The sequence below is a fragment of the Stutzerimonas stutzeri genome (genome assembly GCF_024448895.1).
Classification (GTDB): Bacteria; Pseudomonadota; Gammaproteobacteria; order Pseudomonadales; family Pseudomonadaceae; genus Stutzerimonas; species Stutzerimonas stutzeri_Q.
In genome coordinates, this window is sequence record NZ_JAMOIC010000015.1 from 57,672 (window position 1) to 115,342 (window position 57,671).

Consider the following 57,671-nt stretch of genomic DNA (forward strand, 5'->3'; position numbering starts at 1 on the left):
ACCAGACCGGCGACGTGGGCCATGTCGACGAACAGGTAGGCACCAACCTTATCGGCGATCTCACGGAAACGGGCGAAATCCAACAGCTGGGAATAAGCGGAGAAACCGGCAACGATCATCTTTGGCTTGTGCTCGACGGCCAGACGCTCGACTTCGTCGTAGTCGATCAGCCCCTGATCGTTGATGCCGTACTGCACGGCGTTGTACAGCTTGCCCGAGGACGAGACGCTGGCGCCGTGGGTCAGGTGGCCGCCGTGAGCCAGGCTCATGCCGAGGATGGTGTCACCGGCCTGCAAAAGGGCGAGGTAGACGGCGCTGTTGGCCTGGGAGCCGGCATGCGGCTGAACGTTGGCGTAGTCGGCGCCGAACAGTTCCTTGGCGCGGTCGATGGCCAGCTGCTCGACCACATCCACGTACTCGCAGCCACCGTAGTAGCGCTTGCCCGGATAGCCTTCGGCGTACTTGTTGGTCAGTACCGAACCCTGGGCTTCCATCACCGCCGGGCTGGTGTAGTTCTCCGAGGCGATCAGCTCGATGTGGTCTTCCTGACGCTTGGCTTCCTGCTCCATGGCAGCGAAGAGATCGGCGTCGAAACGGGCGAGGGTCAAATCACGGCTGAACATGGTTGGCAGTCCCCTGAGAATCAGCTGGCGGTAAAAAGAGAGCCGCGGATTCTACCTCATCCACCAAAACGCGGGTATGAGCCTTGGTCATCTGCAACATGAATCAGCCAGCGGCAGAGTCGCAATCAAGCCCAGCCGTGTCCCTCGCCCAGAGCGCTGGCGGGAATCGGTCGTCCCAGATAGAACCCCTGCACCTCATCACAGCCGTGCTCACGCAGAAAGTCCAGCTGCGCCTGATTTTCAACACCTTCGGCGATTACCGACATTCCCAGACTGTGCGCCATGGCGATGATCGCCCGGGCGATCTGGCCGTCCTGCTCGCCCTCCGGTAGCCCATCGACGAAGCTGCGGTCGATCTTGAGCACATCGATGGGGAATTGCTTGAGGTAGTTGAGTGAGGAATAACCCGTCCCGAAGTCGTCGATAGCGATGGAGGGGCCAAGCTGCTTCAACGAGCCGAGCATGCGCATGGCCTCGCCGACGTCCTGCATCAGGATGCTCTCCGTCAGCTCTAGCTCCAGGCAACGCGGAGCGATGCCGCTGGCCTCCAGAAGCGCGGCGATCCGCTGGGCGAGCGTGCCGTCGGCGAACTGGCGCGCGGACAGGTTGACCGAGACCTTCGGCACCGCCCTTCCCTGCTCCTGCCATTGTGCAATCTGCCGGCAGGCTTCACCGATCACCCAGTCGCCGACTTCGACCACCAGCCCCAGCTCCTCCAACGCGGGAATGAAGTCGCAAGGGGGCACCAGCCCACGCGCAGGGTGCTGCCAGCGCAACAAGGCTTCGACACCGGTGAGCGTCTGCCCATCGGCGAGAAACTGGGGCTGGTAGTGCAGGACAAACTGCTGTTGCTCGAGCGCATGGCGCAGATCACTTTCCAGTTCGAGACGCTCCAGCGCACGAGCGTTCATTTCCGCCTGATAGAACTGGAAGTTGTTCTTGCCGCGCTCCTTGGCGTGATACATCGCGGTGTCGGCGTTCTTCATCAGCTGGCTGATGTCGTCGCCGTCCTGTGGGCTGAGGGCGATGCCGATGCTGGCGGTGACGAAGAACTCTCGTCCTGACAATACGAAGGGTTCGGTAAGGCTGGCCAGGATGCGCTCGCCGACATGGATGGCACGGGTCAGGGCCTCGTCGCGATCAGGCGCGGCGCGCAAGAGAAAAGTGAATTCATCGCCGCCCATACGGGCAACCGTGTCGTCTTCCTCGACGCAAGAAGCCAAACGCATGGCGACCTCTTTGAGCATGCGATCACCGGCGGCGTGGCCGAGGGAATCATTGATCGGCTTGAAGCGATCAAGATCCAGAAACATCAGGGCGACCCAGGCGCCACGCCGGAAGGAGAGCTGCAGACTGCTGTGCAGCCGATCCTGGAACAGTGTCCGGTTGGGTAGCTGGGTCAGGCTGTCGTAGTAGGCCAACCGGTGAATGCGCTTCTCGCTGGCCTTACGCTCGCTCATGTCGCTGAAAAAACACACGTAACTGACCAGATCATCCTCGGCGTCACGCACTGCCGTGATTCCGATCCAGCACGGATAGGTGTCGCCATCCTTGCGCTTGAGCCAGAGCTCGCCTTCCCACTTACCCACCCGGAAGATCTGGTCACGCACGAAGGTCATCTGGTTGGCCTGTTGCCGATCAGCGCTCAGTGCCGTTGGCCATAGCCCCATGACCTCGTCGCCACTGTAGCCAGTAATCCGTTCGAAGGCGTCGTTAACCTGCACGATCCTGCCGGCCGGATCGGTCACCACGATGGCGGCCGACGAGTGTTCGAATACCGTGGCCGCGCGGCGCAGCTCCTTTTCCGCCTGGCGATGCTTGCTGATGTCACGGCCCACGCACAACGCGCCGTCGAAACGGTTGTTCTCGTTCCAGATCAGCGTGATGCGCAGCTCGATGGCGACCGGTCGCCCGTCAGCAGTGATGCAGTCGAAATACAGCGTCTGGCCCTGCAGGCTCTGCCCGAGTTCGGCGAGCGCTGACGGGTTGAAAGACGCCTTACGCACCTTGCGCATCAGGTCATAAAAGCGCGCCGCCTGACGTGGCTTGGTCACTACCCGATCCAGGCCATGCTCAATCGTCCACTCGGGGCTATATCCCAGCACCGCCTGTACCGAGGGGCTCACGTAATCAATCTGGACGGCGCTGTCGGTGGTGAAAATGACGTCCTGCAGGCTGCCGGCCAGCATGCGATAACGACGCTCACTGTCGCGCAGTGAATGGCTGTATTCGATATTGGCAGTCACATCGCGGGCCACTCCGATCAGCCGCAACACCCGCCCCTGCTCATCGCGTGCGAGCACTTGTTCGGTCACACCGAACCAGTGCCACTTGCCGTTGCGATGGCGCCAGCGCAGCAGGGATTCCTGCAACGCACCGTCGACCAGCGAAACGCGCAGGGATAACAGTCGGCCGATGTACTCCTGATCATCGGGATGGCTGATGCGCTGCCAGAACAGATTGGCGTCATCGCCGCGCTCCTCCTCGCTGTAACCCAGCCGAGACGCCAGATTGCTGTTGCTGAATAACAACTTGCCCGCGGCCAGATCCTGGACATAAAGGGTGTCAGGCACCGCGCGCAGTACTTCGGACCAAAAACGCTCTCGATCGGAAAGAGCCTGTTGTGCCAGCCGTTCGGCGGTGATGTCGCGCATCACCCAGACGAATCCGGAAGGCTGCAATGCGCCAGCCAGCCGCAAAACCCGCCGGGTAACCGAAAACAGCCGGCTCTCGCCATCCTGCAACAGCCGAACCGCGTCGAGGTTCAGGTCGGCGTTGGCGCTGGCCGCGTCGAGGGCCGTGTGATCAAGGGAAGGGAGCAGTTCTCGCAAAGCGTAGCGGCGCGCATCCCGATTGCTGATGCCGAACATCTCTTCGGCTCGGCTGTTGAGAAACTGCAGTCGACCGGCAAAGTCGCTGATCAGGATGCGTTCTTCGATTGCGCCAAGGGCGCTTGCCGAAAAACGCAATGCCTGCCACCTGGTTTTCAGGCGCGCGGGTACGGGCAACCAGGTCCCTACCGCGGACACCAGCCGGGCGAGCTTGCCGAAACGCGGAGATGCGGACAGCGAAGGATGCGGATCGACCAAGCGATTATGTCCTTTCCTGTGGGCAGTGGAGGACGTCGACTAGCCGACGTCTGAATGGCGTCAAGAATGCCTCGCAAGATATCAAAGCGCCAGCATCAGTTGATCTCGTCTGTTTGCCCTGTCTGGAGCATTGCGGTAGCTTTGCCAGTTCGGTTCGACCCGCCCGCAGCGGCGGGATTCGCCTCCTTTTCTCTCCGTCACGGGCATTCGTCTCCATGGCTCAATCAGCCTATCTACGCTATTAAATTTTAGTCACGTATTACGATCTGCAGTCGAGCCCTCATGGCCACTGGCTTTTCCAGCCCACCTACCATCTTTTTCCTCTCATTCCTGTGTCAGGGAAGAGCTTTTAGTTAGCTTTTGCTGATTTTGGGTCAAATTTAGGCTCCAAAACCTAACTTTTTCGAAGTGTTCCTGTGATCGCTTCTGCCAGGTATCGCCAGCAGATTTCCTCTCATGAGACAGCAAATCAAGCTCTTCTTACAGCAAGCGGCACCTTATTTCTCAGGGCATCCACAAGCCTGACTTCCGTGACGCTATTGAGAAAACTCAAACAGTGCAGGTGAGGTGGTCACGGACGTCTGGGTTAGACTCGCATTTTTTGCGCGTATTCCAAGGAGCAGTAGCTTGAACACGGAAAACCATTCCCAGACGGCCGCTTTTCTCTGGTCCATCGCAGACCTGCTGCGCGGTGACTTCAAGCAGTCCCAGTACGGTCGCATCATCCTGCCGTTTACCCTGTTACGCCGCATGGAGTGCGTGCTGGCGCCGACCAAGGATGAGGTGATCAAGCAGACCTTTGCGCAGGAAGGCCGCCCGGATACCGTGCGCGAGATGATCCTGCTGCGCGCCGCCGGCCAGCAGTTTTTCAACGCCTCGCCGCTTACTCTCGGCACCCTATCCGACACCCAAACCGCCGCCGACCTGATGAGCTATGTCCAGGCGTTCAGCAAGGATGCCCGCGAGATCTTCGAGCACTTCCACTTTGAAGACTTCGTCCAGCAGCTGGAAACCGCCAACCTGCTGTATCAGGTGGTGCAGCGCTTCGCCGCGACTGATCTCAGCCCCGAGTTCATCAGCAACTTCGGCATGGGCATCATCTTCGAAGAGCTGATCCGCAAGTTTGCGGAAAGCTCCAACGAAACCGCCGGGGAGCACTTCACCCCGCGCGATATCGTGCACCTCACCACATCCTTGGTGATCACCGATCAAGACCACAAGCTCGCGCCCAACAGCATCGTCACCATCTATGACCCAACCGCCGGCACCGGTGGCTTTCTGTCCGAGGGTGATGAGTACATCCAGTCCATCAGCGAAAAGGTCAGCGTGTCGCTGCACGGCCAGGAGCTCAACCCCGAGTCCTACGCCATCTGCAAGGCGGACATGCTGATCAAGGGCCAGGACGTGGCCAACATCAAGCTCGGCAACACCCTGTCCAACGACCAACTGGCCGACAAGCGCTTCGACTTTATGCTCAGCAACCCGCCGTTCGGTGTGGAATGGAAGAAGGTGCAGAAGCAGATCACCGACGAGCACAGCCACAAGGGCTTCGACGGCCGCTTTGGCCCCGGCCTGCCACGGGTCTCCGACGGTTCGCTGCTGTTCCTCCTGCACCTGGTCAGCAAGATGCGTGACCCGCGCGACGGTGGCTCGCGCATCGGCATCATCCTCAACGGCTCGCCGCTGTTTACCGGCGGCGCGGGTTCGGGTGAGTCGGAGATTCGCCGCTACCTGCTGCAGAACGACCTGGTCGAAGCCATCGTCGCGTTGCCCACCGACATGTTTTACAACACCGGCATCGCCACCTATGTGTGGATACTCTCCAACCACAAAGCCGCTGCGCGCCAGGGCAAGGTGCAGTTGATCGACGGCAGCCAGCACTACGCCAAAATGCGCAAATCGCTGGGCAGTAAGCGCCAGTACATCACCGAGGATCAAATCAGCGAGCTGGTGCGCCTGTATGGCAGCTTCGAGCAAACCGCACAGAGCAAAATCTTCCCCATCGACGCCTTCGGCTACCGCCGTATCACCGTCGAGCGCCCGCTACGGCTGAACTTCCAAACCAGCGCCGAGCGCATTGCCAAAGTGCTGGAAGAAAAAGCCCTGCAGAAACTCGACAGCGCCGCTCAGGAGCACTTGCTGGGCGCTCTGCACGCGATGGACGCCAGTGTGTTGCACCGTAACCGCGAGCAGTTCAGCAAGCTGCTGAAAAAAGCCCTCACCGCGCACAGCGTCAGCCTAAGTACGCCGGAACTCAAAGCCCTGATGAGTGCCCTGAGCGAGCGCGACCCCGAGGCGGATATCTGCATGAGCAAAGGCCAGCCGGAAGCGGATGCCGGCCTGCGTGATAACGAGAACGTGCCGCTGGGCGAATCAGTGCACGACTACTTCCAGCGCGAAGTCATCCCCCATGTGCCGGATGCCTGGATCGACACCAGCAAGACTGACGCCCAGGACGGTGAGGTCGGCATCGTCGGCTTCGAGATTCCCTTTAACCGCCACTTCTATGTATTTCAGCCGCCGCGCCCGTTGGCCGAGATCGACCGCGACCTAAAAGCCTGCACAGACCGCATTAAGCAGATGATTGAGGGGCTGTCGGCATGACGTTTCCCAGTTATCCAGAATACAAAGAAGCTGGTGTCGAATGGTTAGGCGAGGTGCCTGAACATTGGTGCAGTGCTCCGATTAAGTACATGGCGCTTGAGCGAAACTCATTGTTCTTGGATGGTGACTGGATTGAGAGCAAGGATATTTCATCTGATGGGATTCGTTACATAACAACAGGGAACGTTGGCGAGGGTGCTTACAAAGAACAAGGTGCGGGATTCATTTCAGAAGAAACGTTTCACTCACTTGGTTGCACAGATGTTTATGAGGGTGATGTTCTGATTTCGCGGCTGAATAGCCCGATTGGAAGAGCGTGCATAACTCCAGACCTCGGCGGGAGAGTAGTCACTTCTGTAGATAATGTGATTTTTAGGCCGGACGCTAAATACCATAAGAAATTCATCGTTTATTTGTTCAGCAGTGAAGAATATTTCAAGCACACGGGCAATCTTGCACGTGGTGCCACGATGCAAAGAATTAGCCGTGGACTGCTAGGTAACATTCGAGTTGTTACTCCTTCGCTCGAAGAGCAAACCCAAATCGCCCGCTTCCTCGACCACGAAACCGCCCGCATCGACGCGCTGATCGAAGAGCAGCAGCGCCTGATCGAGCTGCTCAAGGAAAAGCGCCAGGCAGTGATCTCCCACGCCGTCACCAAAGGCCTCGACCCGACGGTGCCGATGAAAAACTCCGGCGTGGAGTGGCTAGGCGATGTGCCGGCGCATTGGGAAGCCCTCACGCTTGGTCGAGTTGCTGATGGGGTCAAAACTGGAGGAACACCTTCCGAGAATCTACCGAGTTCAGACGTCATAGACGGCGTGGAGTGGTTTACGCCAGGCGACTTCGCTAGCGATCTAAAACTTGTCAGCTCAGATAAATTTGTTAGCAAATTATCTGTGAAGTCAGGTGATGCCAAAGTGTTCCCGGCCGGCGCAGTATTGATCGTGAGTATTGGTGCAACGCTTGGAAAGGTTGGCTACATACTTAAATCTGCTTCTGCAAATCAGCAAATAAATGCGGTCATTCCCAGTTCAAAAATTGATGGCTATTTTTTGGCTTACTCGTTGTCGGTGAAGGTTGACGCAATGCGTTTCCTCTCAAATTCCTCGACGATTGGAATCATGAACCAAGAAAAAACCAAGGAAATTTGGTTGTCACTGCCGCCTCTTCAAGAGCAGCTACTGATCACTGAATTTCTAGACAAGCAGGCTTCGGTAATTGATACGTTGATTCGCGAAGCTAGTGGTGGAGTATCCCTTCTCCAAGAACGCCGTTCCGCCCTAATCTCCGCCGCCGTCACCGGCAAAATCGACGTGCGCGGCTGGCAGCTACCGGCCAGTGCGCCAACTCCCGAATTAGTAGAAGAGGCCGTGTAATGGCGGACAGCAAGGAAGCTCAGTTTCAACAAGACATCATCGACGCCCTGGCCGCCCAAGGCTGGTTGGTCGGCACCGCCAGCGGCTACGACCGGCGCACGGCGCTGTATACCGAAGATGTGCTCGGTTACTTCAAGGACGCCTGGCCGGAGCGTTGGGACAAGTTCGCCAAGGCCAACCCGAATAATCCGGATGATGTGCTGGTGCAAAAGCTGGTGCGCGAGCTGGAGCAGAGCGGCACCCTGGATGTGTTGCGCCATGGCTTCAAGCTGCCGGCGGTGAAGGTGGAACTGTGCAGCTTTCAGCCCGACCACGGCATGAACCCCGATACCCTCAAGCGTTACCAGTGCAACCGCCTGCGCGTGGTGCCGGAGGTGTCCTACTCGCCGCATTTCCGCGAGGCTGGTAGCAATGGGCAGAGCTATAACCCACGGCTGGATTTGGTGCTGTTCGTCAACGGCATCCCCACCGCCACCCTGGAGCTAAAAAGCGAGTTCAAACAGTCGGTGGAAAACGCCAAGCGCCAGTACCGGCAAGACCGCCCGGTAAAAGACCCGCTGACGCGTAAACCCGAGCCGCTGCTGACCTTCAAGCGTGGCGCGCTGGTGCACTTTGCTGTGGGCCAGAATGAAGTGGCGATGACCACCAAGCTGGCGGGTAAAGACACCTTCTTCCTGCCTTTCAACCTTGGCAGCGCGGAAGGCGGCGCAGGCAACCCCATGCCGGAAGACGACAGCCACTACGCCACCGGCTATCTGTGGCAACGCCTGTTGCAGCCGGATGCCTGGCTCAAGGTGCTGGGGCGTTTTTTGCACCTGGAGAAGAAAACCAGCGAAGGCTTCGACGGCACGCCGGTGACCAAGGAGACGATGATCTTCCCGCGTTACCACCAGTGGGAAGTGGTCAACCAGCTGATCAATACCACTCGCGCCGAAGGGCCGGGTAAGCGCTATTTGATCCAGCACAGCGCCGGCTCGGGCAAGTCCAACTCCATCGCCTGGACCGCCCATCAACTGGCCTCGCTGTACGACGAGGCCGGCCAGCGCTTGTTCAACTCGGTGATCGTGATTACTGACCGCACCGTGTTGGATAAGCAGCTGCAGGACACCATCTACCAGTTCGAGCATGCCCAGGGCGTTGTCAAACAGATCAACCGTGAAACCAGCAGCCAGAGCAAATCCGAGCAGCTGGCTGAGGCGCTGGCTGAGCAGACGCGCATCATCATCGTCACCATCCAGACCTTCCCGGCGCTGTTCGATGCCCTGGACAAGTATCCCAAGCTGGCCAGCGGGCGCTATGCGGTGATCGCCGACGAGGCGCATTCTTCGCAAACCGGCTCATCGGCCAGCAAGCTGAAACAGATCCTGGGCAGTGATGCCTTGGATGCCGAGGAAGTCAGCGCCGAAGAGCTGCTGGACGCCGCCGTGCAGGCGCGCCAACCGAATGAGCGCATTAGCTACTACGCCTTTACCGCCACGCCCAAGGCCAAGACTCTGGAGCTGTTCGGTCGCCCGGCCGATCCAACGCTGCCGGCCAGTTCCAGCAATAAGCCGGAGGCGTTTCACCTGTACTCCATGCGCCAGGCCATCGAGGAGGGTTTTATCCTCGACGTGCTGCGCAACTACACCACCTACAGCACCGCCTGGAAGATCGCCCATCCCGATGGCGAAGACGACGAGGTGGACAGCAAGAAGGCGCGCATCAAGCTGGCGCGTTGGGTGCGCTTGCACCCGTACAACATCAGCCAGAAGGTTGAGGTGATCGTCGAGCACTTCCGCGCCAATATCCGTGGCCTGCTGAATGGTCAGGCCAAGGCCATGGTCGTCACCAGCAGCCGTCAGGAGGCGGTGCGTTACCAGTTGGCAGTTAAGGCTTACGTGCAGCAGATGGGTTATAGCGATGTGCACCCGCTGGTGGCCTTCTCCGGCAGCGTGTTACCGGATGAGGTGATCCCCGAAGAGGTGACGGAAAGCAGCAGCCTGCTCAACGCCGGCCTAAATGGCCGCGACCTGGCGCAGGCGTTCGACACTCAGGACTTCAACGTGATGATCGCGGCCAACAAGTACCAGACCGGCTTCGATCAGCCCAAGCTGTGTGCCATGTACGTGGACAAGAAGCTGCAAGGCGTGGACTGCGTGCAGACCCTGTCGCGGCTGAACCGCACCTTCGGCGACAGCAAGGAAACCTTTATCCTCGACTTCTTCAATGAGCCGCAGGACATTCTCGACGCCTTCTTGCCGTACTACACCAAGGCCGAGCTGACCGACGTGACCGACCCGCAGATCATCTATGACCTGCAAAAGAAGCTGGATGCCGAGGGCATCTATCACTGGCAGGAGGTCGAGGCGTTCGCCATGGCCTTCTTCGACCCCAAGGCGGCCGCCAGCAAGCTCAGCTATTACTGCACGCCGGCCAAGGAGCGCTTTGCCAAGCGTTACGCCTTCTTGCTGGAATCGCGCCAGCAGGCGCTGGACTTCAAACGCACAGCCGAAGCCAACGGCGACAGCGCCGGCCTGAAAAAAGCCGAGCACGCGCTGAAAGAAGCCGGCGAGCAGGTGGACCAGCTCGATCTGTTCCGCAAGAACCTGCAGAGCTTTGTGCGCCTGTACGAGTTCCTCTCGCAGATCGTGCCCTATGAGGACCGCGAGCTGGAGCAACTGTGCGTGTACGCCAAGCACCTGCATCCGCTGCTGCGCGTGGATCGCCTGCAACAAGACGATGTGGACGTGGGCGAGCTGCAACTGAGCCACTACCGCCTGAGCAAGCGCGCCGAGCACCAACTACGCCTGAGCGAGGAAGAAGGCGAATACAGCCTCGACCCAGCCAGCGCGGTCGGCAGCGGTAAACCGCATGACCCGGAGAAAAAGCGCCTGTCAGAAATCATCGAAGCGTTGAACGATATCTTCGGTGCTGAGGTGAGCGACGACGACCAACTGCAGTTCCTCACCGGTATCGCCCAGCGCATCAGCCGCCAAGAGGATGTGATGGCCCAAGTGAACAACCACTCCGTGGAGCAAGTGATGCACGGCCTATTCCCCAAGCGTGTGCTGGACACCGTGCTGGACGCCATGACCGACCACGAAAAGCTGTCGCTGGAAGTGCTGGATAACGAGACCAAGAGTCGTGCGTTTGCGTTGGTGATTTTGAAGATGCTGACGGCAGCTGGGGGCTTGGGAAAAAGTAACAGCGCCGCTGCCATCTGATCTTCCTAAGCACTTGTGTTACTTGCTCGGACTAGATTTCAGATGGTTGTGGCAGAAGGCTTGAAGGGTCGCAAGTGAGCTCGCCTGCGATGCGATAGAGCTTCTCGACGGTAATGTTGACCTCGCCACGCTCTATTCGGCCCATGTAGCTGCGGTCGATGTTACAGGACAGCGCGAGTGCATCCTGGGAAATCCGGCAAGCTTTCCTCTGCACTCGAATGCGTTCCCCTAACGCTTTCGCCAACTTATCCATGACCGTCTCAATTCAACTTGAGGCGGCACTATCGTGCGTTTGCGGACACACAGGCCACGGACTATAATCCGCATTTCTTTCGCGTTAACTCTTCTGGTGCCTCAATGAAATCGGCCTCGTTTATCTTCGACAGGCGTCTGTATGAGCTGCTTCAGGAGCCAGGGCGTACAACGTTTACGACCCGTGAATTGCGGGATGCCTACGCCGAGCGTCTCGGAGAGGGCTTTTCTCTCAATGATGTTCGCCGTTACGTTTATGAGCAGATCCGCCGCATGCTCCGGTTGGGCTGGCTTGTGCTTGATGAAGAGCGCCGGACACGAGGGCAGGTTTACCACCTGAAGACGTTACCGACGCGTACTCAGCTTGAACTGATCGACGATGGGTTCGAGCTCCGTCTTATAGCGATACGTGAAGCCGATCAGGAGCGATCACTGGTTGAGCCGGATGTTGTTGCGGACAGCCCGGTACCTGATGCAGAGCAGCATCTGGAAACGCTCCTCAAGGAGATTCGGCTGGATTTCCTTTCTGCGATGGGAGAAGCGGAGCGCTACAAGCAGCTCTTTGAAGATATGCCGCATCTGCGAGACAAGGTCGAAAGCGAATACCTGGATGCTCGGGACCGAAGTTCGCGCCTGATTGGGCATCTCCGGGCTGTCGAGAATACGCTCAGAACGCTCGCCGCTACTCGATGACCTCCTCGCTGCGAGATTGGCAACGCCGCTGTATCAATACGGCGCTGAAACACTTCCTTTCCACGTCACATTTTTTCTGCCAAGCAACACCAGGCGCTGGCAAAACGCGCATGGCAGCAGAGCTGGCTCGCAACCTGCTGGATCAGGGCAGGATTGATCTTGTGCTCTGCTTTGCGCCGTCATGCCAGGTAGTGGAGGGCTTCCGCTCGACCTTCACGGAAGTGCTCGGCAGGCGTCTGGATGGTCAGCTCGGTGCGGTGGGCGCTGCGTACACCTATCAAGCCATGGATTACCGTGAAGAGGCGTTCTGGCAGCTCCTCGACGACTACCGGGTCTTCGTTGTCTTTGACGAGATCCATCACTGTTCGGGTCATGATCCGCTGCTGAGCAACGCTTGGGGGCAGCAGATCCTCCAACGGGTTCAAGATCGCGCCGCATGCACGCTGGCACTGTCCGGCACACCATGGCGCTCGGATGACCGGGCAATTGCCCTGGCTCGCTACTCGTCGCCGGAGGGCCAGCTGATTTGTGACTTTCGCTATGGATTGAAAGAGGCTATCGCTGATGGAGTTTGCCGCTCGCCCCGCATAGTCCTCCTCGACAATCAGCAGGTGAGGCTCACGGAGGAGTTGCAGACTGAAAGTACCGTCAGACTTTTTCCCAGCATCGCTAAGCTCTTGGGAGAATCCCCCGTCACCTACGAAGAACTACTGCGTCACGAAGATGTGATCGATCAGTTGCTCATCCTGGGACGTGCCAAGCTGGACGTGCTGCGCCAGATCAAGCCAGATGCGGCTGGCTTGGTGGTATCTACCGATATCGAGCACGCACGACAGATAGCCCATGCCTTGGAGGCCATGGGGGAAAGCTGTCAGATCGTCACCAACCGAACGCCGGATGCCCAGCAGTTAATCAACACGTTTAGGCACAGCGACTGCCGTTGGATCGTCGCAGTTGGGATGATCAGTGAGGGAACGGACATCCCCCGTCTGCAGGTGTGCTGCTACCTCAGTCGTATTCGTACTGAGCTGCACTATCGGCAAGTGCTGGGTCGGGTACTCAGGCGCAAGGATGAGTCAGATGATCAGGCTTGGTTATTCATGCTGGCTGAGCCGACGCTACGGCGTTTCGCCGAGAGAATTGCGGTTGATTTGCCGGACGATTTGGCGGTATTGAGTGTACAGGTGCCAGACCCTGCGTCGGGCTCTGCGATAGGGTGGCCAGGCCTTGGCTTCAATGAAAGCGAGCGAGCAGGCGGAGAGCCGGATGGCGAGCAGGTTCATGATGCCAGCGTGGAAAATGTCGTATCACTGGATGGGCTGGCAGATGGGCCGACCTATCAGGTCAGCTTTTCTCAACACTATCGGCAGCAACTATTGGCGTGCTATTAGCGCTTCTGTGGGACAAAGCATGGCCCAGCCAGGGAAAGCCAAAATGGATCAGCATGAAGAAGAGTCCGGGCGCTAGCTGAAGCCGTCAACCAGTTAGCCATCGAGGTATTCGGGAATCCAAAGGAGACAGAGCGCTGGCTCAAAGCACCAAACAAGCCCTTGGCGGAAACTCTCCCGCATCGCTTTGCAGAACAGAGGCTGGAGCGATACAGGTTCGGCGCGTACTACACGCGGTAAAGTGGGAGGGAGCGTGTAAATGGTGTCGAGTTTTTTCTTTTGTAGAGGCTGACATGACGTTGCCCCATGAGCGGACCCGCGCAGTAGCGCAAACCTACGAGTTTCTAAGAAAACTCGCTCGTAACAGCAATCTGCCCGAGGAAGTTCGCCGCGATGCATTCGACTTGCTACGCCACTTCCCTAACCAATATGGCGTGACGAAGGCCGGAGCGAATGAGGAGAGGTGAATCGCCCCTCGTTTCGTAGACGCCCCCAAGCTTCCACATGGAGGTCTGCTAAACCGCTACGAAACGGTTCCCTTCTGGCCGAAAGTGGTCGCCCGTGGGAGACAGCTACCGGCCCAATAGCAGTCCTTCAATGAACGGTGCTCGAGTTGCCGCGCGTCCTTTCCAGGGCAAATAAGAATGGAGACTCCTTCCGTCGAGACGCAGGGACCTCCATATGAAAATCGACGCTGAACGCCGATAGATGTCGTCATTATCGGTGGTGGGCAAGCCGCTTTAGCCACCGCATATTTCCTGCGTCGTACTGGTTTGTCATTCGTGATGCTCGATGCCGATGATGGCCCCCGACGGCGCCTGGCGTCACGGCTGGAACTCCTTGCGACTATTATCCCCAGCGACCTAGAGTTCGATTCCCGGCTGAATGATGCCTCCGGTTGAGAATGGCTACCCCACGCGCGATCACGTCGACGATTACCTCGCGCGCTATGAAGATCGCTACCAGCTTGCGGTCCAGCGCCCCCTGCGGGTCAACTCGGTGGAACGCATCCCGGGGGCGCTGCGCGTTCGTACCGAGCATGAGCATTGGGACGCCAGGGCGGTGGTCAGCGCCACCGGTACCTGGAGCCATCCACATATCCCCCTCTATCCCGGCAGCGAGATCTACGGCGCCAGCAGAGTTGCACTCGGCCCACTATGTCGAGGCGCAGCCGTTCGCAGGTAAACGCGCGCTGGTGGTAGGCGGTGGCAACTCCGGGGCGCAGATACTAGCAGAGGGTTCTAAAGTGGCCGATGCCACCTGGGTGACGCCCATCAGCAATGGCCGCATTGACCTGCTTGGAGAAAGCGCGCATTTCGCACATCACCCGATCCGACTCCACTGCATCTAAATTAGATTCAGCACAGGCCGGACAGAACTCGCCAGTTACAGCAGTAATGACGGTGGTTGCACCCTTGTAGGTATAAGGCAGATCGTGGGTGTTGTGGATCAATTCCGCTACGCCGCAAACAGGACATTTCATGTTCATAGCTCCTTGAAGAACACGATCAGCATGCCATCAAAGATCGCCAGCGTAAGAATGCTTGCCTGGCGCCTGATGGCACTGAGCAACCTTTTTGTCCAAATGCCTTGCGACAACATAGCCTACGAAGCCCGCCGCACTCAAGGCTACGAGTACGCCCCCTAATGCGATCATCAGCATGCTTGCCTGGTTCATCTGATTCTCCGTTCGGTGTGCCAGATATGACAATACCATCAGCTTGGCCTGCGCCTCATCGACTACACATAGCGGCATGATATCAACGGTCCGGGTCTGAGCGTGTTTGCCCGGCTCTTAACGACTACAAATTGCGGCAGGGTATCAGCGGTCCGCATATGGTCGTGCTTGCGCCGGCTCTTAACAACTACAAATTGCGGTATGAATGCTCGTGCTACTGCCCGCCAAAAGTGTAAGCGATGGAACTGGTTGCGCCTAACTCCGCTGGTTGAAACGATGGCTGCAGGTTCGATCGCAGATCCGCAACCTGAACCTCATGTGAAGCCAGTCATGCGCTCTAAGTTATTTGATTTTGTTCTATCCAAAAAGCGTTGGTTTCACTGGGCGATAGTCAAAGAGTGCTTCTGGCCAGAAAGGGGCCGACCCCGGCATTGGTGAGCCGGTCAGAAGCTGGGAATTACCAGCCGGCTGTAATTGGCCGCTAGCCGCCGTTTTGGAGCGAAAGCAGTCAACCACAATCAGACATTGTTTGGATTGCTATGACGAGGCGCCATCAGCTCGTTGCTTGAGTTTCAGGCAAATGTTTTCCTCTCCCGCCTCAACTGACAGCTCATCACCCAAACTCCATCTGAGCTGCTCAAGTAGCTCTGATGGAAGCTCAACGATGACGTCTCCGCTGCCATCCCCTGGGTCTTGGCATACAACTCGCCAGCTTTCAGATGTAGTAGTCATAGATTCGCCCTCACGCAGTAGGCACAGTATGGCAGCTTCATCTTGGGCAGATCCGCTTGGTACGGTGGGGCAGCATTTGGCCGGTTAGCGACGGCCTGGCTTCGACCGTCGCTATGCATGGTCAAACCTCGGTCTGTTCCGCCATCTCTAGGGCATCATCGACCTCAATCCCCAGATATCGAACGGTGCTCTCCAGCTTCGTATGGCCGAGCAACAGTTGAACTGCCCGCAGGTTCTTCGTCCTGCGATAGATCAGCGATGCCTTCGTACGTCTCATTGTGTGAGCTCCATACAGAGCTGGATCAAGGCCAATGGCTTTCACCCAACCTTTGACGATACGAGCGTATTGACGAGTGGATAGATGGTCTGAGATATGCAGCCGGCTCGGAAAAAGGCAATCCTCGCTGCGGAGCTGGGCTTGATGTATCCAGGCCGCGAGAGCAGACCGTATTTGCTCAGTGATCTCGAACTGCACCGGCCGCTGCGTTTTCTGCTGCATAACCATGGCTCGTGATGACACGTGCTCACCATGAGCAACGTCGCGCACACGAAGTTTGGTTAAGTCGCAGGCTCGAAGCTTGCTGTCGATGGCCAGATCGAAGAGAGCCAGATCCCGTGTTTTTTCCGCAATTTGCAGCCTTACTCGGATGGCCCAGATATCTCTAAGTCGGAGCGGGGTTTTCTGCCCGACCAGTTTTCCTTTGTTCCAAGGCTGACGGCTGCAGGTACCGATGGCGTTCATGGCAAGTCGTCCACGTGTGGGAGGACAAGGATGGCTAGCCAGAGCAGTGGTCGCTAACCGGGCAATTGCAGCCGGTCACGACTGGCAGCTACCGGCCAAAAGCGGACGATTGCTGGCAGGTATTCAAGCTATGTCCCCAGGCCCTGGGGAAATAGCTTGGGGTTTGAGAAAGCCTGCTTAAGGTGGTCGTACACCAATCGCACCCGCTTCGATACAGGACCCTGCTGCGGGCGGTATATGAACAGATCCCATGGTGCTGGAGCGTGATCAGCCAAAACGGCAACCAGCGTTCCTGACCGCAGATGAGGCTCAGCCAGATAGGCAGGAATTTGGCCAAAACACATGCCTGCCAGGGTGGCTTCCAATTCCGTATCTGGATCATCACAGATAAGCGCTGGCTGCCTGGGCGCGAACGTTTGCCCGTCGGCAAATAGCCAAGGCCAAGGGCGGCCATTTTTCCGGTCGATCAGGACTGAAAGTGGCAGCTTAGCTAAGGCATCCAAAGATTTAGGTGGTGTCTTTTGGCCTATGAGAGACGGGCACGCGACAACGTAAAACGGCACGGGAGCTAAGGCACGTGCAACGTAGCGCCGGTCGCGAATAACCCCCACCCGGATACCAATATCGATATGCGCTTCAACGGCATCAGTCATCTGATCTTCCAAGCGGAGATCGAATTGCAGGTCAGGATGTGCAGCGGCCAGGGGCTGAAGAAACGGTATTAGGAAGCGCCTGCCAATAGCATGTGGAGCCGTAATCCCCACCTTACCTGACAGCTCAGGCTCCGTCCTGTGCGACCGGAATAGCGTATCGAAATGATCCAGAGCTGACCTGGCATCTTTGGCGTAATCCTGACCGAAAGCAGTGATGCTCACCTGGCGGGTATTGCGGTGGAACAGTGATTCGCCAAGCTCAGTTTCCAGGGCTTGAATGGCTCGAGTCACCCCTTGTGGGGAGATGCCTAATCGAGTTGCCGCTTCGCGGAAGCTACCTGCCTCTGCTGCTGTGCAAAAAATCCTAACCATCTCCATGCGGTTAAGCATGTTGCCCCCCCCATTTATTCCATTTTCAGGAATAGTATAATCCAATCATTTCCATTTATTGAGATCAATCATGGGTCTAAAGTTTGCGCACTGCCAGGTTAACCAGCCATGGCGAAGTACAAACCCGCCGATGAGGTTCTCAGCATGAGCAATAACATTTCTGGAAAAGTTGTCGTTATCACCGGTGCCAGTAGCGGCCTGGGTGAGGTTACTGCACGCCACCTTGCTGCGCTTGGCGCTCGCGTAGTGCTGGCTGCACGTCGCAAAGATAAACTCGACGCATTGGTGGCTGAGCTGACCAATGCAGGTGGTCAGGCAATCGCGTATCAGACCGATGTTACCTCTCAGGAAGAGGTCAAAACGCTCATTCAAGGTGCCGTGGACACCTACGGTCGCATTGATGTACTGATCAACAATGCCGGACTGATGGCGATTGCACCGCTCAGCGATACTCGCACTGACGAGTGGGATCGCATGATCGATATCAACATCAAGGGTCTGCTGTACGGAGTCGCGGCTGCATTGCCAGTCTTCCAGAAACAAAACAGTGGTCACTTCATCAACATCGCATCGGTTGCAGGCCTGAAGGTGTTCAGCCCAGGTGGCACCGTGTACAGCGGCACCAAGTTTGCTGTGCGGGCTATCTCCGAAGGACTGCGTCACGAAGTCGGTGGCAGCATCCGCACCACGACTATCGAACCGGGCGCCGTGGACTCCGAACTGAAATTCGGCAGCACCCACCAACAGAGCCGCGATTTCGTGGTGGACTTCTACAAGCATGCAATTCCCGCCGAATCGGTCGCTCGAGCTATCGCCTTCGCAATTGAGCAGCCTGCTGACGTGGATATTAACGAGATCGTTCTGCGCCCAACCGTGCAGGAATTCTAATGAGTTGAGGGCCTGTCTCTTCGGCGTCAGGCCCCGCTTATCTGGAGTGAAAAGCGGTGAGTGCCACATGGCCCGGAAGAAAAGAAGCAAGCGCTCGATGCAGGTGCTGAATGCCCTGCAATTCTTCAGCAGCTTGCAGCTGTTCGTGGGGCTGACAACGGATTGATGGCAACGGTTATGGAGAGCTATCTACGGGAAGAGTTTCCCAGTAGCGAAATCAGGAGCGATTCGCAGAACAAGTCCATTGACGAGACCATCTCCATCGTCCGCTCCTACCTGCGGTAGAGGCACCAGGGTGCCCTCGGTGAGGGAAAATTTAGTTAGCTAGTAAAGGAAGCGACATCATGAAATCACGTGCAGCAGTTGCCTTCGGGCCTGGAAAGCCACTGGAAATCGTCGAGATCGACGTCGAGCCGCCGCGCAAGGGCGAGGTGCTTGTCAGGATCACGAATACCGGCGTTTGCCATACCGACGCCTTCACCCTGTCGGGCGAGGACCCGGAAGGCGTGTTCCCGGCGGTGCTGGGCCATGAGGGCGCCGGCATCGTGGTCGAGGTCGGCGAGGGCGTGACCTCGGTCAAGCCGGGTGACCACGTGATCCCGCTGTACACCGCCGAGTGCGGTGAGTGCCTGTTCTGCAAGAGCGGCAAGACCAACCTGTGCGTGGCGGTGCGCGCCACCCAGGGCAAGGGCGTGATGCCCGATGGCACCACCCGCTTCAGCTACAACGGCCAGCCGATCTACCACTACATGGGCTGCTCGACCTTCAGCGAATACACGGTGGTGGCCGAAGTCTCGCTGGCCAAGATCAACCCGGACGCCAATCCCGAGCATGTCTGCCTGCTGGGTTGCGGTGTGACCACCGGCATCGGCGCTGTTCACAACACGGCCAAGGTTCAGCCGGGTGACTCTGTGGCCATCTTCGGCCTCGGCGGCATCGGGCTCGCTGCGATTCAGGGGGCACGCCAGGCCAAGGCGGGTCGCATCATCGCCATCGACACCAATCCAGCGAAGTTCGAGCTGGCTCGTACCTTCGGCGCGACCGAATGCCTCAACCCGAAGGACTTTGACAAGCCGATTCACGAGGTTCTCATCGAGATGACCGGTTGGGGTGTCGATCACACCTTCGAGTGCATCGGCAACGTCAACGTGATGCGCTCGGCACTGGAAGCAGCACATCGTGGCTGGGGCCAGTCGATCGTCATCGGCGTGGCTGGTGCAGGCAAGGAAATTTCGACGCGCCCGTTCCAGTTGATCACCGGTCGCACCTGGAAGGGCTCGGCTTTCGGCGGGGTCAAGGGCCGCACTCAACTTCCCGGCATGGTGGAGGACGCAATGAAAGGCGAGATCGATCTCGCCCCGTTCGTCACCCACACCATGGGCCTCGACGACATCAACAAGGCCTTCGACCTGATGCATGAAGGCAAGTCGATTCGCACGGTGATCCACTACTGATCGCCCACTACCCATTCAACGCCAACCACCAAGGAAATTAATCATGTCCACTCCTGTCATTTCTGGCGATGGCATCTTTTCGCACATCTTTATCGGCGCTGCCGACCTTCAGAAGTCGGTCGCGTTCTACGCCGCCGCTCTGGGTGCTCTTGGCATCAAGAACCTCGGTCCTTTCAACAACGGATGGGTACTTTTCGGTCGCGAAAAGCCGGCTTTCATCATCGCCCGCCCGGGCAATGGTGAAGCGCCTTCCAGCAACGGCGTGACGATCGGCTTTGCGGCCGCCACTCCCGCTGAAGTGGATGCCTTCCACGCCGCCGGCCTTGCCGCAGGCGGCACTGACGAGGGCCAACCTGGCGCACGTGGTCACCTGCCGGGTGCCTATGCTGCCTACCTGCGTGATCCGGCGGGCAACAAGGTCTGCTCGTACACCTTCGTCTGAAAGCAAGGAAGCTGAGAGCGTTCTGACAGGGTCAGCACAAGCCTCTATTATACGGCGAGCCTGTTAGACGGACTGCGTAACGCGGTGCATGCTCATGAAGATCGGCCCGCAGCCATGTGTGAAACGCATGGCTGCGGGCATTTGTTTTGAAGCGTGCTTTTCAACCAATGAGAAATGAGGTCGTTATGAAAGAGCCGGCCAATATCAATACGACGACCGTACAACCCACCCCAACCGCCACCGTGTACGGCATGCCGGCTTATGCCGATCGTGCTGCAGCCGTGGGTGAAGTGCATGCGCGCCCGCATCTGTTGCTTGAGGCCCCCCGCGGTATATTGCAGCTCGCTTTCATGACCGAAGGTGACCAGACCAGGGATCAGATGGCGATGAGCGAGTTGTCTCATCGCTTCGGCGTTGCCGAGCCCGACCACGCTACGCCGCTACACGGCATGACATGGGATGAGGGAGACCTTCACTGTGAAAAGCACACCGAGTTCTCTACGTATCTCTGGTGCGCTTCGCTGGATTCCAAGACGGGAGAGCCTTGCGGAGAAAATCCCTTCAAACATGGATTTGTTCCTCCGGGCCCGGTCATATCCGGCATCCGCTTGAGACTTCTTCCGTGGATACCAGAAACGGAGAAGGAGGCTGATCGCTTCGATCCTGCCAGCCTGTGCTACTCGTTGGTAGAGAACGGCTCTGCCGCCATCTTGACCGACTTCCGACAGGATGAGGATGGCCTGACGCAGATCCTCATCCTTGCTCGTGATTTGACCCCGGCGCGGGCAGGTGCGCTGGCTCAACTTCTATTGGAGATCGAGACGTACCGTACCTTGGCGTTGCTGTCTCTGCCGTTGACGCGATCGATGACGTCGGAGCTGCGACACATGGAGTCGCGCCTTGCTGCGATCACTGACGAGATGTGTACGAATTTGGTAGAACGCCGCGATAGCGACGTGCTGCTTTCCGAATTGACCGGTCTGGCCGCCGAACTGGAAGCTGGCGTCGCGGCAAATCTCTATCGCTTCGGCGCCAGCCGTGCCTACTACGAGATCGTCGAGGAAAGGCTGGCTGCGCTTTCAGAAGTGGCCGTATCCGGATACAGCACCTGGGCGGATTTCCTGCAGCGTCGCATCGCTCCAGCCATGCGGGAGTGCCAATCCGTAAAGGAGCGCCAGGCCAAGCTCTCCGACAAACTGACCCGAGCCATCGCGTTGCTGCGTTCGTGGATCGACGTCGAACTTGAACGCCAGAACCGCGATCTGCTGGCTTCGATGAACAACCGGGCCAAGTTGCAATTGCGCCTTCAGCAAACCGTCGAAGGCCTGTCGGTCGCGGCAATTTCTTATTACGTCGTGAGTCTTCTCGGCTACCTGCTCAAGGGCATTCCGATCGTTCACGACAGCGTGGCGCCGGTGATGGCGGTTCTGGTACCTGCGGTGATGCTGACGATCTGGTGGATCGTCCGCAGGATAAGACACGCCCACAGCGACACGGCGGCGGAAGAGAAATCTTCCTGACGAGCTGCCGTCCTGGCGCGCGATAGCTGCGCCGTCCGTTTGAACAGAGGAGAACAACATGCCAAGCAATTCTTTCGGTGAATCCTCTTGTACCGCTGCGGCCTGCATTGAAGCGTTTGTAGACCTTATTCCAGTAGCCAAACGCCTTGGGCAGGTCTCTCCAGGGACATCCCGTGCGCATGCGGTACAGCATGCCCTCCACGGTCATTCGTAGATCACGCTTGTTGTAGATGGCCTTGTGCAGCAGAATTTCCCGCAGCTTCGACCAATGCTCATCGCTGAGCAGTAATCGGGGCATTGCAAGCTCGTATCGATGTTGGGTCAGAGCTTCAACGATACGGGCTTGCTCTTATAGATCAATGGGTTAGCGCGAAATGGCAACAGACCCTAGCAAACCAGTTCAAATAACGTGGCGCAGTAGTTTTATCAGGTCCAAATGCGCCGTTTGGCCTGCGTCAGTTTCCCGGCGGTCTCCAGCTGTACATACACCAAACGCCTCTGGTCATCCACCGCGTCGCAACTCCCTGACACCCCGGCCCAGCTTGCGGCGCAACAGGGCCCGCAGGGTCACCCCATCCGAGTACCCGACCTGTGCGGCGACTTGGTCGACGCTCGCGTTTCCGGTGCGCAAGAGATGGACGGCATGCTCCACGCGCAGGTCCTGGAAATACGACAACGGTGTCTTGCCCAAAACGCTTTGCAGCCGCCGCGCCAAGGTGCGCTCGCTTGTGCCCGCGGCGCTGGCCGCCTCGGCCAGCGAGAACCCCTTCGCGAGCTGACTTCTGGCCCAGGACTCGAAGCGCTCCACCATCGGGTCGGCATGCGCAAGGTGGTCGGGAATCACGAACTCGGCTTGCGAACTGCGTGCCTCGACCAGCAGATAGCGTGCTACTAGGGCCGCCAGCGCCGGACTGCGCCCCCGGATGATGCGCAAGGCCAGGTCGACGTGGGCCAAAGCGGCACCCGCGGTAGTGAAGCGTGTCGAGTTCACGATCATGCGTGACTCGTCCAGCGTGACGTTCGGATAGCGCTGCCGAAACATCGGCCCCAGCCACCATGACGTCGTCGCACGATGCCCATCAAGCAGGCCACTCTCTGCAAGCAAGAAACTACCGGAGCAGGCGGCACCAAGGTGCGCGCCAGCGGTGGACCACTGCTGTAGCACGGCGACCGCATCGGGCACGTCGGGGCGTGTGAGCCGAGCCGAGAGCGTGTCAGGCATCTTTTCACCAAACGCGGGCACGAGCACGACGTCTGGTTCCGGCACACCACGCGCAGTGACCACGGGGACCGTCAAGCCTTGCGCAGTTCGGATGCGACGCCGCACGCCCACCAGCGTGAGCTCTATGTGCGCGGGAGCCTGTGGCAGCGAGCCCGACATCGCATTGGCCAAGCCCACTGTGTCGGTGAGCGCCGCAAGCCCCAGATCAAACACGCCATCACAAACAAGGATGTGGATTTTCATGGCAACAATGATATCAATGTTGTCATTATTGTCTATAGAGATGGCTGTCATGAAGACTTAGACTGCAGGCTCGTCGATCCATTCATCTAACCCAGTTACCCAAAGGATTACAGTATGACCAAGCTCGCCCTGTTTGTTCGCCTCGAAGCCAAACCCGGCCAGGAGGCTGCGCTTGCCGACTTCCTGGCCAGCGCACTGCCGCTCGCCAACGCCGAGTCCGGCACCACTGCCTGGTTCGCATTGAAGTTTGGCCCTTCGACGTTCGGTGTGTTCGATGCCTTTGCCGATGAGGCAGGTCGCCAAGCACATCTGAACGGCCAGATCGCCGCGGCCTTGATGGCCAACGCCGCGACCTTGCTCAGTTCTCCGCCCAATATCGAGAAGGTCGAACTGCTTGCAGCCAAACTGCCTGCATGACAACCCGGCCTTGACCCAATCAGGTCACGCTGCAGGATGGGGGGCACAAGCTCTACGCAGCGATCCCCCCCTCGATTGCACTTGCCCAGGGAGCTACCTTCCACAGCGACGGGGGGCAATATTGCAGCCAGAACTTCCAAGCTGCGTCAGCAAGCAGGGGCAACATCAGGGCTGGCTGTGATGTTCCGATTCGTCGGGTAGTTATCGAGAAGTACCGACTGTTTGCAACGTGTCGGTACCGAGAGCCGTCTGGGCGAGCCAGATTTCCGGCCCATTGGAAGTCCGCAGTCCGCAAGCGCGGATCGATCGAGCGATTTGTTGAAAATCAACGACCTAGCACCGGGCCGTTCGGGCTAGTGAGGGTTTCTGGGGGGGCGTAACGATTCGAACTCCTGCAGGGGCTCGGTGGGGTGGAACCCTGCGCCAAACCTATGTAACTCAGCGCCTTGCGACCGCTGCAAACTCCTGCGGAAAGGTGCGGAATCCGGGCCTTGATGCCCGCAATCCTACCAGTTCTGCCCTGGTCGGGTCACCAACCGAGCGCATCAGACAGGGCGCCAGTTCTATTCCCGTTTGGGAATTGAACCCGCGTCAGCATCCACTCATCCGACGTTCGATCAGGCGGTGACGAACCGCTCCCGAAATGCTCGCCGGACCTGGTCGTAAGGCACAGGGCTGGTGGCGTGCGGGACCAGCGCGCTTCTGTCGCCGATGAGGTAGTTGATCCGGTAGGTGCAGTTTCCGGAGGGGTGCAGCATGCCGGCAATCACCCGGTCGGGATTCAGAACCCGCTCCTGGATCAGGCGGTCCAGCACGCTCTGGACCTACGGCCCCAAGCCAACGAACATGGCATCTTTCAGTTCTTCGACTTCCGCCGCGAAGTGCTACAGCAGGTACTTCCTCAGCAAGGGGTGCTTGGTCATATCCGGTGAGCCACGGTAATCGTCGTCCTTTACGAATACCGGATAGCGCAGACATTGATTTTCGTGCGTTAGAGAGGGCCTCGCTGCCCAAAAGCCTCACGCGCAAACTCCAAGAAGCTGCGCAGCTTTGGAGTCATTCTTCGGTCAGGGGCATAGAGGATGTGCATTGCGGTATTCGGCACCGGGTACTGCGGCAACAGACGCACCAGTGTCCCATCGCGCAGTGCATCGCTAACCAACTCTATCGGCTGTAGAACCACGCCTAGACCAGCTACAGCCGCTGCCAGCAGTGGATCACCTTGATTGATCGTTAATTTGCTTGTAATAGGAACATCTATACGCCCCTCCGGGCTGTCGAAGCTCCAGTGTGAGCGGCCATCAGAATAGGTAAACCCCAGACATTCCTGCTGCTGTAGATCCCACGGATTGATGATGGGAGGGCGACGTGCAAGATAGGACGGCGCAGCGCATAAAACCATCTGATAGGGCTCCAGTGGCAATGCCTTCAACCCACTGCTCGCCAGCTCGCCGATGCGAAATACCACGTCGTAACCATCATCAACGATATCGACCAGTTCGTTCGATAACGTTAGGTCAACAGACACCTGAGGATACCGAACCATGTATTCCAGCAGGCGTGGCGAAAGCGTGCGGATTCCGAACGTGACCGGCGCGTTGATGCGAAGGCGGCCGCTTGGTGTGCCCCGAGTGAGGGCAGCCAGGCTCTCGGCAGACTGCATGTCTGCAAGGATCAGTTTTGCTCGCGGGTAGAACGCCCTGCCGAAGTCGGTGAGGCTTTGCCTGCGCGTAGTCCGGTGCAGCAGGGAAACACCCAGATGTTGTTCGAGCATTTTCACCTGTTTCCCTACCAATTGAGGGGACAGATTCAGGTCGTCCGCAGCGGCGCTGAATGAACCCAGCTCAACTGTTTTGACGAACGTGGCCATCTGGGTCAGGCGATCCATTATAAACACTCTGTTTCTAGTAATACGCCATCGTAGGCATTTATCTAGCGCCAACCAATGACTAAATTTTTGTCACCTTTCGAGTGCCCGGATACCTTCCGGATGTACGTCGAGGCCCATTGATAAACGAGGTATTTATGATGGCACGCATTGTCAGAATTCATGAATACGGTGACGCCAGCGTTCTGAAGCTGGAAGATCTGGAAGTATCGGCACCAGCAGCAAACGAGGTGCAAATTAGTGTTAAAGCTTTTGGCTTGAACCGAGCCGAAGTGATGTTCCGCAATCACGCATACCTACAAGAAGCGGAGTTCCCCAGCCGCTTAGGCTACGAGGCCGCAGGCATCGTAACGGCAGTTGGGAGCGACGTAACCGAGATCACGATTGGTGACTCGGTCGCTCTGATCCCACCTCTGGATATTGCTCGCTGGGGCACCTACGGCGAGTTGGCCAATGTACCGGCCCACCTGGTGGTAAAGAGCCCTGAGAACTTGTCCTTTGAAGAGGCTGCGGCGTCTTGGATGCAGTACGTCACCGCCTGGGGGGGATTGATTGAACAGGCGAAGCTACGTCAGGGCGATTTTGTCATCGTTACCGCCGCGTCAAGCAGTGTTGGCTTGGCCGCCTTCCAAATGGCTCGTATGGTCGGCGCCACATCGATTGCGATCACTCGAACTCACGCGAAGAAGCAAGCCCTACTTGATGCAGGCGCTGCGCATGTCATCGTCAGCGATGAAGAGGATATCGTCGAGCGTGTTATGACGATAACTGCCGGTCAAGGCGCTCGCGTTGTATTCGATCCTGTAGGCGGGCCGTCCTTGGAACCTCTCACGCAGAGCATGGCGCGGGGCGGAATTTTGCTGGAGTACGGCGCACTTAGCTCTGAACCGACACCATTCCCACTGTTTACCGTGCTGGGCAAAAGCCTGACTTTGAAGGGCTATCTCTACGCAGAGATTGTGGCCGACCCTGAAGCCCTAGAGAGAGCAAAGGCTTTTATTCTGCAAGGGTTGGAGTCCGGTGCGTTGCGCCCGATCATCGCAAAGACATTCACACTTAGCGACATCCAGGATGCCCATCGTTTCCTTGAAGCCAATCAGCAGATCGGCAAGATCGTGGTAACTGTCTGACCAGCAATTATGGGGCTGAGAGCGTAATCCTTCGGCCCCGATTCAAGCCAGCCCTGATGACCGCTTTTGGCCGATTCTGTGTATCCGTCCGGCCAACACACCTTCTTGGCCCCGACGCCAAAGGCGATGGTGTCCACCTGATTTAAGTGGACACCATTTCTAGCCTTTTATGCCGCTGGGCAAACCTATTTTCCCGAGGGCGTGGCGCGGCCGGGTTGGTATCAGCCAACGGACAGAGGTGTTGAGCGCAGGCTGGGAGAAAGACTCGCTTGGCTGCGCTCGCTCGATGATGAGACGCCGCCAGAGGCGGACGCCTGATCGGTCCATCCGAAACCTGCCCATCGTGATCTCACAAACTACAGGATAAGCACATGCCAGCCTCTTCTTTCGGTGAGTCCTCGGCGCATATCAGACGGAGACGCGTTGCCCACTATCTACGCACGGAGTCTGGCGCTGCGGTGCTGCTGGTGATCGTCACGGTTGTGGCGCTCGTGTGGGCGAACTCGCCGCTATCTAACGCCTATTTCGAGTTGTGGCACCTAGACGTCGGGTTCAACTTCGGGCCACTGCGCCTACACATGGATCTGCATCACTGGGTCAACGACGGCCTGATGGTCGTCTTCTTCTTCCTGATCGGACTGGAGGTGCGTCAGGAGTTCGCCCACGGATCGCTCCGTGACCGCAGCCGTGCCCGCCTCGCCCTGATCGCGGGGGTCACGGGAGTCGTGCTTCCCGCGCTGGTGTATGTCCTGATCGTGAAACTAGCCGGAAGTGAGGGCCTGCACGGGTGGGGTGCGGTGGTCGGCACCGATACGGCGTTCATGCTGGGCACCTTGGCGATCGTCGGCCCGCGGCTATCGGGTCAGTTGCGCGTGTTCCTGCTCACCCTGACCGTGGTCGATGACTTCCTCGCAGTGTCCATCATCGGCATCGTCTATAGCGAGGAGATCCGGATCGTCCCGTTGCTTATCGCCCTCGCCAGCCTCGTTGGATTGTGGTTGTTGGGGCGCACCCGCCAGTGGCGGGCGACGCCGTATGTGTTGATCGTGATCGTGCTGTGGTTCGCGACCGTGTACTCCGGCATCCATGCCTCCCTGGCCGGGATGGCTGCGGGGCTCCTGATCCCCGCCTACGCGACGCAGCGTCACAAAGTCGTCGCGGCAAGACAACTGTTCCGTGACTTCTGGCAGTCTCCGAGTGCCGCATCGGCCCACGCGGTGGACCGCGGACTATCCCGCGGTATCTCTGTGAACGAGCGGCTGCACGAGTTCCTGCGGCTGCCTGCGGCACTGCTGATCGTGCCGGTGTTCGCCTTGGCGAACGCCGGGGTGGATCTGCGTGGCGGGTTGCTCGCTGAGGCCTTCGGCTCGCCCGTGACCTGGGGCGTCATCTCGGGACTCGTGCTCGGTAAGCTTCTAGGCATCGGGCTCATCACTCTAGCCGCAGTCCGCCTCGGACTGGGGCGCCTGCCGGTGGGCGTCGGGATGGGGAGCGTGTTCGGTGGTGCGGCGCTGTCCGGGATCGGTTTCACCGTGTCGCTGCTCATCATCGGGCTCGCGTTCGGTACGACCTCTGACCTGGGCCGCCAGGCGACGGTCGGGGTGCTCGTGTCGATGGTACTCGCCACGTTGCTGGGGTGGCTCATATTCAAGGTCGCCGCTCTCAAGTGGGGGGAGGAGACTGCCGATTTGCCGATGGTACTTGAGCCACCAGTCGATCCGGAGGTCGATCACATCCGCGGTCCGGAGGACGCCCAGCTCACGCTCGTGGAGTACGTTGACTTCGAGTGCGCGTACTGTGCACACGCCACCGGTTCGTGGGACGATCTGCGCGCCCACTTCGGGGACGACCTGCGGTATGTGGTGCGCCAGTTGCCGCACCACCCCCACGGGCCGATCGCCGCGCGGGCGTCCGAGGCGGCATCGAACCAGGGGATGTTCTGGCCGTGGCTGGACTTCGTGTTCACCCGTCAGCATGCGCTGGAGCGAGAGGACTTGATCGGCTACGCCGCCGAGCTGGGTCTTGACATCGATCGGTTCATCGCGGATCTCGACAGTCCCGCAGTGATAGAGCGTGTTGAGCGTGACCTCGTCAGCGCGGTCGCCAGCGGTGCGCACGTCACTCCTACGTTCTTCATCGAGGGTCGTCGTCTGCTCGGCAGTTACGACGCCCGCACTCTCACCGCAGTGCTCGAAGCCAGTCGCCGCGGCCCTCGCACTCAGGAAGTCCCGTCCTGAGCGGGGCGAACTACAGGATAAGAACATGCCAAGCAATTCTTTCGGTGAATCCTCTTGTACCGCTGCAGCCAGCGGCCTCGTGCAGGTGCGTGGCGCGCGCGAGAACAACCTCAAAGAGGTGGACGTCTCCATCCCGCGGAATGCGCTGGTGGTGTTCTCGGGTGTCTCCGGCTCCGGGAAGTCCTCGCTGGCCTTCGGCACCATCTATGCCGAGGCGCAGCGACGCTACTTTGAGTCGGTGGCCCCCTATGCACGGCGCCTGATCGACCAGGCGGGCGTGCCGGACGTAGATGCGATCGACGGCCTGCCACCAGCGGTGGCGCTGCAGCAGCAGCGGGGGTCCAGCAATGCGCGTTCCTCCGTGGGCAGTGTGACCACCCTGTCCAGCCTGGTGCGGATGATGTATTCGCGCGCCGGCGCCTATCCCGCCAACCAGCCGATGCTGTACGCCGAGGATTTTTCGCCGAACACGCCGCAGGGGGCGTGCCCGACCTGCCACGGCTTGGGTCATGTGTACGAGGTGACCGAGGCGATCATGGTGCCCGACCCCTCCCTGAGCATCCGTGAGCGGGCGATTGCTTCCTGGCCACCCGCCTGGCAGGGCCAGAACCTGCGCGACATCCTGGTCAGCATGGGCTACGACGTTGACCGGCCGTGGAAGGACCTGCCGAAAAAGGATCGCGACTGGATTCTGTTCACCGAGGAAACACCAACGGTGCCGGTGTACGCCGGTTTCACGCCTGCCGAAACCCGCACCGCGCTCAAACGCAAGATGGAGCCGAGCTACATGGGCACCTTCACCGGCGCCCGGCGGTATGTGTTGCACACCTTCGCCAATACCCAGAGCGCGCTGATGAGAAAGCGCGTATCCCGGTTCATGGAGGGCAAGCCGTGCCCCACCTGCCACGGCAAGAGGCTCAAGCCCGAAGCGCTGTCGGTCACCTTCGCTGGGGTGGACATCGGCGCGTTTATGCAGATGCCGCTGGACCACTTGGCGGCATTGCTCGAACCCATCGCACAGGGCGATTTCCGCGCCCATGCAGCGGGTGCGGCTACGGACAAGGAAGCGACCCGGCGCGAGCGTGCCGAACGCGCTGCCACCGGCCGTGCGGTCCATGCGGTATCGCCCGACGTGCGCCGTACCTCCGCGCTGTCGGAAGAAAAGCGCCTCGCCGCACAGCGCCTGGCTGGAGGCGTGATGGCGCTCCTGCGCCAACTGCGCGGGCTAGGCCTGGGCTACCTGACGCTGGACCGGGCCACGCCGACGCTTTCGGCCGGCGAGTTGCAACGCTTGCGGTTGGCCACGCAATTAAGTTCCCTGCTGTTCGGCGTCGTGTACGTACTCGACGAACCCTCGGTGGGCCTGCATCCCTCCGACAGCCAGGCCCTGTACGATGCACTCGACCGGCTGCGCGACGCGGGCAACTCGGTGTTTGTGGTGGAGCACGACCTGGACCTGATGCGCCGCGCGCAATGGCTCGTGGATGTCGGGCCGGATGCCGGGGAGCGTGGCGGCCGCGTGCTCTACAGCGGCGAGCCGGATGGCCTGCGCAAGATTGCCGAATCGCGTACTGCACGTTACCTGTTCGACGAAATTCCCGCACCCGGAAGCCGAGCACGCGAAGCGACCGGCTGGTTGGAGCTGCAGGGCATCCACCGCCATAACCTGCATGGCGTGGATGCGCGCATTCCGCTGGGCGTGCTGACAGCCGTTACCGGCATCTCTGGCTCCGGCAAATCCAGCCTCGTCGCGCAGGCCCTGCCGGAATTGGTGCTGCTGCACCTGGGCCACGAGCCTGAAGACGATGCCGCCGAAAGCGCCACCAGCGAAGGGCCGGCAGTGGTCGAAGCGACCGGCGGCCATCTGGCGGGCGACGTGGACGCCATACAGCGCCTGGTGCAGGTGGACCAGAAGCCGATCGGGCGCACGCCGCGGTCGAACCTGGCTACCTACACGGGTCTGTTCGACCATGTGCGCAAGCTGTTCGCCGCCACGCCCGATGCTCGACGCCGCCGCTATGATGCCGGACGGTTCTCGTTCAACGTCGCCAAGGGGCGCTGCGAGACTTGCGAGGGCGAGGGTTTCGTTAGCGTGGAACTGCTGTTCATGCCCAGCGTGTACGCGCCGTGCCCGACCTGCCATGGCGCGCGCTACAACGAGGCCACGCTGAAGGTGCAGTGGAACGGGCGCAACATCGCCGAGGTGCTGCAGATGACCGTGGACGATGCCAGCGAATTCTTCGCGGGTGAAGACGCGGTGGCAAGGCCCCTGCAACTGCTGCGCGACATCGGACTGGGCTATCTGCGCCTGGGGCAACCGGCCACTGAGCTTTCCGGTGGCGAGGCGCAGCGCATCAAGCTGGCGACCGAGCTTCAGCGCAGCCAGCGCGGCCGAAGCCTGTACGTGCTCGACGAGCCGACCACCGGGCTGCACGCGTCGGATGCCGACCGGCTGCTGGTGCAGTTGCAGCGCCTGGTCGATGCCAGCAATACCGTAGTGATGATCGAGCACGACATGCGTGCGGTGGCCCAAGCCGACTGGGTGATCGACGTAGGGCCAGGCGCGGGCGCTGCCGGCGGCAGCATCGTGGTGGCGGGTTCCCCTCAGCAGGTGGCCCGAAAGTCTGGCAGCCGAACCGCTCCGTTCCTTGCACGGGAGTTGGCGCGGGTCGAGTAGCTTAGTTCGCCAAATGTTGCCAGCTTCGCGGGGCATTGATCGTCGCCACACGGTGGTGACGGTCGCTGCCCGAGTCGCGTCATCCTTCCTGAGTCAGAGCAAGATAGGGATTGTTGGGCGGTATTTCGGCGAATACCAAGGACCCATTTTCGAGGAGGTAGCCATGCAGTCGGCGGGACTTCCTCGGGCCCGTGACTTCACAGGTCCAAATGTTCAGGCCATTTGAGTGCTTGCGGTGTAGCTGCAGTTTCTCAAAGCGCTTTTGCACCCACTGCCAATCCTGTTGCTTGTCCTGCCTGGCTAGCGCATCCACCTGGGGATGTTCCTGCGCATAGCGATGGAACACGCCGGGACTGACCAGGTAGACGGTGTCGCTCACCGTATGCACGAGCGCCTTGGCGTCGTTGATGATGAGTCGCCGCGCGGCGACTCCCTGTTGCAGCCACGTCATGAAATGCTCCCCGGATGGTATCGCGACTATTGAGTTGATGCAGGTCCAGGCGCAGGGGTAAGTGGCAAGGGAGACGCTGCGGCTGTGGTTGGGGCAGGAACGTCAGGCTGGGCAGGGACTTTCTCCACTGGCTCTTCACTCTTCCCCATGTCGGCCGTGCCATCCAATCCAACCATCGGCAGCATGTCCTCCATGACGTCGGGCACGGGCGGGGCCGCAGTCGGCAAGGCGGTATCGCTGCGAGGGCATTCCCAAGGGGGAGTCTCCTGACCTTCGGGTGCTGGCTGCCCCACGACCGCGGGCGGTGTGCCTGGTGCACTGCCGTTGATTTCCGCTGGCGTCGTGTCGATCGCCACCGTGCCTGCGAAAAGCGCTGGCCGCTCGCCGGATTCCCAGATCAGCGCGGGCGCGAGGCGCAACAGGGTGAACGAGTAGGACCAGCCGGTCGCACTGGTCACGGTCGCGCGCCAGACCGCCTTGCCGTCTGAGGTAGGCTGGAGCATGCCGTGGTCCTGCAGCACGTTGAAGACGGCGGTGTTGTTCGCAGGAATGCCGTCGATCCCCTGAGACAGCAGGTGCGCGCGCAGCTTGTCCGAGACAGTCTTGCTCACCAGCCACAGCCCATCCTCAGTGAGCCAGCCATCGGAGGCTTCCGGCTGATTCAGCTTCAACTGTTCCTTGAGCAGCAAGCGCAGCCCGTCCAGCAGCTTGCGTTGCAGCGCGTGCCTGGGCGCGGCCATGGCGCGCGCGGGATCGCCGCCCAGTTCCTGTGCCACAGAAGCGCGATCAGCCTGCACGACCAGTTCACCCAGCACGCCGGCGTGCTCGTACTGCCCGGCCAAGACGTAGAGCAATGGTGCCCACAGAGACGGATAGCCGCTGAGCCAGTCTAGGAGCGGACCATCGAGCAATTGGCGGTAGAGCAGCCCTGTTGCGGCGCTGTGCAACCGGTACTCGCGGTCTTCGCGGTAGCGGAAGCGGTACGACTGGTGCAGCGGGCCGTGCCAGGGATGCCACAGCGAGCCGTCTGCCAGCTCGACCAGCAGATCGACGGCCACCTTGCCGATGTCGTGCAGCCACGGCGTTGTAACCGGCGTAGTCGTCGGTCATCAGGTAGCCGCGGTAGCCATCGAGCAGGCGTAGCGGCACCTCCTGCGCGCGGCTGGCTGTGTAGTCGAAAAGGATCACCGGCTTGTCCGGCGGCCCACCGCTTTGCACCCACATCCAGGATTGTGCCGAGGGGTCGCGTCCCGGTTCATGCAGCACCTGCAAGCGCGTTTCGTCGCAGTGCAACACGGGGTAGTCCAGCAGCTTGTCGCGCATCAGGTTGAGCAACGGTTGCAGTTGCTCGCCACTTTGGATCACCCAACGCGCCAGGGGCTGGCGTGGGATGTCGACGCCGTGGCGGCTGCCCCCTAAAGAAGGTTGGCCGTAGAAGAGCACTTGAAGGGCTTCGCGTCCCTCTCTGGAGTGTGCTGTCTTTTGCGTGTACAGCCCCTGGTTTCAGCGTTGTCAAGTGGCAGTTTTGCTATAGGAGCGTTTTTTCCGCGCACCGCATCACTGGTAATGCTATTCGATCACTCGAAGCTTCGGATGATCTGATCGTTATTTGGTCAGATTGCTGTTTTTGACATCGGCAAAGACTGAAATCAGTCAGAAATACAAGGGTGTGCAGCCCTAGATTCTTTCTTGCAGCGCCTTGAAGAAGGCATCGATATTCTCATCGTGGCGTTTGTAGTAGGTCCAGGGGCCGATCCGCTGCGATGTCACCAATTGCGCGCGCTGTAGAGCTGCGAGATAAAGCGATGTCGTTGACTGCGAGAGGCCCGTGCGCTCTTGGATGATACTGACGCACACGCCTACCGTTTCTGGGTCGACTTCCTGCTCGGGAAAGACTGTCCTGGGATCCTTGAGCCAATTGAGGATGGCAAGGCGCGTCGGGTTCGCCAATGCTTTCAGGGCTTCGTTGACGTCAATAGTCATGAATTTTTTGAGACCTGTTTTTTTCGATATCTAAATATCTTCCTGATTCGCGCATCAAATTGGAAGGCTTCGCCATGATCTCTTCGCGCCTGCCCGTCGCAATGACGGGCTGGTTTGGACTGGAATCCTATTGCCCTGTCAGGTAGGACTATCGGGCACCTGTGCGCCGAATTGCGGGACGATATGTTTGCCAAGTTCCTCGATAACCTCTGCTGCGGGGCGTTTACCATACTTGAGGTTCAGGATGACGTGATCTACACCGATTTCCTGAAGTGTATCCAGCAAGGCCCGCAGGTGGTTACGTCCCAGTCGGAATCCTAGATGGATAGGCGAGGGTGGCGTGGATGGGTGTTCGTCCAGGTCGATATACAGCGATTGCAAGAACGGCTTGTAGATAGTGCCACATTGTTTAGCCGTTTCCTGTCGCCAATCTTCCACGATGAGTCGCTGCATTTTTGGCGGACGTGGATAGTTGATCCATCCATGGCTTTCACGCGCGATCCAATCGAGCGGCTGGCGGCTGTGTCCGGTTACGAATAGCGGTATTTCCCGAGTCGTAGGTTTGGGAACGAGATCGGCCCCCAGTAACTCGCCGTGACTCCAGCGAATGGGCTCGAAGTGTGTTCGATGGGCTTGGCGTATCACATTGAGGTTTTCTTGAAAGGTCTCGCCACGCTGTTCTGGATCAATGCTGAATGCGGGAAACTCCACGGGACGATCGCCAGAGGCTACTCCCAGGAGCAAGCGACCTCCGCTCAACTGATCAATGCTCGCTGCGGCCTTTGCCGTGTGCAAGGGATTACGCAGAGTAAGGGCGATGGAGGCGGTGCCTAGTGCGATTTTTGTTGTATGGGCTGCCATGTAGCCCAGATACACCCAAGGGTCGAAAACCTGGCCGACATCGCCGAAGCTTGGGTCCCTGAGTGGGACGTCGCGAAACCAGAGCGCCGAAAAACCAAGTGCCTCTGCACGTTTGGCCAGCGCGACCTGATCTAGCATGCTCGGTGTATCACCTTCGAAAGCCTCCAGGGGAAAGAACAGCCCAAGGCTTAGATGACCCTGCCTGAAGGTTCGTTTGAATCCCCTATGCTCTTGGTAGGGGATCGTGCTCGGTTGGTACATGCTTAACTTCCTCGGTCAACAATCGCTGAGCCACGCCCCTGAGTTATGGGGCGTGGCATTGAGCGTTTAGGATTTGTAAGTCGGGTAGTCGGTGTAGCCCTTATCGGTACCGCCGTACATGGTGCTTGGATCAACTGGGTTAAGCGGCCAGTTGTTGGCGATACGAGCGGGCAGGTCGGGGTTCGCAATGAAGGGGCGGCCAAAAGCGATCAGATCGCCCCAGCCAGCTTTTATCACGCGATTTCCTCGTTCAGCGGTGTACTTGCCGGCATAGATAATCTTGCCGCTGAATGTCTTACGAACAGCTTCCCGGAACGTCTCAGGCAGCTCGGGTGCGTTTTCCCAATCGGCTTCGGCGAGCGACAGGTAGGCAATGCCCACTTCCTCGAGGATCTTCACTGCCTCGATGTAGGTTTGATGAGGATCTTCTTCGACCAGACCAAGGTAGACGCGGTCTTCGTCTGTGGTCGCGAACAGCGGGGCGAAGCGAACGCCAACGCGCTCCTTGCCGACCACACCAGCAACAGCGAGGGTGATTTCGCGCAGGAAGCGAAGACGGTTCTGCAGCGAACCGCCATATTCATCATCACGCTGGTTGGTATGGGCCGAAATGAACTGGTTTACCAGGTACCCGTTCGCGCAGTGAAGCTCCACCCCGTCAAAACCTGCGTCCAAAGCATTTCGGGCTGCTTGGGCGTAGAGCTCAACCAGTTCCTTTACCTCCTTGGTGGACAGGGCTCGTGGGGTCGAAGGGTCGGCCAGTGTACCCGTGCCGGGGCCAGTTTCGATGAACACCTTGACGTTGTCCGCGCGGATGGCTGATGGCGCGACGGGCGCTTCACCACCGGGTTGCAGCGATGTGTGCGACACGCGGCCCACATGCCAAAGTTGAGCAAAGATCACCCCCCCTTCGGCGTGAACAGCGTCGGTGACCTTACGCCAGCCTTGTATCTGTTCCGGGCTATGAATGCCAGGTGTCCAGGCATAACCCTGTCCTCGGGGTTCGATCTGTGTGCCCTCGGTCACCATGAAGCCAGCACCGCTGCGCTGACGGTAATATGTGGCCATTAGGTCGTTCGCAATATTGCCGGGTTGGGAGCTGCGCGAACGCGTCAGTGGCGGCAGAACGATACGGTTCTTGAGGGTGTATGGGCCCAGCTGAGTCGTTTTGAAAAGTTCTGATTGTGTCATTTTGCTTACCTGCATATCTGAAATATTCGATGTCGTAGGTCGAAAAAACATGGATCAACGAGGTCTGAAGAGTCCGAGCGGTGCAGGTCACGAAGGCGCGCTGTGCGCCCTGCACCGCGCGGGCGACGTCGGCAGCTGTGGCGTTGGGATGTTGGTGAGAATTTTTCCGTTGGCGGGGTTGATAATGTCGAGGGCTTCACCGTATTCGTCCGAAACTCACTGGTTGTCAATAAACAGGCCGTAGCTGCTGTCGGGAAGGTGATTCGGACGGGTATCGCTGGAATCTTTCATGGGAGTACCTCCTGAGGTTTCTAGCGCGGTTATGGGTAGGCTATTCTCGATATTCATATATGTCAATATATTAATATCGCTTCCGGCACGTACGCATGGTTCCACGCCCTTGCAGCTCACTTCTGGATCAGCTGGGAGCGCGCCGTGCTTCGCGCTAGGGTTGCCTATGCAGTCAGCTCCCTTGAGCTTTTCATCATGGAGGCTGGCTGCATCAGGTATGCCATTGCCGTGATTGCGTTGATGCTATTGCCCGACAACAAAGGTATTCACCTTGACGATCTGGATGACAGCGAAGTTGACGCTACGCCCGCACTTCAACCTTCTTCTCCTCAGACGCATGTATAAGGAATGTTCGCGATGATCCGAATTGTCTACTTGTTGGTAAAGCCTATGTTCCGCCAGGAATGTTTGCGTCACTATCAGATGAGTGAGGGTATCCCTGGCCTGTTTAAATATGAGGTTAGGTTGGTGGCTGAAAACCCTGCCGATACCCATGTGCCATACCTGGATGTAGGGCCGGTTCACGCGATTGGCGAATGCTGGTTCCAAAGCCCGGAGGACTACCAACGATATATCGAGTCGGCAGTGCGCAAAGCCTGGTTCGAACATGGTAAAACGTTCATTGGCCAGCTCAAGCCCTTCGTCACTGAAACACTTGTTTGAAAGCTGCTCGAAGCGGTTATCTCCGATCAGGCCACCCCTCCATTCATTCTGGAGGGGCTTTCATCTACGAGTGAACCCCTGGTTATTGATTTAACGTAAATCACTGGCAGATTCCCCAATGAACATGGGGACCCGTGCGAGTCTCAATTCGCACGAGGTGCCGTCTATGTGTCGATTTGACAGCGTGTCCAACGACTGCGCGTGGGAACCATCGATCAGGTCGCCGATGGGGTAAAACATATCGAGCGGCTGATGCCTGCAAATCTCTCAGAAATCCTGGCAAGTTGCCGGGATGGTTCAGTGACGTGCCATGCAGCAACCCCAAGATGGCCCAACTGCAGGCAGTGAAACTCATTTCGCAGGGGTACACACCGGGACACTGCCTGGACATCAGTACCATCTGGTAGCGCAAAAGGTTGTAGCCCAGCAGCACACCCCATAGCTCTTGAGCGATCATCTCTGGCGTCTTGCTTCTCAGGGTATATTCGCCGCCCAGCAGTCTCTGCTTGATCGCCCGATAGCCCAGCTCGATTTCCCAGCGTTGACTGTAAAGGTCGACGATCTCCCCACCCGGAAAGCGCAGCGGGTCGACCATCGAAGTCAGTACGCTTACCATTTTTCCCTTGATCATCTTGCGCAACAACCGCGCTCGCATTTCGAGCGGACGACAGGTGGTATGTGGTCGGTAAATACATAGCGGCCATACTGTAAGCGCGAGTAGGCGGGTCTTTGGGCTGACGCCCGGCGATATCGTCAGGGCGTCAGATCCATACAGCCGTTCGATCAGGCTGCCGGCTTCAGAATGACCTTTGTCCAACCCTCATCTCGCGCATCGAAATGCTTGTACGCATCGGGCCCTTCCGCCAATTTCAGGCTGTGAGAGATGATCTGCGAAGGCTTGGCGCGGTCGTGATGGATCAGCTCCGCAAGCCTGCGGTTATAGGCTTTGACGTTGGCTTGCCCGGTGCGTATCTGCTGGCCCTTGAACCAGAACGCGCCGAAATCGAAGGCCATTTTGCCTTCCTTCGCCAGTTCATTTTTCGCGCCCGGATCCTGAGGAACAAACACCCCGACGACGCCGATGCCACCCGTGGCCTTGGTGGAAGCTACCAGGTTGTTCATCGTCAGGTGATTGGCCTCATGGCCGTGATTGTCACAGCACTGGTACCCCACACACTCACAACCTCGATCAGTGCCTTTGCCGTGAGTCAGGTTGAGGATCTGATCAACCGCCTCTTTCTCCAGGGAGTTGATTGGCGTGGCCCCCATCTGCGCGGCCAATTTCAATCGATCCGGATGGTTGTCGACCACGAACACTTGCGAGGCGCCTTTGATCATCGCGGCATGAGCTGCCATCAGGCCCACTGGCCCTGCACCGTAAATGGCGATGCTTTCACCCGGCATCAGGCCAGCCAGTTCAGTGGCATGCCATCCGGTGGGGAATATGTCTGACAGCATGACGTAGTCGTTTTCTTTCTCTTGCGCATCCTCTGGCAGCACCAGGCAATTGAAGTCCGCATATGGCACACGCAGCAGTTCTGCTTGACCACCCTGGTATGAGCCCATATCGGCAAACCCGTAAGCAGCACCAGCACTGCCGGGGTTGGCCGTGAGGCAGAAACCGGTCAAACCTTTTTCACAGTTTTCGCAGAAACCGCAGCCGATATTAAATGGCAAACAGACGCGATCACCTACCTTGATGCGATCTACGCCGGCGCCGACTTCGATGACTTCCCCGAGGTTCTCGTGACCGAAAACACGTCCCGTCTCCATCGAGGTGCGGCCCTCGTACATGTGCAGGTCAGAGCCGCAGATATTGGTAGTGGTGATGCGCACTACGGCGTCGGTAGGTTTTTCGATCTTGGCGTCTGGGACATTTTGCACGCTGACGTCGCGTGGCCCGTTGTAAACGATGGCTTTCATTAGACTCTCCCGTTCAAGCGACGATGAGGTGGTTTCGTCTGCTTACGAGATATCTGTTTAGATCTACGAACGTATGTTCCACAAATCGAGCTATGACCAGACGAGTGGTGATGCCGTCGCCCGCGCGTGGCGGCCCTTGAATTTGCAGCTCGTGACGAACTTAGACAGTTGAACGCCATAGAAGGAATATGGCTACGTGTAGTGGTCTACTAATCCTGGACACCCTTTTAGGGCGAGAATGCTCGCCATTCAGAGGTGTTCGATGAGCAGACAACGACGTACTTTCACCCCCGAGTTTAAGCGCGAAGCAGCCAGTCTAGTGCTCGACCAGGGTTACAGCTGTCCTGAGGCAGCCAAATCCCTTGATGTAGGTGAGACCGCACTGCGGCGCTGGGTCAACCAGTTGCAGTTGGAGCGCGGTGGCATCACCCCCACAGCCAAAGCGCTTACGCCTGAGCAGCAAACTATTCAGGAGCTTCAAGCCCGCATCAACCGGCTGGAGCTTGAGAAGAAAATCTTAAAGGAGGCCACTGCGCTCTTGATGGCCGAGGAGCACGGGCGCAGACGTTGAAGTCGATTCGGCAGTTAGCAGCACGCTACCCAGTTCAACTGCTGTGTTCAGTGTTTGAACTGCCTCGTTCCTGTTACTACGCCCATATGGCTCGGCGCCGTCGCATTGATGTTCGGCGGGTGGGTTTACGCAGCCGTATTAGCGAACTTTTCAGTCAAAGCCGTAGTTCAGCTGGCAGCCGCAGTATCGTTGCCATGCTCAAGGATGAGGGCGTCAAAGTAGGTCGCTTCAAGGTCAGGGGCCTGATGAAGGAGCAGGGTTTGATCAGTAAGCAGCCAGGTTCTCATGCGTACAAAAACGCCACTGTTGAGCGGCCTGACATTCCCATGCTTTGGTGGCTGGTTGGGAGATCTAGAGCCACGATTCGCAGCCCTTTTCCGTCGATGGCGGCCTTGAGCTTCGACCAGTCTTCAGCCGGCAGGCGGGACAGTCGGTCGATAGATTCCACCAGCAGTACATCCCCCGGGTGGGAATCGGCCAGCAGGCGCACCAACTCGGGGCGATCAGCACGAGTACCAGATGCGTTCTCAATGTATTGCGCGGCAATGGCCTTGCCATGATCGGCAGCAAACTCCTCCAGGACGGAACGGGCTCGGGCAGCGTCTTGTTCGGCAGTAGAGGCCCGAAGGTAGGCACGGACAAACATTTCTTGATCCCTATGCGTGCTGTTTCAATTTGGGCGTTGCAGAAACATCGTTACAGTTTGGGTGTTAGTTATAGAGCGGCAAGGACGAATCTGCCGCGCCTTTTCCGTATCAGTTGAGGCATACCTCTAAAAACGCTAGCGTAGATTGATTACTTTTTGGTCTGCGATGGGCCGGAGTCGTTGCCGTAGCGGAGGTCCGTTGGCAACGCGACGGTGATTTTGGAAGTTAACGCCATCTCGAGCATGAGCCTGTTGCCGCAGTGGAGGTCAAACGGCAACGGTAGCTTCACCGTTTGTCGCTCCTGAGCCCGAAACAGATGCAGTAGGTTCCGGGTACGGCCATGACGACGCAGACGATTGGCCCCACGCCCACGATTTGCCCCCAGAGGCTTTTCAGCAGCGGATAAGCGAAGAACACCGCTGCCGCTTCTGCCGGTTGCATGGTGGCCAGTCTGCCGAGGATGGCGGCACTCATTCCGGAAAGAAGTAGCAGCATGCAGCCTGTTACCGCCAATACTGGTCGGAGTCGGGATTGTGGATTGTGACGATAGCCAGAAGCTGGGACGTCCAGTGGCAATGGAATCTGCCGGACGAGCCTGCTGCGCCCAATGCGTGCGTCGAGGGTCAGGGCCAGCCAGGAAATTCCGATGGCGAATGTGAGGATGAAGCTAACAACCAGTGCAAGTGGCGACATGATCAAACTCCTCTGAGTGCTGTGGCGACTGCCCGTTAGTCGAAACCGAAGGACGAAAAACTGTCTCCGAAGCTGCTTATGCCGTGATCAAACGACAGGCTGTCAGTCATCGTGTCCGTGCCGAATGCGTTACCCATGACATCGAAACAGCTGTCGAGCATGGGCATTCCGTTGGCGGGATTGAGCCAGAAGGTTTCCATGGGTTCGAAGTGGGTCGATGAGAAAGCTGAGAAAGTATCCTCGGCTTGGGTCTGGCCTACCGGGTCAAATGAATCAGCCCAGTTAGTGTGATCCTGCAGGATGCTGTCGAACGACGTACTCGTGTCCCCATCTTCCAGCGAATCGACCTGATACCACCAACGTTCCTGGCGAATACCAAGGCCGTCATGCACCACGACCGCTTTTCCCTGGCTGGGATAGATGACCGTGGTGAATGCCGCTTTTTCTGGCCGGACGACAGAGGTGATGAGATTGGCAATGTGCGTAAACAGGTTCATGGCTAGCTCCTCGGTTTAGTTGGTTTCAGCATCTCCTGAACCCCAAATAACCCAAGGCATGGGTAAGATCGCATACCGCCTTGGAGACGGATCATCTATTGCAAGCTCGGGTGCGTAGAGGGGCACAAGCACGGCCCGGATCAGCAATCCATTACCGCAGCCAGGCCCTTTCCCTTCCAGGAGAAGCAGCACAGCAGGCGCGCGATGCCGGCTACCGCGCGGATACCCGCCACAATTGATCTACTCGCGTCGTGAAACTCTGGCTCATCAGCTCGCGACGCATGCTCCAGGCGGGGGCTGCTGGTACCACACCAGGTCGCAACGTTCCCCGTCCCCATTTGGCGTTGATCGAATCAAGCACGGCCATCACCTTCTCCGAATTAGCTGGCTGACTGGAGGCGAACAGGTCGTCGGTGAAGGCGTTTACGTCGGGACTAGTCATGCTTCCGCAGTCAGCGGCGAGGTAGTCCCTGAGCTCACTGGAGCCCAGGGTTTCGAAGCAGGCCGTCTTCAGCGTCTTCCTCGATGAATTGACTCTCAAGCCAGCCTTAGCCGCGCTGAGATAAGATCGTCTCGAGCAAACCAGGAAATCGATTGTTCAAATCATCCCTGCGCAACGAGTTCATATGGGTCGTGCCGATGGTTTGGGTTTGGACCAACCCGGCATCTCGCAGCACCCTGAAGTGATGGGACATGGTGGACTTTGGTCGGCCACCGTCCAATTCGCCACAGCTGGCTTCGCCCAGTTCGGCAAGGCGTCGGACGATCTCCAGGCGCACAGGATCGCTCAAGGCGTATAGCAGACGCTCGAGGACGAATTCAGTGACGGGAGGGTGTTTGTAGGGGCGCATGAACGAAGCATACACGGGTTTGCTCTATCTCCATAGTTCGAATACTATCGAATTAACGTAATAGACAACCCTCGGAGAAACCAATGTCTGCGCTGTTCCAACCCTTCACGCTTAAAGACGTCACGCTTCGCAACCGTATTGCGATTCCCCCTATGTGCATGTACTCGTCAAACGATGGCCTGATCAACGAGTGGCACAGTGTTCACTACGCCTCCCTTGCGCGTGGCGGGGCGGGGTTGGTGATTGTCGAAGCAACCGCTGTAGCGCCAGAAGGGCGGATCACTCCTGGCTGTGCGGGTATTTGGAACGATGAGCTGGCCCAGGCCTTCGTACCGGTGGTGCAGTCGATCAAGGCAGCCGGCTCGGTCCCCGGCCTGCAGATCGCCCACGCCGGTCGCAAGGCAAGCGCAAACCGTCCATGGGAAGGCGATGACCACATCGCTGAAGATGACGCCCGTGGCTGGCAGACCATCGCTCCATCGGCCATAGCTTTTGGCGGTCACCTGGCCAAGCAGCCGCAAGCCATGACGCTGGAAGACATTGCCCGTGTGCGTGAGGATTTCGTCGCAGCCGCTCGCCGTGCGCGTGACGCTGGCTTCGAGTGGCTGGAGCTGCATTTCGCCCATGGTTATCTGGCCCAGTCGTTCCTTTCCGAACACTCCAACCATCGCGATGACGCCTACGGCGGCAGTTTCGACAACCGTAGCCGCTTCCTGCTTGAAACGCTGGCGGCTGTTCGTGAGGTTTGGCCGGAGCACCTGCCGCTAACCGCTCGTCTAGGGGTTATCGAATACGACGGCCGGGACGAACAGACGCTGACCGAGGCTATCGAACTGACACGTCGCTTCAAAGATGGTGGCCTGGATCTGCTGAGCGTCAGCATTGGTTTCACCATCGCTGAAACCAACATTCCCTGGGCGCCTGGCTTCATGGGCGAAGTTGCCCAGCGCGTGAAGCGTGAGGCGGGGATACCAGTGGCTTCGGCATGGGGCTTCGGCACGCCAAGCGTTGCCGAAGAAGCGGTCAAGAGCGGTCAGCTGGACTTGGCGATGATTGGGCGAGCACATCTGGCCAATCCAAATTGGTCCTATCTTGCCGCCCAAGAGCTGGGCGTAGAGCGTGCGTCCTGGACCTTGCCGGCTCCCTATGCCCACTGGCTTGAACGCTACAAGTGATCCGTCGGGGCGAAGACGGCCGTCATGGCCTAATCGCCCGCTGCCTCAGCGCCGATGTGCGCTGGTGGCTACCTGGCTGGGCCGCTCATGGCTCGGCCCTTCCGATAGATAGCTGAGGATTACGCTATGTCTCGCGTCATACGCTTTCATCGCACCGGTGGACCGGAGGTTCTCCAGATCGACGAGATCGACGTGCCGGCTCCCGGCGCGAACGAGGTTCAAATCAACGTCAGGGCGCTCGGCATCAACCGGGCTGAAGTGATGTACCGCACAGGCCAGTACGTCATCGAACCGACGTTTCCCGCCATGCTGGGCTATGAAGCGGCTGGGACCGTATCTGCAGTGGGTCCCGGTGTGGTCGGCTTCGCTGTTGGCGATGCGGTCAGCGTAGTGCCCGCGTTCTCCTTTGACGAATACGGCTTGTACGGTGAATTGGTCAACGCGCCGGCTCACGCGGTGGTCAAACACCCGGAAGTGCTCTCTTTCACGGAGGCAGCAGCGACCTGGATGAAGTTTGTCACCGCCTATGGCGCATTGATCGAGCTTGGTGGGCTGCAGGCCGGCGAGACGGTGCTAATCCGTGCGGCGTCCAGCAGCGTGGGGCTTGCCGCTATCCAGATTGCGAACATGGTGGGCGCCGTTCCTGTGGCGCTGACCCGCACCAGCGACAAGCGCGAAGCCTTGCTTCAAGCGGGGGCGGCGGCAGTCATCGCGACCCAGGAGCAGGACATGGTGGCTGAGGTCATGACGGTGACTCATGGCAAAGGCGCTCGCATGGCCTTCGATCCCGTTGGCGGACCCGAAGTGGCCTTGGTGCTCAAGGCGCTAGCGAACCACGGCATCTTCTTCCAGTACGGCGCTTTGGACACTCGGGATATCCCTGTGTCGGTCATGGACCTGCTCGGCAAGCATCTGACGCTGCGCGGTTATCAGCTGTTCGAGATCACCCAGAATCGAGAAAAACTCGAACGGGCCAAGCACTTCATCAATGAAGGGCTCGCCTCTGGACAGCTGCGTCCGGTGATCGACCGTACATTCAGCTTCGACGAGATGGCCGAGGCTCACCGGTACATGGAATCGAATGCCCAGGTGGGCAAGATTGTTGTAACGCTGTAAACCACGTTCAGGTCTTCGCGGCATGGCCGGTAGGGTCACCTTCGGTAAGCCCATGCCAGTTCGATGCGTCTTTCACACATGCACAGACAGGAGGTTCGATGACCACCCCACTCACACTGGTTGCCACATTGGTCGCCAAGGCCGGCTCCGAAGATGAGCTCCAGCAGACGCTGCAGGATCTGCAAGGCCCAAGTCGCGCCGAAGCGGACTGCATCCAATACGACTTTCATAAAGATGCAGAACAGCCTCGCACCTTCCATATGGTTGAGCAGTGGCGAGACGAAGCGGCGCTGACTGCGCACGAGGCCACCCCGCATTTCCAGGCAGCGCTGCCGGTTATCGAGCGCGCCGCCGAAAAATTCTCCGTCATGAAAATGTACCGCGTCTCCTGAGGAGCTCCGAATGAAAGCGATTGCACACTTCAAATGCCTGCCTGTTGAGAACCCTGACGCCCTCGTGGAGATCGATCTACCCGAGCCAGTGCCGGGGCCGCGCGACCTGCTGGTAGAAGTCAAGGCCGTATCGGTCAACCCGGTCGATACCAAAGTCCGCCAGGGCTACGTGCCGCATACAGACGAAACACAGCCGCGCATCCTCGGTTGGGACGCTGCCGGCGTGGTCAAGTCGGTCGGTTCCGACGTAACGCTGTTCAAGCCCGGTGACAAGGTGTGGTACGCCGGGTCGCTGATCCGCCCGGGCAGCAACAGTGAGTTGCAGCTGGTAGACGAGCGCATTGTCGGATCGATGCCACAGTCGCTGGAGTTCGCCCAGGCCGCGGCGCTTCCCCTGACGTCTCTGACCGCTTGGGAATTGCTATTTGATCGCCTCGGCGTAGCGCGCGACACCACCGACCGTGGCGAAACGCTGCTGATCATTGGCGCTGCAGGCGGGGTGGGTTCAATCATGACTCAGCTGGCGCGTCAGTTGACCGGCCTGACCGTCATTGGTACGGCTTCGCGCCCTGAAACCCAGGCCTGGGTCACCGAACTCGGCGCCCATTACGTGATCGATCACACCAAACCACTGAGCGAAGAGCTCAAGCGCATCGGCCTTCCGCAGGTCAGCTACGTCGCAAGCCTGACGCAGACCGATCGGCATTACGAGCAGATCATCGAGTCACTGAAGCCACAGGGCAGGTTGGGCCTGATCGATGACCCGGCCACGCTGGACGTCGTACCGCTCAAACGCAAGAGCCTGTCGCTGCACTGGGAGCTGATGTACACGCGCTCGCTGTACGAGACCGAGGACATGCAGGAGCAGCACAACATCCTCAATGAAGTGGCCCGCCAGATCGATGCGGGTGTGTTGCGCACCACCGTTGGCGAAAACTACGGGCGTATCAGCGCCGAAAACCTACGTCGCGCCCATGCCTTGCTGGAGAGCGGCAAGGCAAAGGGCAAGATCGTTCTGGAGGGCTTCTGACGGTATCTGGCTACCGGCTCATGCGGTAGGTAGCCAATGCTGGATTCAAGAGTAGCGCCCATGAGCGATTCAGTGAGCGCCTTGAAATGCCTCCTATTGAGATCGTCTCGCAAGACCATCACCCAGCCGTCAACGACTTCATCCGAAACGTCCAACTAATAGGAACCCCATATGAACAACGCTACCGGCTATGCCGTCGATATCTCGGGATCGAGGTAGATGACGCTTTGGAAACGGCAGAGCAGACGTTTGGCCATGCATAAAGCACTGAATCCCAAACCGCATTTACGACAAGCAGACAGAATGTTGACATTGTAGACAGTCGGTCTAATGTATTCCCATGACTACTTCAAAGCCCCAAGCCCGCCGTGGCCGACCACCCAAAGTCGCGAGAGGCTTTGACGACACTCGCGAGGCATTACTGTGTTGCGGCATGGAAGTGCTGACCGAACAGGGTTTTGCCGCCACCGGCATAGATGCCGTCCTGAAGCGCGTGCGCGTACCAAAGGGTTCGTTCTATCACTACTTCGACAGTAAGGAAGCCTTCGTCCAAGAGGTGCTGCAGCGCTATGCCGCTTATTTCGCGCGCAAACTGGATCGCTGGCTGCTGGACGATCAGGTACCGCCCCTGCAACGCCTGAGCAATTTCGTCGATGATGCCAAAGCCGGCATGGCCAAGCATGAGTTTCGCCGAGGTTGTCTGGTCGGCAACCTTGGTCAGGAGATCACGGCACTACCCGCCAGTTTTCGCCAAGCACTGGAGGATGTCCTCCTCGACTGGCAAGACCGGCTGGCCAATTGCCTGGTTCAGGCAGTCAACCACGGGCAGCTGGAGCCCGACAGCGATTGCGATGCGCTTGCCGCTTATTTCTGGATTGGCTGGGAAGGCGCAGTACTACGCGCCAAGCTGGCGCAGAACGCCCAACCACTAGACACCTTTGCCAAGGGCTTTCTGGCCGGTGCCGCGAGGTAGTGTTTTTTCGACCATTTAAAGACGATCAGTCTAAATAAGGAGAGACCATGTTCCACGCATTACTCATCGAGAAAAACGACGACAACTATCAGACGCGGCTGACCGAGCTTGATGACTCGCAGCTGCCTGAGGGCGACGTTACCGTGCGCGTCGAGTACAGCACGCTCAACTACAAGGATGGTCTCGCCATCAGCGGACGTAGTCCGGTGGTACGGCGGTTCCCCATGGTTCCTGGCATTGACCTGGCAGGCGTTGTCGAAGCCAGCGATCATGCTCGTTACAAGGTTGGCGACCGGGTGTTACTCAATGGTTGGGGCGTTGGTGAGACGCACTGGGGGGGCCTTGCTCAAAAAGCCAGGCTTAAAGGTGACTGGCTGATTCCCCAGCCCGCTCAACTGAGCGCACGGCAGGCCATGGCAATCGGTACTGCCGGTTATACCGCCATGCTGAGCCTGATCGCACTGGAGCGTCACGGCTTGTCACCAGAGAGTGGTGAAGTGCTGGTCACAGGTGCCAATGGTGGGGTTGGTAGCTTTGCCATCGCACTGCTAGCCAAGCGCGGTTATTCGGTAACCGCTTCAACCGGTCGTCCGGCCGAAGCTGACTATCTGAAGCACCTGGGTGCTAGCACAATCATCGATCGAGCCGAGCTGGGTAGCCCAGGGCGCCCCCTGGCAGCAGAGCGCTGGGCAGCAGTAATCGACTCGGTGGGTAGCTATACTCTGGCCAATGCCTGCGCCAGCACACGTGCAGATGGCGCCGTTGCGGCATGCGGCCTGGCCCAGGGCATGGATTTCCCAGCCACTGTCGCCCCCTTTATCCTGCGCGGGGTCAGCTTGCTGGGAATCAACAGTGTGACCCGCCCCTATGAGGAACGGGTAACGGCTTGGCAGCGCCTGTCCTCAGAATTGGGCTTGGCGCTACTGGATGAAATGACTCGGGAGATCGCGCTCAGCGAGGCCATTGACATGGCCCATGATCTGCTCAATGGCAAAGTCCGAGGGCGCGTTGTGGTTGATGTCAACCGTTACTGATACCCCTGCTTTTAACAAAGCCCTTCCTGGGTTCGGCTCCCCTGACCTGACCCAGGCCGCCTGATCTAGGTCGGTTGGCACTTGAAGCCGTTGCTAACCGGCCTGACGAGCCCTTCAGGAATGTCGATTTTATCGAGCCTTAACACTCGCCAACCAGCCCTGTACGGATGGTATTTCGCGACAAGCCTTGGCTTCACTGGCCCATCACACTGTTAAACCATTGTAAACGACCGCTATTGGCCGAAAGCTGCCCGTCACAAACGTAGCGCGGAGCATGGTCCGAGTGCTCTAGTTTCAGGGCGTAGCTGCCATAAGTCTTTTCCAGGTATAAGTTTCTTAACACCGGATCAGGTCTTTTTTCGAAGCTGTGAAACCGGCCGCTCCAACATCGATTGCGTTAGCCCGTGCATATCCGCATTGGCTTGCCAGATCAAAAACCGACTATGCATATCTCGAACAGCAGCTAACAGCTTCTGATTGGTCGCTGTCAGTTCTTCGATGCGCTCGTTGGCTGCCTGAATATCGCCAATCCAGCCCGGCTTCAGCTTTTTAGCCTTCAATGCCGCCTTGCGATTCTTCATCGCCAGATCCACGGCAGGTAGATTCATCAGGGACTGGCGAGCACGACTTATACCCAGTTTTTCTTTGCAGGCGTCAACGAGCAAAGGCCAGGTCAGCTTCTGCTCTGACCATTCCTCAATCAGCTTGATGATGCGCTTCTCACCCTTTGGCGTTAAATGCCCCATCGTTAACCCTCAATCTCATCCAGCAAAGCCTTGACCTCATCCTGCGATGGCAACGCCTGCGCCTGGTTTTCAATGGCTTTTACTTCGATCAGCCCCGACATTGCGGCGGCGTTCTTGGTCAGCGTCCAACCGTTGTCGGCGTTCCACACAATGTCACCGTTTTCGAGTTCGGGGTTTTCCAGCGTTTGGATAAGCGCCTCGCATTTAAAGAGCTTCTCACCCACTTTTTTTGCCGACTCCGACGCCCCAAAAACACTCCGAGACTGCGCATCCAGGGCTTTATCGAGGCGGAGTTTGAGGTCGTCGCGTTCTTCCTTGAGGTTACCAAGCTTCACGTCATCCCCTTTGACGCAACCGAGCAGCCCGCAGTCTAAACAGGCACCCATTTTCGGGCAGGGCTCGGATGCAAAGTTGTGCACACAGACGCCGAGATGGGTTTGATGGATAATGCGGTCCTGCTCACCCTCGCGCAGTTCCCTCACATCTACCAGGCTCAGCGGCTGATTGGTTTTGACCTTGTTCAGACGCTGAGCAGCGGTGCTGTGCTTCGTTTTGGGGTGGTAAGCCGCAACTGCTTGGGTGCGTTCCTCGATGGTTTCATGGTTGTAGACCGACCCCATCGTCGTGCGCCCGGAGAAGGCGTCAATTAGGAGTTGCGACAGACCGGCCTGGTGCATCCGCGTGTTCAATTCGTGCCGAAACGCATGCGTGTTGACCTTGACACCAGGGTAGCCATAGCGCTCGAACAGGCCTTTCTTTGTCTGGTTGCTCGTACCGCCTAATTGCGCATTCAATCGGTTAGTTTTCGCCGCGATCTCCACGCCAAACCCGTGTTTCACAACGTGAGCTGAGTCTTCAGTCAGTGCTCCCGTTCGCACTGTGAACAACGCATCACGATACTTCACACGAGCTTTGCCCTCCGTGTACGGCGTAGTGTATGGAAAATCCTTTGGAAGATACTTCTCCCGCAACAGCACATTGAGCTTGCGGAGCGTGATCACACTCCGGTCGTCAAGTTCAACACCCTGGACTCCTGGCCTACCCTCGACGAAGTTCTTCTTCCTTGGGGTTTTCCACCCATCACGGATCTCGCCCAAAAGGGCTCGGGCGGCGGGGCTAAGCGCCTTTCGCTTCTCCAGAGATTTCAGGAACTTGGCAACAAATATCTCTCGCGAGCCACGGTCCTTAGAAATGGTGAGTTTCAGCGCTGCACAGGCTTCGTCGTACGTAAGCGGTTCATCAGGCCCCTTGGGTGGCAGTCCTTCATGGGGCGGAAACTCATCGGGATGGTTTTCCAGCCAGGCGGAGTAATCCCGCGCCTCATCGGTGATAGGTTTCAGTAACGCGATGACCCGCTCGACGACCGGCTCCATCTCCGGCTTAACGACGGGCTTCAGCGTCACCTGGTTTATTTTTTCCGCGTACCAGCGCACGAACATGCGCCGATTGCCCTGGGTATCCTCCTTGAATACCAGGCAATCCAATTCAACATCCGCCAATTCACCCACGCGACTGGGTACACTCAGCAACAGCGCACAGGCGGATGTCACAACGGTATCGAGCGGACGGGTCGCTTCGTTAGTGAACATTTCCCCGAGGGCTCTGATCGCGTCAGGGTTGGGCAGCTTCTGTTCCCGATCCGCTTTTTGCTGCTTGAGCGTGCCAAGCGACCTCTGCGTCAGCGGAGAGGTCCATCGGAAATCTAACTTGAGCAGTTTTTTGGCCCGCATCAGGGCGATGATGGCCTCAAGTGTCTTACTGAAACAGTATGCGGTGTTGCCTTTTGTCCAGTGACGGCTCATGTGCTCGCACGCTTCATTACAGACAGCGGCGGACACCCGCGTCACATCCCGCGTGCCGGTCAACTCGAACAGGGCGACTTCCAGCGCGGCCAAAACTCTCAGCCATTCTTTCGTCGCCTTTTTCTGCAAATACACCCTTCGATACACCACTATGGCTTTGGCAAACTCCGTGAAAGGTGCCTGCATCGCCTTTGGGGCAACTTTGGTCGTTCCGAGCGCCGTGAAGCTACAGCCTTCGAAGCCATGCGGGTGCCAACTGCCGTCTTCCCAGCGAATACTCGCGTGCACTCGATTGGGAATGCCTTTGGGCAGGGTCTGTTTTGCCCATTCGATAAACGCCGCGAGCTGAGCCTCTGCAGCGAGTTGGCTCCTGGGCTTAAAAACGACAATGTTGTTCGTCGGTTCAGAATAAAACGCATCGGTCATTCGCCTATCCTCCCCGATCGGAGCATGGCCTCACAATCTAGAATCACCTTTCGGCAAGCCAGAATGGCCCGATCCCAGAGCACACCGGTCGTTTTATCCATTGCAATGGTTTGCGCCCGACGACGTTCCAATCGCTCAAGGACCGCACGGTGATTGGCGTGCAGAAGGGGTTGGAATTTTCCGCATGCGTAACAGGTGTCCGGCGCATCGAGATGGCAGGCGGCAGTGGCACCGCATACTGCCACATCCTCGATTTGTCGATCCGCTCGATCCCCGTTTTTCGCTGAGGTGCGATCCGTGACGATGATCCCGGTGAACGCATTCACAACCAAGGCCAGATGGTCGCTCATCTTCGCGTCGATCAACGCCAGCAACTCCGGCGACACGGCGCGGTACTTCCGCACTGCTCGAGTATCGCTTTGCATCAAAGCACGTGCCATCGTCCACTCATCCAGTCCCGCATTGGAAAGGTCCGTGCCGAGGGTGTGCCTGAACCGGTGCCCACGCGTCACTTTCAGCGGCTGCTGGGTGCGAGGCGAAATCGGAAAGCCCTCCATCCGCTCGATGCACCTAAGCCAACGCCTGATCGTGCCTGACCCGATATGAAAGGTCGGCTGCGGCGCGGCTTCGAGGTCTTTTTGAAGGGGGCTGTCGAGCAAAACAGGGGGAGTCAACCGCTCCCGACATCCTGCTTCATCATTCAGCTTCCGACGAAAGAGGGGTACATTCTCAATGGCTGCATTCCAGTCGGCACCGTCTGGATACGCTTGCCAGAGTTGCGCCAGAACCATTGCTTTGTAGGCCCGCACAGTGTTGAAGAGGTCCTCATCCAGACTGAATGTTTCGGCCTTTGCACGCCAACCCGCCTCGTAGCCTTTTTGCTTTGCCCAATGAAACCTGACCGTGCACCCCTGATCGATCTTCGTGAAATCACCAAAGACCATCATTCGCAACTGAAAGCCACGTTGCCCATAAATCATCATCAGGCGCAGGTACAGGTACTGCTCGCAATCTAACTGCCCATGACAAAACTGCTCATGTATCCATTGATGCAGCGCGTCCTGCTCAAACTGTGTGAGTGGGCCTTGTTCGGGGTCCAGGCTGAGGATCACATCGTTGCTGGTTCTCTTTTTCCTGGGCATTGCCTTGTAGGCATCTATCAGAAGTTGCGATGGGCGCTGTTCGAGGGATTCGCAGTCGTGCCAAAACGCCATGAAAGCGGCAATCGCACAAAACTCACCTGTGGTAAAGCGCTCCCGCAAATCGATCAAGTGATCCTCGTTGAACGGGTCAATCCCGTCCTGAGCAGCCCGCGACAACACATTGGCGGCCTTCGCAACTGTGATCGCTGCCATATCGGCCATTCGGTACGCCAGGGCGGCATGCAACCAGCGCTGCAAATCCGGCGAGACGCAGGCAATAGCCGCTTTCCAGTTGACTGAGTAATGAGCCGATTTATCTGGTCTCCACACCGGTTCGATGGGTGTGAACACCTCCCCACATTTCGCCAGGCGAGGCGTGTTCAACCACGCATCGAGGCTGTCCTTCGTGGGTGCCTGAAGTGCTTCGAAGGAGATTTTCACTCTGGAACTCCTGGTGTCTTGCCGGCCTTTTGACCATTGGCCGTAAACCGCTCGGCCCGTTTCTGTATCGCTTTGTCTGCCTCTTCCTTCCAGAACTTCGCGCCGTAGAGGCCGGGCATGTTCGACTCGGGGCTCCAGCCGAACATCCATGTGAGGGTCTTTTGAACTTGCGTGGTGCGATCCTCCGGCGTGAGCGCTGCCAGTTCCTCACGCATGCTTTCCAGCATCGTGTAGACCGCGTCATGCCTCAAAATATGCGTGTGCACATGAGCCAGTTCCGGCGCTACTTCTCGGACCCTGGACAGAACGCCATCCACTGCCTTGATGGTTAGAGGTCCGCCCTCATTTCGCTTGTGTGCCACGAGCAAAAACGGATGCCTTGTCGCTTGCGATTTGCCGTTACGGGGCTTTCTGCGGCGATATTCCGATTCGTACTTAGTGATTGCGCCATACAGGTCATCGGTCATCACCAGCATGCGCTCGCGGGTTTTGAACTGAGGAGCCATGGTTCGTGGATCGAGGCTCTCATCCTCCAGGTTGACCACCGCTAGCTGACGACTGTGCCAGTGAATATCGCTGGTCTTGATCAGCAGCATCTCGGAGCGTCGCAGCCCCATGTCTAGACCCAATAGCAAAATGATGTAGTTACGCAGCCTGATGGCTTCATCTGAAAAGGGGTTCTCGCCGCAATCCGGATGCATGATTTCCAGCAATCGAGTTCGCGCCTGGCTCGTAAGCCCCTTCATTTCGTCCGTTCGCGTTTTTTTCCACGCAGGGCTGGCTGCTTTGATCTTGCGGTTGATGCGCCTCTTTAGATCGTCAACTGCCTCATATCGTGTTGAGTGATCACCCAACTTGTCATAGAGGAAGGCCAGATAGTCGCGTACCGCCTCGATTCGCTGCTGCGCATGAACTTTGCCGACGGATTTGTAGGTGGTCGGATGCAAACGCCCCCCCGCATACTTCATGGCCAAGGTTTCCTTGCTGAACCCCGCGTCCGACACAAACCTAGAAAGCTCACTGTCTGTGAGGTATTGGCTGTGAGGGCGCTGTTCGAGGTGAGAAATCAGATCAATGGAAGAAAAAGCCAGAAACTCCTCAAACACAGCCAGATGTTCAAGGTACTTCTTGGTTGTTTCGAGGGCTCTGCCCGAGTGCTCCATGGTGATGTATAGGTTGGGGTAGTACGCAGGGATGTGGTCTTGCACCAGCAACTTTCTTCGAGCAGCATTCACCACCAGCTCTATGACTTGGAAACCCATGTTGCTCCCTCATAAAACATAACTTTTCCAAGTATAGTCAGGGGCATCGGACGGTCAGCGCAAAACTTAACGTTCATTTTTCAGAATTTAAGCGCCTGTCTCTACCTTTAAGGCATTGAAAATACAGGATTAAAGGCGAATCAAACCATGTCAAAAAATGACAAAGCAGGCAAAACAGGCTCTTACGTCTATACCATGCATCGGCTCGGCAAAGTCGTTCCGCCGAAGCGTGAAATTCTCAAGAACATTTCCCTGTCGTTCTTTCCCGGCGCCAAGATCGGCGTGCTCGGCCTCAACGGCTCGGGCAAGTCCACCCTGCTGAAGATCATGGCGGGTGTCGACACCGAATTCGATGGCGAAGCGCGGGCGATGCCCGAATTGAACGTCGGCTACCTCCCGCAGGAACCCGAGCTCGATCCAAGCAAGACTGTGCGCGAAGTCGTAGAAGAAGCGGTCAGCAGCATTAAGGACGCCCAGGCACGCCTGGACGAGGTTTACGCTGCCTATGCCGAACCCGACGCGGACTTCGACAAGTTGGCGTCCGAGCAGGCCAAACTCGAAGCCATCCTGCAGGCCAGCGACGGGCACAACCTCGAGCGCCAGCTGGAAGTTGCCGCCGATGCCCTGCGCCTGCCGCCATGGGACGCAACGGTCGAGCACCTGTCCGGCGGCGAGAAGCGCCGTGTCGCGCTGTGCCGCCTGCTGCTGTCTGCACCGGACATGCTGCTGCTGGACGAACCGACCAACCACCTGGACGCCGATTCGGTGGCCTGGCTGGAGCACTTCCTCCATGACTTCCCCGGCACCGTGGTTGCGATCACCCACGATCGTTACTTCCTCGACAACGTGGCTGGCTGGATTCTGGAACTCGACCGCGGCCAGGGCATTCCTTACGAGGGCAACTACTCCGGCTGGCTGGAAGCGAAATCCAACCGTCTGGCGCAGGAATCCAAGCAGCAGTCGGCTCATGAAAAGGCCATGAAGGAAGAACTGGAGTGGGTGCGCAAAGGCGCCAAGGCCCGCCAGTCCAAATCCAAGGCACGCCTGCAGCGCTTCGAGGAAATGCAGTCGCAGGAATTCCAGAAGCGCAGCGAAACCAACGAAATCTACATCCCCGCAGGCCCACGTCTGGGCGACAAGGTCATCGACTTCAACAACGTCACCAAGAGCTACGGTGATCGCGTGCTGATCGAGGACCTGTCGTTCAGCATGCCCAAGGGCGCCATCGTTGGAGTGATCGGCGGTAACGGAGCGGGCAAGTCCACCCTGTTCCGCATGATCATGGGCAAGGAGCAGCCAGATTCGGGCAGCATCGAAATCGGCGATACCGTGCAGGTCGCCTGTGTCGATCAGAGCCGCGATGACCTGGATGGCAGCAAATCCGTATGGGAAGCGGTATCCGACGGCGCTGACATGATCCGCATCGGCAACTACGAAGTCCCGTCGCGCACCTACGTGGGGCGTTTCAACTTCAAGGGCGGTGACCAGCAGAAGTTCGTCAAGGACCTCTCCGGCGGTGAGCGCGGTCGCCTGCACCTGGCGCTGACGCTCAAGGAAGGCGCCAACGTGCTGCTGCTCGACGAACCGTCCAACGACCTCGACGTGGAAACCCTGCGCTCGCTGGAAGAGGCGCTGCTGGACTTCCCCGGCGCGGCTATCGTGATTTCCCACGATCGCTGGTTCCTGGACCGTGTCGCCACCCACATCCTGTCCTATGAGGACAATGGCGATATCGTCTTCTTCGAAGGCAACTACACCGAGTACGAAGCCGACCGCAAGAAGCGCCTCGGCGACGCTGCCGCTCAGCCGCACCGGGTGAAGTACAAGAAACTCGCCTGATGAGAACGGAAAACGGAGCTGCAAAGCTCCGTTTTCCTGCGTGCAGAACAAACCGGTAGCGACTGGCTGGATGCCAGACTTGTCACCTTGGACGCTCGGCACTGCCCCCTGCACTGCCAGCTTTGAATTCAAAGGACGGATAACCACCACATGGCGGCCCTGGGATTACGTGGCAAATCGCTGTTGGCGTTATTGCTGACCTTTGTTCTTGCGATAGGTGTTGCGGCGCTGGTCGGGCGAGAAGCGCTCAAAGGTATACAGAGCCGGTTCGGCGATGCCTATGCGCGCAACGTCGTGCAGTTCAACCGCGAGCGGCTTTTCGCTCCGGTTACGCGCGAGCTGGCACTGGCGCAGCGTCTGGCCGAATCGCAGATCACCCGGGCATGGCTGCGCGACGAAGAGGATCCCGCCAAGCGTGCGCTGTTCTTCAGCGAGGCAGCCGGTTATCAAAGAGCGCTTTCCGATCACTCCTACTTCGCCGCTTCGGCGGCCAGTGGCCGCTACTACTCGAACGGTGATGAGCTGGTCCCGAGTGAGGCGCCACGTTACGAGATGAGCCCGGATGCAAGCGAGGATGAATGGTTCTATATCACCCTCAGATCCGATGCCCCCTACCACCTCAACGTTGATCGCTCGGCTGTCAGTCAGGACTTGAAGATCTGGTTCAACGTTGTCGTGCGCGACGATGATCAGCCGCTGGGCGTTGTCGGCTCGGGAATCAGCCTGAACGCGTTCATCAATGATTTCATCAGGGATGACAAGGCAGGCGTCGAGTCGATGGTGCTCGACAGCTACGGCTCGATTCTGGTCCACCCGAACCAGAATCTGGTAACGATTAATGCGGACACCCCGCAGGGCCGGTCCCTGTCAACCAATCTGCTGGGCCTGCTCGATGACATCGACCAGGCCACAGCGCTGCGCCAGGCCATGGCATACAGTCGAGAGCACCCAGGCGACACGGCCACGCTGCAGGTAAGCATCGACAACGAACCAAGGCTGTTGGCGATGGCCTGGATTCCAGAGCTGGAATGGTTCGTCACCAGTACCGTCGATTTACGCACCGCACAGGTGGTGGAGATCAGGCCGCTGCTGCCGGCCATCGGCGCGGTTCTGCTGCTGTTTCTACTGCTCATCGCCGGAGGCGCCTGGCTGGTCGACAGACTCGTGCTTCGCCCTCTGCGTCAGCTGCGCAAGAGCGCTCAAGCTATCGCTGCCGGGCAATTCGATACGCCGCTGCCGAAGATGCGGAACGATGAAATCGGTGAGCTAAGCGCGGCATTCGGCAGCATGGCGCAGAAGGTTCGGAGCCATACCGGTGAACTGGAGAGCCGCGTGCGCGAGCGGACCCGTGAGCTTGAGCAGGTCAACCGAGACATGGCCGCCGCCCACAAGAAAATCGACGACTCGATCGAATATGCCAGCCTGATCCAGCATTCGATCCTTCCCAAGCGTCAGCTGATGGCCGACCTCGACGAACGCCACGCGGTGCTCTGGCACCCACGGGACGTCGTCGGCGGCGACTTCTATGTATACCGCTCCGCCGAACACGGCTGCCTGCTTGGCGTGGTCGACTGCGCCGGACACGGTGTTCCGGGCGCCCTGATGACCATGCTCGCCCATGCCACGATCGACCAGGCGATTGCCGACGCAGGGCTGCATGACCCTGCCGCGATTCTTGCCCGCACCGACGCCATCGTGCGCAAGATGCTGCGTGACGATGCAGTCGAACACGCGCTCGCCACCAATATGGACGTGGGCTTGGCCTACGTTGACTTCAGCCGCAGGACCGTGACTTATGCAGGCGCCAAGGTCGCGCTTTACTACAGCGACGGCGAACGCATAGACGAACTGCGCGCAGGGCGGCGA

At 58.5% G+C, this 57,671-nt stretch carries 48 protein-coding genes and 7 pseudogenes (2 of these 55 cut by a window edge); 26 read left to right on the plus strand and 29 right to left on the minus strand.

Annotation, left to right across the window (positions count from 1 at the left end; all coding sequences use genetic code 11):
* On the minus strand, window positions 1-623 hold the beginning of the coding sequence (gene glyA, locus NA619_RS17280; protein WP_255963077.1) for a serine hydroxymethyltransferase. 631 nt of this gene lie to the left of the window's left edge; only the first 623 of its 1,254 coding nucleotides appear in the window; its start codon is at window positions 621-623; its stop codon lies beyond the left edge, outside the window.
* Window positions 624-748: 125 nt separating this feature from the next.
* Entirely contained in the window at window positions 749-3,712 is a 2,964-nt protein-coding gene (locus tag NA619_RS17285) for a bifunctional diguanylate cyclase/phosphodiesterase (protein WP_272891810.1), read from the minus strand.
* A 627-nt stretch (window positions 3,713-4,339) separates the two neighbouring features.
* Between NA619_RS17285 and NA619_RS17290 the strand changes: the two genes are divergently transcribed.
* From NA619_RS17290 to NA619_RS17300, 3 genes are read left to right on the plus strand one after another with little or no spacing between them, the layout of a single operon-like run.
* On the plus strand, window positions 4,340-6,316 hold the full coding sequence (locus NA619_RS17290; RefSeq protein ID WP_255963078.1) for a type I restriction-modification system subunit M: 1,977 nt from the start codon (window positions 4,340-4,342) through the stop codon (window positions 6,314-6,316).
* Window positions 6,313-7,695 carry a restriction endonuclease subunit S gene (locus NA619_RS17295; protein ID WP_255963079.1) on the plus strand — a complete coding sequence of 461 codons (1,383 nt, stop codon included), beginning with the start codon at window positions 6,313-6,315 and terminating at the stop codon, window positions 7,693-7,695. The genes NA619_RS17290 and NA619_RS17295 overlap by 4 nt, the downstream gene beginning before the upstream one ends.
* Complete coding sequence (locus tag NA619_RS17300; RefSeq protein WP_255963080.1) at window positions 7,695-10,898, plus strand: type I restriction endonuclease subunit R; 3,204 nt, start codon at window positions 7,695-7,697, stop codon at window positions 10,896-10,898. Before NA619_RS17295 ends, NA619_RS17300 begins: the two co-directional genes overlap by 1 nt.
* 31 nt (window positions 10,899-10,929) lie before the next feature.
* Here the strand turns inward: NA619_RS17300 and NA619_RS17305 are convergent, their stop codons facing one another.
* Window positions 10,930-11,151, minus strand: coding sequence for a helix-turn-helix domain-containing protein (locus tag NA619_RS17305; protein WP_255963081.1), 222 nt, complete (start codon window positions 11,149-11,151; stop codon window positions 10,930-10,932).
* Between the two features lie 104 nt (window positions 11,152-11,255).
* Here NA619_RS17305 and NA619_RS17310 point away from each other — a divergent pair, with 104 nt between their 5' ends.
* The 4 genes and pseudogenes from NA619_RS17310 to NA619_RS17320 form a co-directional block, all read left to right on the plus strand.
* Window positions 11,256-11,843, plus strand: coding sequence for a hypothetical protein (locus NA619_RS17310; RefSeq protein ID WP_255963082.1), 588 nt, complete (start codon window positions 11,256-11,258; stop codon window positions 11,841-11,843).
* Window positions 11,840-13,234 (plus strand): DEAD/DEAH box helicase, encoded by a 1,395-nt coding sequence (locus NA619_RS17315; protein ID WP_255963083.1) that lies wholly within the window; start codon window positions 11,840-11,842, stop codon window positions 13,232-13,234. Before NA619_RS17310 ends, NA619_RS17315 begins: the two co-directional genes overlap by 4 nt.
* A 134-nt stretch (window positions 13,235-13,368) precedes the next feature.
* Window positions 13,369-13,698 carry a BPSL0761 family protein gene (locus tag NA619_RS25250; RefSeq protein WP_423836847.1) on the plus strand — a complete coding sequence of 110 codons (330 nt, stop codon included), beginning with the start codon at window positions 13,369-13,371 and terminating at the stop codon, window positions 13,696-13,698.
* Window positions 13,699-13,935: 237 nt separating this feature from the next.
* Window positions 13,936-14,504: pseudogene (locus NA619_RS17320) on the plus strand (NAD(P)-binding domain-containing protein); the annotation flags it as partial.
* Here the strand turns inward: NA619_RS17320 and NA619_RS17325 are convergent.
* The 5 genes from NA619_RS17325 to NA619_RS17345 form a co-directional block, all read right to left on the minus strand.
* Complete coding sequence (locus tag NA619_RS17325) at window positions 14,460-14,720, minus strand: type II toxin-antitoxin system MqsA family antitoxin (RefSeq protein WP_336605467.1); 261 nt, start codon at window positions 14,718-14,720, stop codon at window positions 14,460-14,462. The pseudogene NA619_RS17320 and the gene NA619_RS17325 sit on opposite strands and share 45 nt — an antisense overlap.
* A gap of 30 nt (window positions 14,721-14,750) precedes the next feature.
* The gene (locus NA619_RS17330) at window positions 14,751-14,909 is read right to left on the minus strand and encodes a hypothetical protein (protein WP_255963085.1); all 159 of its coding nucleotides are present in this window, start codon (window positions 14,907-14,909) and stop codon (window positions 14,751-14,753) included.
* Window positions 14,910-15,446: 537 nt separating this feature from the next.
* Window positions 15,447-15,641 (minus strand): AbrB/MazE/SpoVT family DNA-binding domain-containing protein, encoded by a 195-nt coding sequence (locus NA619_RS17335; RefSeq protein ID WP_255963086.1) that lies wholly within the window; start codon window positions 15,639-15,641, stop codon window positions 15,447-15,449.
* Between the two features lie 121 nt (window positions 15,642-15,762).
* Window positions 15,763-16,383: a tyrosine-type recombinase/integrase gene (locus tag NA619_RS17340; RefSeq protein ID WP_255963087.1), complete on the minus strand. Its 621-nt coding sequence runs from the start codon at window positions 16,381-16,383 to the stop codon at window positions 15,763-15,765.
* Window positions 16,384-16,511: 128 nt separating this feature from the next.
* Window positions 16,512-17,426: a LysR family transcriptional regulator gene (locus tag NA619_RS17345; RefSeq protein WP_169918103.1), complete on the minus strand. Its 915-nt coding sequence runs from the start codon at window positions 17,424-17,426 to the stop codon at window positions 16,512-16,514.
* A 144-nt stretch (window positions 17,427-17,570) separates the two neighbouring features.
* Between NA619_RS17345 and NA619_RS17350 the strand changes: the two genes are divergently transcribed.
* The 5 genes from NA619_RS17350 (at window position 17,571) to NA619_RS17370 (ending at window position 21,730) form a co-directional block, all read left to right on the plus strand.
* The gene (locus NA619_RS17350) at window positions 17,571-18,314 is read left to right on the plus strand and encodes an SDR family oxidoreductase (RefSeq protein WP_031633346.1); all 744 of its coding nucleotides are present in this window, start codon (window positions 17,571-17,573) and stop codon (window positions 18,312-18,314) included.
* A 60-nt stretch (window positions 18,315-18,374) separates the two neighbouring features.
* A complete protein-coding gene (locus NA619_RS17355) occupies window positions 18,375-18,599 on the plus strand; it encodes a metal-sensing transcriptional repressor (RefSeq protein ID WP_013970887.1) in 225 nt (74 codons plus the stop codon).
* Between the two features lie 59 nt (window positions 18,600-18,658).
* Complete coding sequence (locus NA619_RS17360; RefSeq protein WP_003291553.1) at window positions 18,659-19,768, plus strand: S-(hydroxymethyl)glutathione dehydrogenase/class III alcohol dehydrogenase; 1,110 nt, start codon at window positions 18,659-18,661, stop codon at window positions 19,766-19,768.
* A gap of 43 nt (window positions 19,769-19,811) precedes the next feature.
* Window positions 19,812-20,210: a VOC family protein gene (locus NA619_RS17365; RefSeq protein WP_003291554.1), complete on the plus strand. Its 399-nt coding sequence runs from the start codon at window positions 19,812-19,814 to the stop codon at window positions 20,208-20,210.
* 185 nt (window positions 20,211-20,395) lie between these two features.
* Entirely contained in the window at window positions 20,396-21,730 is a 1,335-nt protein-coding gene (locus NA619_RS17370) for a DUF3422 family protein (RefSeq protein WP_042927609.1), read from the plus strand.
* 103 nt (window positions 21,731-21,833) lie between these two features.
* On the opposite strand, the pseudogene NA619_RS17375 reads toward NA619_RS17370, so the two are convergent.
* From NA619_RS17375 to NA619_RS25260, 3 genes and pseudogenes are all read right to left on the minus strand, one after another.
* Window positions 21,834-22,028, minus strand: a pseudogene (locus NA619_RS17375) (transposase); the annotation flags it as partial.
* A 204-nt stretch (window positions 22,029-22,232) separates the two neighbouring features.
* Window positions 22,233-22,541: a helix-turn-helix domain-containing protein gene (locus NA619_RS25255; RefSeq protein ID WP_374367937.1), complete on the minus strand. Its 309-nt coding sequence runs from the start codon at window positions 22,539-22,541 to the stop codon at window positions 22,233-22,235.
* Between the two features lie 123 nt (window positions 22,542-22,664).
* Window positions 22,665-23,246, minus strand: a pseudogene (locus NA619_RS25260) (DJ-1/PfpI family protein); the annotation flags it as partial.
* A gap of 63 nt (window positions 23,247-23,309) precedes the next feature.
* Between NA619_RS25260 and NA619_RS17385 the strand changes: the two are divergent.
* Window positions 23,310-23,612 carry a putative quinol monooxygenase gene (locus NA619_RS17385; RefSeq protein WP_007182542.1) on the plus strand — a complete coding sequence of 101 codons (303 nt, stop codon included), beginning with the start codon at window positions 23,310-23,312 and terminating at the stop codon, window positions 23,610-23,612.
* 617 nt (window positions 23,613-24,229) lie between these two features.
* Here the strand turns inward: NA619_RS17385 and NA619_RS17390 are convergent.
* Together NA619_RS17390 and NA619_RS17395 are read right to left on the minus strand one after the other, a co-directional pair.
* Entirely contained in the window at window positions 24,230-24,427 is a 198-nt protein-coding gene (locus NA619_RS17390; RefSeq protein WP_023082110.1) for a hypothetical protein, read from the minus strand.
* A gap of 176 nt (window positions 24,428-24,603) precedes the next feature.
* Window positions 24,604-25,500 (minus strand): LysR family transcriptional regulator, encoded by an 897-nt coding sequence (locus NA619_RS17395; RefSeq protein WP_013970892.1) that lies wholly within the window; start codon window positions 25,498-25,500, stop codon window positions 24,604-24,606.
* A gap of 140 nt (window positions 25,501-25,640) precedes the next feature.
* Here NA619_RS17395 and NA619_RS17400 point away from each other — a divergent pair, with 140 nt between their 5' ends.
* The 3 genes from NA619_RS17400 to NA619_RS17410 all read left to right on the plus strand — a co-directional run bounded on the left by NA619_RS17400 (window position 25,641) and on the right by NA619_RS17410 (window position 31,544).
* A complete protein-coding gene (locus NA619_RS17400; protein WP_042927614.1) occupies window positions 25,641-26,630 on the plus strand; it encodes a zinc-dependent alcohol dehydrogenase family protein in 990 nt (329 codons plus the stop codon).
* Between the two features lie 371 nt (window positions 26,631-27,001).
* Window positions 27,002-28,867, plus strand: a complete 1,866-nt coding sequence (gene nhaA / locus NA619_RS17405; RefSeq protein WP_200598876.1) for a Na+/H+ antiporter NhaA — start codon at window positions 27,002-27,004, stop codon at window positions 28,865-28,867.
* A gap of 25 nt (window positions 28,868-28,892) precedes the next feature.
* Complete coding sequence (locus NA619_RS17410; RefSeq protein ID WP_200598875.1) at window positions 28,893-31,544, plus strand: excinuclease ABC subunit UvrA; 2,652 nt, start codon at window positions 28,893-28,895, stop codon at window positions 31,542-31,544.
* Window positions 31,545-31,623: 79 nt separating this feature from the next.
* Here NA619_RS17410 and mobH read toward each other — a convergent pair.
* The 5 genes and pseudogenes from mobH to NA619_RS17435 form a co-directional block, all read right to left on the minus strand.
* A pseudogene (gene mobH, locus NA619_RS17415) lies at window positions 31,624-33,071 on the minus strand (MobH family relaxase); the annotation flags it as partial.
* A pseudogene (locus tag NA619_RS17420) lies at window positions 33,069-33,405 on the minus strand (IS66 family transposase); the annotation flags it as partial. The pseudogenes mobH and NA619_RS17420, both read right to left, overlap by 3 nt.
* A gap of 267 nt (window positions 33,406-33,672) precedes the next feature.
* Window positions 33,673-33,978 carry an ArsR/SmtB family transcription factor gene (locus NA619_RS17425; RefSeq protein WP_012464920.1) on the minus strand — a complete coding sequence of 102 codons (306 nt, stop codon included), beginning with the start codon at window positions 33,976-33,978 and terminating at the stop codon, window positions 33,673-33,675.
* Between the two features lie 138 nt (window positions 33,979-34,116).
* Window positions 34,117-35,100, minus strand: a complete 984-nt coding sequence (locus NA619_RS17430) for an LLM class oxidoreductase (RefSeq protein WP_003291626.1) — start codon at window positions 35,098-35,100, stop codon at window positions 34,117-34,119.
* A 66-nt stretch (window positions 35,101-35,166) separates the two neighbouring features.
* Window positions 35,167-36,291, minus strand: coding sequence for an alkene reductase (locus NA619_RS17435; RefSeq protein WP_034000002.1), 1,125 nt, complete (start codon window positions 36,289-36,291; stop codon window positions 35,167-35,169).
* 648 nt (window positions 36,292-36,939) lie between these two features.
* Between NA619_RS17435 and NA619_RS17440 the strand changes: the two genes are divergently transcribed.
* Window positions 36,940-37,245: a 4-methylmuconolactone methylisomerase gene (locus tag NA619_RS17440; RefSeq protein WP_033999990.1), complete on the plus strand. Its 306-nt coding sequence runs from the start codon at window positions 36,940-36,942 to the stop codon at window positions 37,243-37,245.
* A gap of 100 nt (window positions 37,246-37,345) precedes the next feature.
* Here the strand turns inward: NA619_RS17440 and NA619_RS17445 are convergent, their stop codons facing one another.
* The gene (locus tag NA619_RS17445) at window positions 37,346-38,062 is read right to left on the minus strand and encodes a transposase (protein WP_196740286.1); all 717 of its coding nucleotides are present in this window, start codon (window positions 38,060-38,062) and stop codon (window positions 37,346-37,348) included.
* On the minus strand, window positions 38,029-39,168 hold the full coding sequence (locus tag NA619_RS17450; protein ID WP_033999988.1) for a glutathione-independent formaldehyde dehydrogenase: 1,140 nt from the start codon (window positions 39,166-39,168) through the stop codon (window positions 38,029-38,031). The genes NA619_RS17445 and NA619_RS17450 overlap by 34 nt, the downstream gene beginning before the upstream one ends.
* A gap of 262 nt (window positions 39,169-39,430) precedes the next feature.
* Here NA619_RS17450 and NA619_RS17455 point away from each other — a divergent pair.
* A pseudogene (locus NA619_RS17455) lies at window positions 39,431-40,071 on the plus strand (transposase); the annotation flags it as partial.
* Here NA619_RS17455 and NA619_RS17460 read toward each other — a convergent pair.
* The 5 genes and pseudogenes from NA619_RS17460 to NA619_RS17480 all read right to left on the minus strand — a co-directional run.
* Window positions 40,065-40,385 (minus strand): annotated as a pseudogene (locus NA619_RS17460) (recombinase family protein); the annotation flags it as partial. The pseudogenes NA619_RS17455 and NA619_RS17460 sit on opposite strands and share 7 nt — an antisense overlap.
* 286 nt (window positions 40,386-40,671) lie before the next feature.
* Window positions 40,672-41,079 carry a hypothetical protein gene (locus NA619_RS17465; RefSeq protein WP_032904188.1) on the minus strand — a complete coding sequence of 136 codons (408 nt, stop codon included), beginning with the start codon at window positions 41,077-41,079 and terminating at the stop codon, window positions 40,672-40,674.
* Window positions 41,080-41,114: 35 nt separating this feature from the next.
* Window positions 41,115-41,576, minus strand: a complete 462-nt coding sequence (locus NA619_RS17470; protein ID WP_032904189.1) for a hypothetical protein — start codon at window positions 41,574-41,576, stop codon at window positions 41,115-41,117.
* Between the two features lie 211 nt (window positions 41,577-41,787).
* Window positions 41,788-42,018, minus strand: coding sequence for a DUF4113 domain-containing protein (locus NA619_RS17475; RefSeq protein WP_079381875.1), 231 nt, complete (start codon window positions 42,016-42,018; stop codon window positions 41,788-41,790).
* A 106-nt stretch (window positions 42,019-42,124) separates the two neighbouring features.
* The gene (locus NA619_RS17480) at window positions 42,125-42,427 is read right to left on the minus strand and encodes an ArsR/SmtB family transcription factor (protein ID WP_025297873.1); all 303 of its coding nucleotides are present in this window, start codon (window positions 42,425-42,427) and stop codon (window positions 42,125-42,127) included.
* A gap of 83 nt (window positions 42,428-42,510) precedes the next feature.
* Here NA619_RS17480 and NA619_RS17485 point away from each other — a divergent pair, with 83 nt between their 5' ends.
* From NA619_RS17485 to NA619_RS17510, 6 genes are all read left to right on the plus strand, one after another.
* Window positions 42,511-43,602 carry an NADH:flavin oxidoreductase/NADH oxidase gene (locus NA619_RS17485; RefSeq protein WP_013983157.1) on the plus strand — a complete coding sequence of 364 codons (1,092 nt, stop codon included), beginning with the start codon at window positions 42,511-42,513 and terminating at the stop codon, window positions 43,600-43,602.
* A gap of 126 nt (window positions 43,603-43,728) precedes the next feature.
* Entirely contained in the window at window positions 43,729-44,718 is a 990-nt protein-coding gene (locus NA619_RS17490; protein WP_033999986.1) for a zinc-dependent alcohol dehydrogenase family protein, read from the plus strand.
* Window positions 44,719-44,816: 98 nt separating this feature from the next.
* Window positions 44,817-45,110, plus strand: coding sequence for a putative quinol monooxygenase (locus NA619_RS17495; protein ID WP_033999984.1), 294 nt, complete (start codon window positions 44,817-44,819; stop codon window positions 45,108-45,110).
* 10 nt (window positions 45,111-45,120) lie between these two features.
* Window positions 45,121-46,140: a zinc-binding alcohol dehydrogenase family protein gene (locus NA619_RS17500; protein WP_003288728.1), complete on the plus strand. Its 1,020-nt coding sequence runs from the start codon at window positions 45,121-45,123 to the stop codon at window positions 46,138-46,140.
* 340 nt (window positions 46,141-46,480) lie between these two features.
* Complete coding sequence (locus NA619_RS17505; protein WP_078465107.1) at window positions 46,481-47,113, plus strand: TetR/AcrR family transcriptional regulator; 633 nt, start codon at window positions 46,481-46,483, stop codon at window positions 47,111-47,113.
* 47 nt (window positions 47,114-47,160) lie between these two features.
* Window positions 47,161-48,147 carry an MDR family oxidoreductase gene (locus NA619_RS17510; protein WP_003288722.1) on the plus strand — a complete coding sequence of 329 codons (987 nt, stop codon included), beginning with the start codon at window positions 47,161-47,163 and terminating at the stop codon, window positions 48,145-48,147.
* A 347-nt stretch (window positions 48,148-48,494) separates the two neighbouring features.
* On the opposite strand, the gene NA619_RS17515 is transcribed toward NA619_RS17510, so the two are convergent.
* Genes NA619_RS17515 through NA619_RS17530 form a run of 4 tightly spaced genes read right to left on the minus strand, consistent with a single transcriptional unit; the run spans window position 48,495 to window position 53,966 of the window.
* Window positions 48,495-48,893, minus strand: coding sequence for a hypothetical protein (locus tag NA619_RS17515; RefSeq protein WP_255963088.1), 399 nt, complete (start codon window positions 48,891-48,893; stop codon window positions 48,495-48,497).
* 2 nt (window positions 48,894-48,895) lie between these two features.
* On the minus strand, window positions 48,896-51,121 hold the full coding sequence (locus tag NA619_RS17520) for a hypothetical protein (RefSeq protein ID WP_255963089.1): 2,226 nt from the start codon (window positions 51,119-51,121) through the stop codon (window positions 48,896-48,898).
* Window positions 51,118-52,704, minus strand: coding sequence for a site-specific integrase (locus NA619_RS17525; RefSeq protein WP_255963090.1), 1,587 nt, complete (start codon window positions 52,702-52,704; stop codon window positions 51,118-51,120). The genes NA619_RS17520 and NA619_RS17525 overlap by 4 nt, the downstream gene beginning before the upstream one ends.
* The gene (locus NA619_RS17530; RefSeq protein WP_255963091.1) at window positions 52,701-53,966 is read right to left on the minus strand and encodes a site-specific integrase; all 1,266 of its coding nucleotides are present in this window, start codon (window positions 53,964-53,966) and stop codon (window positions 52,701-52,703) included. Before NA619_RS17530 ends, NA619_RS17525 begins: the two co-directional genes overlap by 4 nt.
* Before the next feature lie 147 nt (window positions 53,967-54,113).
* Here NA619_RS17530 and ettA point away from each other — a divergent pair, with 147 nt between their 5' ends.
* Both ettA and siaA read left to right on the plus strand, forming a co-directional pair.
* On the plus strand, window positions 54,114-55,805 hold the full coding sequence (gene ettA / locus NA619_RS17535) for an energy-dependent translational throttle protein EttA (protein ID WP_255963092.1): 1,692 nt from the start codon (window positions 54,114-54,116) through the stop codon (window positions 55,803-55,805).
* A 150-nt stretch (window positions 55,806-55,955) separates the two neighbouring features.
* On the plus strand, window positions 55,956-57,671 hold the 5' portion of the coding sequence (gene siaA / locus NA619_RS17540) for a biofilm regulation protein phosphatase SiaA (protein ID WP_255963093.1). It continues 276 nt past the right edge of the window; the window shows 1,716 of its 1,992 coding nt (coding positions 1-1,716); the start codon lies at window positions 55,956-55,958; its stop codon lies off the right edge, out of view.

Bases quoted from the DNA above. Each gene is read 5' to 3' on its own strand.
- NA619_RS17430 (WP_003291626.1), bottom strand. From the start codon at position 35,100: ATGTACCAACCGAGCACGATCCCCTACCAAGAGCATAGGGGATTCAAA.
- NA619_RS17350 (WP_031633346.1), top strand. From the start codon at position 17,571: ATGAGCAATAACATTTCTGGAAAAGTTGTCGTTATCACCGGTGCCAGT.
- NA619_RS17365 (WP_003291554.1), top strand. From the start codon at position 19,812: ATGTCCACTCCTGTCATTTCTGGCGATGGCATCTTTTCGCACATCTTT.
- NA619_RS17330 (WP_255963085.1), bottom strand. From the start codon at position 14,909: ATGAACCAGGCAAGCATGCTGATGATCGCATTAGGGGGCGTACTCGTA.
- NA619_RS17520 (WP_255963089.1), bottom strand. From the start codon at position 51,121: ATGACCGATGCGTTTTATTCTGAACCGACGAACAACATTGTCGTTTTT.
- NA619_RS17360 (WP_003291553.1), top strand. From the start codon at position 18,659: ATGAAATCACGTGCAGCAGTTGCCTTCGGGCCTGGAAAGCCACTGGAA.
- NA619_RS17510 (WP_003288722.1), top strand. From the start codon at position 47,161: ATGTTCCACGCATTACTCATCGAGAAAAACGACGACAACTATCAGACG.
- nhaA (WP_200598876.1), top strand. From the start codon at position 27,002: ATGCCAGCCTCTTCTTTCGGTGAGTCCTCGGCGCATATCAGACGGAGA.
- NA619_RS17465 (WP_032904188.1), bottom strand. From the start codon at position 41,079: ATGTCGCCACTTGCACTGGTTGTTAGCTTCATCCTCACATTCGCCATC.
- NA619_RS17345 (WP_169918103.1), bottom strand. From the start codon at position 17,426: ATGCTTAACCGCATGGAGATGGTTAGGATTTTTTGCACAGCAGCAGAG.
- NA619_RS17340 (WP_255963087.1), bottom strand. From the start codon at position 16,383: ATGAACGCCATCGGTACCTGCAGCCGTCAGCCTTGGAACAAAGGAAAA.
- NA619_RS17410 (WP_200598875.1), top strand. From the start codon at position 28,893: ATGCCAAGCAATTCTTTCGGTGAATCCTCTTGTACCGCTGCAGCCAGC.
- NA619_RS17425 (WP_012464920.1), bottom strand. From the start codon at position 33,978: ATGACTATTGACGTCAACGAAGCCCTGAAAGCATTGGCGAACCCGACG.
- NA619_RS17475 (WP_079381875.1), bottom strand. From the start codon at position 42,018: ATGACTAGTCCCGACGTAAACGCCTTCACCGACGACCTGTTCGCCTCC.
- NA619_RS17305 (WP_255963081.1), bottom strand. From the start codon at position 11,151: ATGGATAAGTTGGCGAAAGCGTTAGGGGAACGCATTCGAGTGCAGAGG.
- NA619_RS17495 (WP_033999984.1), top strand. From the start codon at position 44,817: ATGACCACCCCACTCACACTGGTTGCCACATTGGTCGCCAAGGCCGGC.
- NA619_RS17295 (WP_255963079.1), top strand. From the start codon at position 6,313: ATGACGTTTCCCAGTTATCCAGAATACAAAGAAGCTGGTGTCGAATGG.
- NA619_RS17325 (WP_336605467.1), bottom strand. From the start codon at position 14,720: ATGAACATGAAATGTCCTGTTTGCGGCGTAGCGGAATTGATCCACAAC.
- NA619_RS17440 (WP_033999990.1), top strand. From the start codon at position 36,940: ATGATCCGAATTGTCTACTTGTTGGTAAAGCCTATGTTCCGCCAGGAA.
- NA619_RS17470 (WP_032904189.1), bottom strand. From the start codon at position 41,576: ATGAACCTGTTTACGCACATTGCCAATCTCATCACCTCTGTCGTCCGG.
- NA619_RS17395 (WP_013970892.1), bottom strand. From the start codon at position 25,500: ATGGATCGCCTGACCCAGATGGCCACGTTCGTCAAAACAGTTGAGCTG.
- NA619_RS17385 (WP_007182542.1), top strand. From the start codon at position 23,310: ATGACCAAGCTCGCCCTGTTTGTTCGCCTCGAAGCCAAACCCGGCCAG.
- NA619_RS25255 (WP_374367937.1), bottom strand. From the start codon at position 22,541: ATGGTGGAGCGCTTCGAGTCCTGGGCCAGAAGTCAGCTCGCGAAGGGG.
- NA619_RS17315 (WP_255963083.1), top strand. From the start codon at position 11,840: ATGACCTCCTCGCTGCGAGATTGGCAACGCCGCTGTATCAATACGGCG.
- NA619_RS17335 (WP_255963086.1), bottom strand. From the start codon at position 15,641: ATGACTACTACATCTGAAAGCTGGCGAGTTGTATGCCAAGACCCAGGG.
- NA619_RS17480 (WP_025297873.1), bottom strand. From the start codon at position 42,427: ATGCGCCCCTACAAACACCCTCCCGTCACTGAATTCGTCCTCGAGCGT.
- NA619_RS17500 (WP_003288728.1), top strand. From the start codon at position 45,121: ATGAAAGCGATTGCACACTTCAAATGCCTGCCTGTTGAGAACCCTGAC.
- NA619_RS17530 (WP_255963091.1), bottom strand. From the start codon at position 53,966: ATGGGTTTCCAAGTCATAGAGCTGGTGGTGAATGCTGCTCGAAGAAAG.
- NA619_RS17370 (WP_042927609.1), top strand. From the start codon at position 20,396: ATGAAAGAGCCGGCCAATATCAATACGACGACCGTACAACCCACCCCA.
- NA619_RS17505 (WP_078465107.1), top strand. From the start codon at position 46,481: ATGACTACTTCAAAGCCCCAAGCCCGCCGTGGCCGACCACCCAAAGTC.
- NA619_RS17485 (WP_013983157.1), top strand. From the start codon at position 42,511: ATGTCTGCGCTGTTCCAACCCTTCACGCTTAAAGACGTCACGCTTCGC.
- ettA (WP_255963092.1), top strand. From the start codon at position 54,114: ATGTCAAAAAATGACAAAGCAGGCAAAACAGGCTCTTACGTCTATACC.
- NA619_RS17490 (WP_033999986.1), top strand. From the start codon at position 43,729: ATGTCTCGCGTCATACGCTTTCATCGCACCGGTGGACCGGAGGTTCTC.
- NA619_RS17450 (WP_033999988.1), bottom strand. From the start codon at position 39,168: ATGAAAGCCATCGTTTACAACGGGCCACGCGACGTCAGCGTGCAAAAT.
- NA619_RS17300 (WP_255963080.1), top strand. From the start codon at position 7,695: ATGGCGGACAGCAAGGAAGCTCAGTTTCAACAAGACATCATCGACGCC.
- NA619_RS17310 (WP_255963082.1), top strand. From the start codon at position 11,256: ATGAAATCGGCCTCGTTTATCTTCGACAGGCGTCTGTATGAGCTGCTT.
- NA619_RS17435 (WP_034000002.1), bottom strand. From the start codon at position 36,291: ATGACACAATCAGAACTTTTCAAAACGACTCAGCTGGGCCCATACACC.
- NA619_RS17515 (WP_255963088.1), bottom strand. From the start codon at position 48,893: ATGGGGCATTTAACGCCAAAGGGTGAGAAGCGCATCATCAAGCTGATT.
- NA619_RS17400 (WP_042927614.1), top strand. From the start codon at position 25,641: ATGGCACGCATTGTCAGAATTCATGAATACGGTGACGCCAGCGTTCTG.